The organism is Cellulomonas sp. (assembly GCF_036279715.1).
Classification (GTDB): domain Bacteria; phylum Actinomycetota; class Actinomycetes; order Actinomycetales; family Cellulomonadaceae; genus Cellulomonas_A.
In genome coordinates this window covers 1-47,964 of the sequence record NZ_DASUIR010000102.1, presented here as the reverse complement: position 1 = coordinate 47,964, position 47,964 = coordinate 1, and the positions used below count along the sequence as shown (strand labels likewise).

Sequence of the window (47,964 nt, the reverse complement as noted above, 5' to 3'; positions counted from 1 at the left end):
GACGTCACCGACAAGCTGCCGGGCGCTGGCCGGGACTGATCACGCCCGCGCTCGGGTGGATCGCGCCCGGAGCGGGTCTAGCGGATCTGTGTCACTCGGCCTGACGTGCCCCAGGCGGTGTCGGCCGTGAGGACGTCAGCTTCGAGCCGTTCACCCAGCCCCAGGCAGAACCGGTCAGCGAGCGACAGCCCCTCGCCGGCCTGCCAGCGCACAGCAGCCCACTCGGCGTCTGCTGCGGTCGCGTCCACCACATCCAGCTTGTAGCTGTCCAGCAGTGCGCTGACGAGACCCCAGTCGCCGCCGCTTGCGCGCACCTTCTGCGCCACCTCGGACCAGTTGACGGCGCAGCAGTGCGCGCCCCCGGTCAGGGCTGCTTCGACCGTGCCGGAGCCGGGCTCGCCCTGGAGGAACGCCAGCAGTGCTGACGCGTCGAGCACTGCGGTCACGCGGCGTCCTCGTGCGCGGCTGCCGCGCGACGTTCGGTCAGCAGCTGAGCGACGAGGTCCGTGCCGGCGAGCTGGCTGCGGACCAGCGCGCGAGCCTGTTCGCGCGTCATCACCACGAGACCAGACGTGGTCTCGAGCAGGATGAGAGGCACGCCCGCGGTGAGGCCGGCGTGCTCGCGCACCTGGGCGGGAACCACCAGCCGACCTCGGTCACCCATCGTCACCGAGTATGTCCCATTCACGCGGCAACCGTACCACTCGTCGGCCGCTGGTGGGATTCCAGGCCGCGCAGTCCCACACGCAGGGCGAGACCGTCCGCTACGCCGCGGTTCGGCGCCCGATGACCTCGCGCAGCTTCACGCGGTGACCGGTGATGAGCAGGGCTCGGCGGTAGATGGACGACGCGAGCGAGACGAGCAGCACCGCGGTGCCGGCCGTGAGCGCCATCGCGAGCAGGAGCTGGTAGAGCGGGACCTCGCCCGCGGCCCAGCGGATCGGCATCGCCAACGGCGCGGTGAGCGGGAACAGCGACGCCGCCACTCCCCAGCCGCCGTTCGGGTCGCCCGCAACGACGGTGAGCGCCAGGAGGTAGCCGGCCAGGAGGGTCATGGTGACCGGCAGGATCGCCGAGCCGACCTCGGTGACCTTGTTGACGAGCGCGGCGGTTGCCGCGAACAGGAACGCGTAGAGCAGGAACCCGAGCGCGAACCACGCGACGGCGAGCGCGATGTCGCCCCCGGCGACCGGTGGCAGCCCGAGGTCGTCGGTGACCTGCAGGGCGACCACGAGCGGTGTCGCGAGGACCAGCATCTGCAGGAGCGTCGCCACGCCGACCGCCAGCACGGTGCCGACGAGCACCTGGCTGGGCCGCAGGACGGCGAGCAGCACCTCGGAGATGCGGGTGGACTTCTCCATCGCCACGGTCGTGGCGATCGCGCTGCCCGCGAAGGTCAGCGCGAGGTAGAGGAGGATGCCGACGGCGACGCCGACGCCGGCCCGTCCCTCGTTGTCGACCCGGCCGACGCTGACCTGGGTGGGTGGTCGGACCGACTGGATCTGGGCGACCTGCGCCGCGCTCAGCCCCGCCTCGGCCAACCGGCTCGACGTCTCCAGGCTCATCACCGTCTGGGCGACGAGGGCGGGGAAGGTCAGGCCCGCCTGGCTCGAGGTGTAGAGGTTCTGCCCGGCGAGGCCCGCGGTGGCGTCACCGTCGCGGACCGCGAGCCGCACGGCCTCCTCGTCGTCGCGGGCCACGTACTTCACGGTGAAGTCGCCCGAGGTGCCTGCCGCGTCGAGCGCCGCCACGACGGGCGCCGGCGCCTCGCCGACGGTCGCGAGCGTGTACGTGGTGGGGCCGCCGCCGAGGAGCCGCGGGAGGACGACGGCCGCGATGGAGACGAGCAGCAGCAGGCCGGTGACGATCTTGAACGACCGCGACCGGACGTTCTCGACGAGACCGCGCTCCGCCACGAGGCGGGTGCCCTGCCACCAGGCGCGCATCAGCTCGCTCCTTCCCAGTCGACGGTGCGGTCGGCGGCTGCCAGGAACAGCTGCGACAGGGTGGGCAGCTCGAGCCCGAAGTCGACGACCTTCCCGGCCCCACGGGCGGCGTCGAGCACGTCGAGCGGGTCGACGTCGTCGGGGACCTCGAGGCGCAGATCGTCGGCCTCGGCGCTGATCACCGTGACACCGGGGTAGCCGTCGAGCCAGGCCCGGCTGGGCGCCTGGACGTGCAGCCGCAGCTGGCGCCGGCCCGACGACGCGCGCAGCGTGGCGACGTTGCCCTGGAGCACCGCGCGCCCGCGGTCGATCATCGCGATGTCCTCGCAGAGGTCCTGGACGAGGTCGAGCTGGTGGCTCGAGAACAGCATCGTGCAGCCGGCGTCGGCGCGTTGGCGCAGGGTCTCCGACAGGCTCGCGACGGCCACCGGGTCGAGCCCGGCGAACGGCTCGTCGAGGACGATCACGTCGGGCTCGTGCACGAGGGCCGTGGCCAGCTGGAGACGCTGCTGCATGCCGCCGGACAGCTTGTCGGTGCGGTCCGCCCACCGGTCGTCCAGGTCGAGCTCGGCGAGCAGCGCGTGCGCCCTCGTCGTCGCGTCGTGCTTCGACAAGCCGTGCAGCCGCCCGAAGTGCACGACCTGGTCACCCGCCGGCATCCCGGGGTACAGCCCGCGCTCCTGCGGCATGTACCCCCAGCGGCGGCGGTCCTCCTCGACGACCGGGCGACCGTCGTAGCGCACCTCGCCGCTGTCCGGGCTCAGCACGCCGAGCAGGATCCGCAGCAGGGTCGTCTTGCCGGCGCCGTTGGGGCCGAGGAGACCGGTGAGGACGCCGGGGACGACGTCGAGGCTCACCCCGTCGAGGGCCACGCGGTCACCGAAGGCGTGCTGGACGTCTCTGATCTCGAGCGTCATGCCTCGACCTTAGTGAGGGGACCGGGGCCGGCGCTGTCGTGTGACCAGGTCGCGCAGCCGCACGTCCTCCCGGGACGACGGCGGCCAGGATCGAGCTCAGGACGATCGCGATCCCCGCGACCTGAGCAGCTGCGAGCGCCTGTCCGGCGAGCATCCAGCCGAGCAGGATCGCGACGACGGGGCTCAGAAGGCCCAGGATCGACGGGATCCTCGTCGGCAGCTGCGCGATGCCGCGGAACCACACCACGTAGGCGAACGCCGTCCCCAGGATCGACAGGTAGGCGTATCCGGTCAGGTTGCGCACCGTGAGCGGCTCGGCCGGGAGCCCCTCGAACGCCAGAGTGAGGGGAACCAGCGTGAGCCCGCCGGCGACCAGCTGCCAGCTCGTCGTGGTGAGCGGGGATGCCGGTTGCCCCCACTTCTTGGTCAGGATGATCCCCGAGGCCATCGACAGCGCCCCGCCGACCGCTGCGAGGAGGCCGAGGGTGTCGAGCCGTGTCTGGGCACGGAGCACGACGAGGGCGACACCGGCGAGGCCGGCGGCTGCTGAGAAGACCGCGCGGGTCGTCACGCGTTCCCCGAGAACCCGGTGCGCGAGGAGCGCGACGAGGAGCGGCTGGATCGCGCCGACGGTGGCGGCGACGCCGCCCGGGAGGCGATAGGCGGCCACGAAGAGCAGGGCGAAGAAAGCCGCGATGTTGAGGGTGCCGAGAACCCAGGACCTCCACCACCACGCGCCCGTGGGGAGTCGGCGACACACGAGGAGAAGGAGGGCGCCGGCCGGCAGCGCACGCAGGGTCGCCGCGAGCAGGGGTCGGTCTGCGGGCAGCAGTGCAGTCGTCGCCAGGTAGGTCGAGCCCCAGAGGACGGGCGCGACGGCGGTCCGGATCACGAGTGCGGGGTATTGGCTAAGCACTTAGCGAGTGTAACTAAGCGCTTAGCGTTTGGCTAGCATGGGGGGATGACCGACGACGTCGACCGCATCCTCGAGCAGTGGCACCACGAGAGGCCGGATCTGGACGTGTCGCCGATGGGCGTCGTCGGGCGGCTGAGTCGGGCCTCGGCGGCCGTCGACGCGCGACTGGCCCGGACCTTTGCCGAGCACGGGCTCGACGCCTCGTCGTTCGACGTCCTGGCAACCCTGCTGCGCAGCGGGCCGCCCTACCGGATCTCGCCGAGCGTGCTCGCCCGCGACGCCATGATCACCACCAGCGCGGTCGCCCAGCGCCTCAACAAGCTCGAGCGCGGCGGCCTCATCCGTCGGGACCCCGACCCCGACGACGGTCGGGGCACAGTCATCGCCCTCACCGCAGCCGGCAGGACCGCGATCGAGGAGACCCTGCCTGCCCACCTCGCGACCGAGCACGCGATCCTCTCGACGCTGAACCTCGCCGAGCGGGACCAGCTCTCGACGCTTCTGCAACGGCTCCGGGACGCCTCCCAGGTGCCGGAGCGGTGGCCTACGGTGGGCCGATGAGCGAGGTGACGCAGGTCGGGGACGCAGCGGCGGCGGAGTACCGGGCGGCGGGGCTGCTGGTGCGCGAGCACCGGGTCCAGGTGCCGGTCGACTGGGCGGACCCCGCGCGGTTCGGGTCGATCGACGTGTTCGCCCGCGAGGTCGTCGACCCGAAGCGTGCCGCCGACGACCTACCTGTCCTGCTGTTCCTGCAGGGTGGCCCGGGCGGTCAGAGCCCCCGGCCGATGCCCGGCGGGTGGCTCGCGACTGCCACCACGACCCACCGCGTCGTCCTGCTCGACCAGCGCGGCACGGGCCGGTCCTCGCGGGTCGACGGCCGCGTGATCTCGCGGTTCCCCACGGCAGAGGTGGCCGCCGACTACCTCGCGTGCTTCCGTGGCGACGCGATCGTCGCGGACGCCGAGCACCTGCGGGCGACCGTCTACGGCGGCCGGCAGTGGTCGACCCTCGGCCAGTCGTACGGCGGGTTCCTCACGCTCGTCTACCTGTCCCGGCACCCCGAGGCGCTGACCGCCTGCTACGTGACGGGCGGCCTGCCCGGGGTGGCCGCCACGGCCGAGGACGTGTACCGCCGCACGTACCCGCGCCAGGCGGCCCGCAACCGTGAGCTCGCGCGGCTGCACCCCGCCGACGTCGACGCCCTGGACCGCCTCGCCGACCGGCTAGCGGTCGGGGACGTCACCCTGCCGACCGGCGAACCGTTCAGCGTGCGCCGCCTGCAGATGCTCGGCATGCCGTTCGGCATGAGCACGGGCATCGACGCGCTGCACTGGCTCCTCGACACGGCGTTCGACGACGGCACGGACGACCCGTCGTCGGCGTTCTGCGCCGCCGTCGCGCACGAGACGGCGTTCGAGGCGAACCCGCTGTACGCCGTCCTGCAGGAGGTCATCTACCACCAGGGCGACCGCGCGGGCGGCTGGGCGGCCCAGTCCGAGCACGACCGGTGGCCGTCTTTCGGCGCCGGCGCGCGGCCGCTACAGCTGACCGGCGAGGCGGTCTTCCCGTGGATGTACGCCGAGCACCGCGCGCTCCAGCCGTTCGCCGCCGCCGCCGCCGTGCTCGCCGCCCGCACGTCGTGGCCCGCGCTGTACGACCTCGACCGGCTCGCCGCCAACGACGTGCCCGTCGCGGCCGTGCAGTACTACGACGACCCGTACGTCGACCTCGACCTCGCGCTCGGGACCGCCGCGGGCATCGGCAACGCGCAGGTCTGGGTCACCAACGAGCACCTGCACGACGGGCTGCGGGTCGCGGGCGACGTCATCCTGCCGCGGCTCATCGACCTCGCCGCGGGGACCTGGTCCGTGACCGGGCGGTAACCGTTGCGCCCGGCGCGCAGCCGCGGCACGCTCAGGAGGCGACGGGACGGCCGTCGCCCGAGGAGGGCACGATGACCGACGACAGCACGATGTGGCACGCCGACGAGATCCCGACTGCACCTGCCCGCGGGGTCCTGCTGTGGCTCGCGAGCATGGTCTTCCTGCTCCTGGGCTTCTGGGTGATGGGGGCCGGGATCGACCAGCAGAGCGGCGTGCTGTTCATCCTCGGCGTGCTGTCGTGCGCCACGGCTCTCGTGCTGCCGGTCACCTCGCAGCCGTAGCCGTCGGAGGCGATCGACACGTCGCAGCCGTCTACGCTGGGCGACCGTGCCTGAAGGTCATACCGTCCACCGCATCGCGCGGCAGCTCGACCGCGACTTCGTCGGGCACCGGCTGACTGTCACGTCTCCGCAGGGCCGGTTCGCGGCGGGGGCAGCACGCCTCGACGGCCGTGCGCTCGTGCGGTCGCGCGCGGTCGGCAAGCAGCTGTTCCTGACGGTCGAGGGCGGCGACGTGCTGCGTGTCCACCTCGGCCTGTACGGCGCGTGGGACTTCTTCGGGCGCATCTCCCCGCTCACCGAGGGTGGCGTCGCGTTCGGCAGCATGGGGGCGCCGCGGCTGCGTCGGGCCGTGCGGATGGGCGAGGGTGAGCTCGACCTGTCGGCGCGCGTGGACGCCGCCGAGCACTTCCCGCCGCCGCCCGTCGGGCAGGTGCGCGTCCGGATCGCGACCGAGGTGAGCGTGGCGGACCTGCGCGGACCCACGGCGTGCGAGGTGCTCGACCCGTCGGCTGCGCAGGTGGCGGTCGCGCGGCTCGGACCCGACCCCGCGACCGAGCCGGACCTCGACGCCGCGGGCGAGGTCGTCGTGCGGCGGCTCACGACGCGCGCGACGCCCGTCGGACAGCTGCTCATGGACCAGTCGGTCGTCGCGGGGATCGGCAACATCTACCGCGCCGAGCTGCTGTTCCGGGCGCGGCTCGACCCGTGGACCCCCGGTCGGCGCGTCCCGACCGACCTGGCGCGCGCGCTCTGGCAGGACTGGGCGACGCTGCTCGACGACGGCATCGCCACCGGCGTCATGCTCACGCGCGAGGACCTCGACGGCGCAGGCCGGGCGGTCGCGCTCGTCGACCGCGACGAACGGCACTGGGTCTACGGCCGTGCGGGCCGACCGTGCCGGGTGTGCGGTGCACCGGTGCTCGTCGAGCCGATGGCCGCGCGCAAGCTCTACCGCTGCGTCGTGTGCCAGCTCACGCCGTGAGCGTGCTGCGGTCGGTCCCGACGTGCACGTCGATCACCGCTGCGGGGTCGGTCCCGAGCTCGGCCAGGTCGATGCGCAGGCCCCCGCGCCGGTAGGCCGCGAAGACCTCGACGCCCGGCAGCGGCCAGCCGCCGATCTCGACGCGCACCGGTGCGTCGCCGGCCTCGACCTGGTAGCGCACGGTGCGGTGGACCCCGCCGAGGTCGATCCCGATCGTCGTGCCGTCGTCCTCGAGCGCGAGGACCGGGTCGAAGACGACGGCGCCCGCGCGCTCGACGATCCCGAGCGCGCCCTGCACGACCTGCCGCAGGTAGATGCCCGGGCCGCTCGAGTACACGCGCCAGCCGCCCTTGACCGCGACGGTCCCGTCGCGCAGCCGGTCGAAGTGGGCCGCGGCGTCGTACCGGTCGGTGAAGGCCGCGTCGGACGACGAGTAGTAGCAGTTGCGCTGCCGCGGCGCGCTCGTCGCGAGCCGGTCGTGCTGCCCGACGGGGCTGATCCGGAGCAGCTCGGTGACGAGCCGCTCCCGGCCGAGCATCGCGAGCGCCTGCGTGTAGCGGACGTGCGCGTGCGTGTACATGAGCCCGACCTCGCGGCCGAAGTTCGCCGCCTGCTCGCCGCGCCGGAAGAACCGCGTGATCCCGTCGTGGAACGGCGCGGGCCGGTCCATGAGCCGGACGCCGTCGGGGAAGTGCAGGTGCTCCTCGACGAGCGCCTCGTGGCGGAGCGCCTGCTCGGGCGTGAACAGCCCCGCGATGATCGACCGGGTCATGGGGATGAGCCGGTAGTGCAGCCCCGTGCGGTCGTCGCTCGGGTGGATGACCGGCCACGGGCCCTCGGGGGCGAACACGACGTAGCCCGCGAGCACGTCGTCGATCACGAACCGGTCGGTGAACTCCGCGGCGATCGTGTCGGCCTCGGCGCCCAGCGCGGCCGCGAGGTCGGCGTGCGCGGTGCCGCGCAGCTGTCCCTCGAGCGTGCGGGTCGCCTGGTAGAGCAGCGCGACCGTCCACGCCGACGCCATCTCCTCGCTCATCGAGGCCTGGGCGGGCTGCAGCGTGTCGTCCCAGTCGCCCTCGCCGTACGAGAGCAGCTGGGTGCCGGGGGCGCGGTGGGACCGGATGTAGTCGAGCGACCGGCGCACGTGCTCGGCGACGGGGACCGGGACCGTCCCGGGGCTGCGGTGGGCGTCGTCCCAGAACGGGACCTCGGCGTCGAGCACCGCGGTGTCACCGGTCGCGGCCAGGTACTCGCCGAGCGCCACGAGCGGCCAGACGACGACGTCGCCGTGCGCGTCGTCCTGGTAGCGCTCGCGGTACGCGTCGAACATGAACCACTGCGGCAGGGTGCCGTCGAGGCGCTGGTGGGCGAAGACCCGCAGCACGATGTCCCGCACGGTGTCGAGGTGCCCGAACGCGAGGTTGAGCTCGAGCGGGCCCTGGCACACGTCGCGCGTGCCCCACGCCGCACCCGAGTACTGCTCGAGCCCGTGCGGCACGAGGAAGTGCACGAGCGCGTTCTGCGTGAACCACGGCAGCAGGAGGTTGAGCTCGGCGAGCCGGCCGTCGCCCTCGACGTGCAGGTGACGGGTGAAGTCGGCGACGTACGCGCGGTGCGCCGCGAGCTCGGCCTCGACGTCGAGCGGCTGGTCGATGCCCTCGCGGGCGACCGCGAGCGCCGCCGCGCTGCCCTCGAGGTCACCCGTGAGGACCACGGATGCGCTCGTCGCGGCGTCGAACTCGACGGTGACGAGCGAGGTGGTGCGCGCACGCCCGTCGGGGAACAGCACGCCGTCGTCACCGAGACGGCCCGTGGCGGTCGCGAGCACGTAGGCCAGGTCGGGGCAGTGCGCGGCGACGTCGGTCTCGGCATCGGCCGTGAACACGAGGGCCCGGCCGTCGAGCTCGCTCGTCGCGGACCAGCGGCCCTCCCCGAGCTCGACATCGACCGTGACGAGAAGGTCGAGGGCGTGCTCGGCGTCGACCCGTACCTCGAGGCCCCGCGCGTCGGACCGGACGGTCGTTCGGACGTCGATGCGCCCCGCACCGGTCGCGTAGACCCAGTGCAGACCGCCGAGGTCCAGGACCAGGGCCGACGGCACGCCGAGCAGCCGCCACGCACCGTCGATCCGGGCGAGGACGCGGACCCCGCTCGACCGCAGCAGGTTGAGGTGGTTGCGCTGGACCGACACGAACCGGTTGGCCGACGTGTTGCCGACCACGACGTGCGACGCGAACACCCCGTACGCGTAGGCGGTCGCGGAGAGCACGTTGACGTTCGGGGTCACGTCGGAGCCGGCCTTGAGCACGTGGCCGTGCGGACGCTCGACGAGGAGCTCCTTGGCCCTGCTGACGACGTGGGTCGCATCGGCGGTGAAGTACGAGAGAAGCGTCCCGTCGGGGGCGGTCTCGGGACGCAGCACGTCGGCGGTTCCCGCTGCCGTCGTGGTGAGCCCGACGAGCTCGTCGGCCGTCAGGTCGTCGCCCGCGAGCAGGCGCGCCGAGACGAGCAGGGACCGCACGGACGGCACCCGGACCCCGGCGGCGACCTGCTCGTCGGGCTCGGACGCGGACGCGTGCCGGCCGGTCCCCGCCGAGGACGTCGCGGGCGCTGTCGTGGCCGCGAGCGCGACCGCGCGATCGAGCAGGTCCGGCACGGCGGACGGCGCGTCGGCGAGCTCGCCGCGGTAGTCGGGCACGAACGCGGTCACGGCGTGCACCGTGCGCGGAGCCGTCAGGTCGAACGACGGCCCGAGCAGGGTCGGCATCGCGAACTCGTACTGGTAGGTCAGCGACTCCCAGTCCGCGTCGTCGAGGGCCGCGGCGTGCCCGTCGAGCTTGGTGTCGAGACCGTAGAACGAGAACCCGTCGGTCAGGTACGCGCGGGCGCCCTCGACGACCGCGGTCAGTGCGAGCGGGAGGACCGGCGCGGTGGCCATGGTCTGGCGGCTCGCCACGACGGCTCCCGCGCGCGGTTCGTCGATCACGTGGTGCACGACGTACTGGCTGACGTACGGCTCGTTGCTCGTGGACATCGCCTCGGGGGCGAGCGCGAGGTCCTGGGCGACGACGACGTCGTAGGTCGCGTCGTCGCCGGACGCGGTGTCCGGCTCCGCAGGGTCCGCCGAGAGGTCGACGCGCCACACCCAGAGCACGCCGTCCGGGTCGAGCGTGAGCGTCACGGCGAACTGCGCACCGAGCGCGTGGCCCGACCAGCGCGCGCAGCGGTCGTCGACCGCGAACGTGCCGTCCGCGTGGCCGCCCACGAGAGCGGCGGACTCGACCGTGCCCTGCGGTGTGCGGCGGCGCAGGAACACGCCGCCGACCATCGCGTCGTGCGGCGTGGCGAGGTACTGGCTCACCAGCGTGGCGTCGCCGTGGCGGATCGCCCGGACGTCACCGGCCGTGGAGAGCTCGATGCGCGTGGCCGCGCCGCGCAGGACGCCCGCGAGCGTCGACGCCGTCACGCGGTGGCCTCGACCGCGTCGGCCTCGACCGCGTTGGCCCGCGCGACCGCGCCGAGCCAGCGCGCGCTCGGCTTCACGGTCCGCGCGAACGTCTCGCGGTCGACGGCGACGAGACCGAACGTCGGCCCGTACGAGCCCCACTCGTAGTTGTCGAGCAGGCTCCAGTAGAGGTAGCCCTCGACCGGGATCCCGTCCGCGATCGCCGCGTGCAGGCCCGTGAGCGCGCCGCGCGTGTAGGCGATCCGGCGGGTGTCGTCGGCGGTCGCGATGCCGTTCTCGGTGACGAGGACGGGCACGCCGGGCACCATCGCGTGGGCGAGACGGACACCGTCCTCGAGCGCGCGGGGGTAGAACTCCCAGCCGGTGAGCGTCGTCTCGACGTCGTCCGGGACGGGCAGGGGGCCGTCGGGGCCGATCTTCGTGCGCGTGTACGCCTGCACCCCGACCCAGTCGTCGCCGCGTGCGGCCTCGAGGTACCACGCGTCGCGCGGGTAGCCGTAGGCGCGGGCGAGCTCCTCGCAGCCGGGCTCGGGCTGGAAGTCCTGCGTCGCGACGGTCCAGCCCGAGCGGAACGGGCCTGCGGCGGCGAGCACCTCGCGGGCGGACCGGTGGGCGGCGAGCAGCGCGTCGGCGACGCGAGGGTTCGGCGCGGGCTGGCCGAACGCCTGCAGCGTCGTGGGCTCGGTGGGCGCGCGGTCGTCGCCCGCGAACATCGCGACCATGTTGGGCTCGTTGATCGTGCAGACCAGCTCGACGCCGTCGAGCAGGGGCAGCACGGCCTCGGTGAACCGCGTGAACCTGTCGACCGCGTCGGGGGCGAGCCAGCCGCCCTCGGCGTCGAACCAGCGGGGGATCGTGAAGTGGTGCAGCGTGACCATCGGCTCGATGCCGAGCTCGCGCGCGGTGTCGACCATCCGCCGGTAGTGGTCGAGCTCGGCGCGCGACACGAGGCCTTTCTCGGGCTCGATCCGCGCCCACTCGAGCGAGAACCGGTACGTGCCCAGGCCGACGTCGGCCAGGACCTCCATGTCCTCGCGGTAGCGGTGGTAGCTGTCGCACGCGTCGCCGCTCGGCTCCGCGATCGTCGTGCCGGGAGCGTGCTCGCGCGCCCACCAGTCGGTGTTGAGGTTGTTGCCCTCGATCTGGTGGGCCGCGGTCGCCGACCCCCACCGAAACCCCTCGGGGAAGTGCAGCATCATGCGGCCCCTCCGGCGCGGGCAGGCTGGGGGATCGCGTCGAGCAGCTCGACCGTGTACGCGTCCTGCGGGAACCGCAGCACCTGCGCCGTGACGCCCGACTCCACGACGCGGCCGCGGTTGAGCACCATGATCTGGTCGGTCACGAGGCGCGCGGAGAGCAGGTCGTGCGTGATGTACAGCATCGAGACCCCGAACTGCACGCGCAGGTCGTCGAGCAGCGCGAGCACGCCGGAGCGGAGCGAGACGTCGAGCATCGAGACGGGCTCGTCGGCGATGAGGACCTGCGGGTCGCACGCGAGCGCGCGGGCGATGACGACGCGCTGCCGCTGGCCGCCCGAGAGCTGGTGCGGGAGCTTGGCGGCGAACTGCTCGACGGGGGTCAGCCCGACGGTGTCGAGCAGCTCGAGCACCCGACGCCGCGCCTCGACGCCGCGCAGCGCGGTGTAGTTCACGACGGGTCGCGTGAGCGTGTACTCGACGGTGTGCAGGGGGTTGAGCGCGGAGTACGGGTCCTGGAAGACCATCTGCATCTCGCGCCGCAGGTCCTTCAGCCCGCGGCGACGCAGGGTCTCGACACGTACGTCGCCGAACTGCACGCTGCCCGACGTGGGCCGTTCGACCCCGGTGATGAGCTTCGCGATCGTGCTCTTGCCCGAGCCGCTCGCACCCACGAGCGCCATGGCCTGACCGGGTTCGAGCGTGAACGACACGTGGTCGACCGCCGTCACGGGGTCCTGACCGCGGCGCGGCGGCGGGTACACCTTGCTGACGTCGTCGACGACGATGGGCGAGTGGGCCAGACGGGGGGCCGCAGCACCGCCGGACGGCGCCGCGACGGACCGGCCCGAGGTCTCGATCGTCCCGCCGCGCACCGCGAGGCCGGGCAGCTCGACGACCTCGGCGCGGGGGTCCGCGTAGTGGCTGAGCAGCATGCGCGTGTACTCGTGCTTCGGGGCGTGCAGGATCTGCGCGGCGGGGGCGTCCTCGACGATCACGCCGTCGTGCATGACCATGACCCGCGACGTCGACTCCAGCACGACGCCCAGGTCGTGGCTCACGAGCAGCGCCGTGAAGTTCTCGGAGCGCTGCAGCTCCCGGATCATGTTCATCACGGCGTGCTGGACGAGCACGTCGAGAGCGGTCGTCGGCTCGTCGAACACCATGAGCTGCGGCTCGAGCGACAGCGCGAGCGCGATCGAGACGCGCTGACGCATCCCGCCCGACAGCTCGCCGGGGTACCGGTCCAGCACGGATGCGGGTAGCTCGACCTTCTCGACGAGCTCGCGGGCCCGGGCGAGCCGCTGCTCGCGCGGGACGTGGCCGTGCGCCGCGAAGATGTCGCCGAAGTGGTGGCGGATGCTGCGGACCGGGTTGAGCGCGTTCATGCCCGACTGCAGCACCATCGCGAACCCGCCCTGGCGCTGACGCCGGAGGTCCTCGGCCTCGATGCCGGCGATGTCCGTGCCGTCGAACAGGATGCGTCCCGCCGAGATGCGCGCCGGGGGCTTGGACAGCCGCGTGATCGCGAAGCCGATGGTCGACTTGCCTGATCCCGACTCGCCCACGAGCCCGACGAACTCTCCGCGCTCGAGCGAGAACGTCGCGTCCTTCACGGCGTACGTCGGCTCGGCTCCGCGCGGCTCGTACACGACCGACAGGTCGGTGACTTCCAGCAGGCTCATCGACCCGCTCCTTCCCGCAGCCGGGGGTTCGACAGTCCGTCGACCCCGAAGTTGATGAGGGTGAGTGAGGTCGCGAGCAGTGCGATGCACAGGCCGGGCGCGAAGAGCAGCACCCACTGACCGGTGAGGATCGCGTTGGAGTTCTGGGCCCAGAAGAGCATCGAGCCCCAGCTCACGGTCGTGGTGTCCCCGACGCCGAGGAACGACAGCCCGGCCTCGGCGAGGATCGCGGCGGTCGCCGCACCGAAGAAGCTCCCCGCGATGAGCGAGGTCATGTTCGGCAGGATCTCGCGGAAGACGATCCGCCAGGCGCCCTCGCCCGCGAACTGCGCCGCGGTGACGAAGTCCCGTCCGCGCAGCGACTGGGTCTGCGAGCGCAGCACGCGCGCGCCCCACGCCCAGCCGGTGATGACGACGACGAAGATGATCATCGCCAGCCCGCCGTTCTGCAGGTAGGCCGCGACGACGATCATGAGCGGCAGGCCCGGGATCACCAGGAACAGGTTGACGATGAAGTTGACGACGTCGGCCAGCGGCCCGCGGACGTAGCCCCAGGACAGCCCGACGAGGACCGCGACCAGCGTCGACAGCAGCCCGGCGAGGAACCCGACGAGCACCGAGATCCGGGCGCCGAACACGACCTGGGACAGGACGTCCTCGCCGGCTGCGGTCGTCCCGAACCAGTGCGCGGCGCTGCCGGGCTGGTTGCGCCCGAAGCCGTTCTCGGACGCGCCGTAGGGGGCGATGAGCGGCGCGAGCACCGCGAGCAGGACGAAGACGCCCAGGACGACGATGCCGAGCCGTGCCTTCTTGTTGCTCCAGATGGTCTCGACGGCCCGGGCCAGGACACGCCACGGGGACGCCGGCCCCTTGAGCGGGGGGACGACGGTCGACCCGATGTCGCGTCGGGGTGTACCGGTCGGTTCGGGGAGCATCGCTTGCGTCGTCATCGCCGTGTCCTCGGGTCCAGGAAGCCGTACAGGATGTCGACGATGAAGTTCGCCATCAGGACGCTGATCGTGATCATCAGGAACAGGGCCTGCATGAGGGGGTAGTCCTGGTTGGTCACCGCGTTGTAGAGCAGGTAGCCGACGCCGGGGTAGTTGAAGACCCGTTCGACGAGCAGCGACCCGCCCACCACACCGCCGAGCGCGAGCCCGAAGCCGGTGAGGCTCGGGAGGATCGCGTTGCGGGCGGCGTACCGCAGGGCGACGGTGCGGCTGCGCAGGCCGTTGGCCTCGGCGAACGTCACGTAGTCCTCGCCGAGCGTGTTGATCATCGTGTTGCGCATCCCGAGGATCCAGCCGCCGAGCGACGTGATGAGGATCGTCAGTGCGGGCAGGATCGCGTGGTGCAGGGCGTCCACGAGGAACGCCCCGCTGAGGTTGGGGCTCGCGGACGCGCCGTAGGCGCCCGACGTCGGGAACCACCGCTGCACGTACCCGAGGAAGAAGAGCAGCAGCAGCGCGGTCCAGAAGTACGGGAACGCGGAGGTGAACGTGCCGCCGAGCGTGGGCAGCGTGTCGAGCCAGGTGCCGCGCTTCCAGGCCGCGAGCACCCCGACGAGCGTCCCGATGAGGAACGCGAGGATCGTCACGAGCCCGACCATGACGAGCGTCCAGGGCAGTGCCGACGTCACGAGCGAGGAGACGCTCTGCGGGAAGAACGTGTACGACACCCCGAAGTCGAGGTGGACGACGTTGCCCAGGTACTGCACGTACTGCGACCAGGCACTGCCGGTCGGCACGCCGAGCTGGGCCTCGATCGCGGCCTTGGTCGCGGGGCTCACGGGTCCGGCCTGGGCGAGCTTCGCGAGTGCCGCGTCGGCTGGCGAGCCGGGCATGAGCCGGGGGAGCAGGAAGTTGAGGGTGATCGCGGCCCATGCCGTGAGCAGCAGCAAGCCGAGCTTGCGCAGGATGTACCGCACGAGGTGCTCCCCTTCGTCGGGACGTTCGGGATGCGGGGACGAGGGTGCCGGACGTGCCGGCGTGCGACCGGGATCGCGGGAGGGGCGAGCGTGCTGCGCCCCTCCCGCGACCTGGTCGTGCGGGTCGGTCAGCTACCGGACTTCTTGATGTTCGTCAGGACCAGCAGCGGGTTGGAGCCCCAGGTCGCCGGCGTGGCGTAGGGGTTGTCCTTGCTCGGCCAGTTGGTGAAGGCCTTGTCCGAGAAGAGGCCCCACAGCCCGCCGTAGAACATGGAGATCACGGGGACCTGGTCGTACATCGCCTGCTGGAGCTGGTTGGCGATGTCCTTCTGCTTGGCCGGGTCGATCGTCACCTTGAGCTGCCCGAGCAGGGCGTCGACGGCCGGGTCGGAGAACCGCTGGAAGTTCGCGGTCGTGCTCGTGCCGACGGGCTTGAGGAACTCGCTGCTCAGCAGGTTGTTGAAGTCCTGGTAGACCGATCCCGTCCCGCCGAACGACCCCATCGCGAGGTCGAAGTCGCCGTTCTGGATCGCCTGCTGGTAGGCCGCGGGCTGCGGCTGGTTGATCGTGACCGTGATGCCGACAGCCTGGAGCTGCTTCTGCACCTCCTGGACGCCGCGCAGCCAGTCGGTCCAGCCGTTGGCTGTCGTGATCGCGATCGTGAGCGGCTGACCGCCCTTGTCGACGAGCTTGTCGCCCGACTTGGTGTAGCCGGCCTTGGCGAAGAGGTCCGCCGCGGCCGCTGCGTCCTGCGTGATGGCACCGCCGTCAGGAAGCGCGGAGTTGAGCCAGTCCTTCTGGTTCGGCAGGAGCAGGCCCGACTGGCCCGCAGGCTCCACGTAGCCCTCCTCGGCGACGTCCGCGATCGACTTGCGGTCGAGCGCCGCGGACAGTCCCTTGCGGAAGTTCACGTCGTTGAACGGCGCCTTGGTGAGGTTCGGCATGAGGCTGATCGTGCCGCCCGGCGGGAACCAGTACGTGTTGCCCTTGCCGGCCTTGACCCACGTGTTCTGGACGTCCGACATGAACGCGTACGCCCAGTCGTAGCCGTTGTTCACGACGTCGAGCTGAGTGTTCGACGCGGGGATGACGAGCTCGGCCGCCGCGACCTTGTCGGCCTGCCAGTACGTCGGGTTCTTCTCGAGCTTGTACTGGTTCGGGCCGAAGTCGCCGAGCGTGTACGGGCCGGTGCCGACGGGCTTCTCGTCCGTCGCGGTCACCGGGTCGGAGACGTCCTTCCACAGGTGCTCCGAGATGATCGGGACGCTGAGCACGATGGCCGCAGCCGGCACGTCCTCGGCCGTCAGCGTCATCGTGACCTTCGAGCCGTCGGCCTTGACGTCGGCCAGGTGCTGCCAGACGCCGGTCGTGTCGAGGGCCGGGAACTTCTTGAGCAGGTCGTAGGTGAAGACGACGTCGGCGGCGCTGAAGGCCTCGCCGTCGGACCACTTCACGCCCTGGCGGATGTCGACGACGAGCGTCTTCGCGTCGGGCTGCGTGAACGCGGTCCCGAGGAACGGCACCGCCTTGCCGTCGAGCGAGTTCGTCACGAACAGGGGTTCGTAGATGATCGTCGCGGTGTTCCGCTTGCTCGGCGAGTACGGGTTGAAGTTCCGTACGAACGTCGGTGAGCCGTTGTCGGCGGCGACGAGCAGAGACCCGGACGCGCTCGACGCGCTGCTGCCGGGGGTCTGGACGGTCGCCGAGCATCCTGTGATCGCCAGGGCGGCGGTGAGGGCCACCCCGAGCGCAGTCGCGAGTCGCCGTGGCGCCCGCCGGGAGCCATTCGTCATGGCGTCCTTCTCCTTCGTGTCGTCGTCGTCACGAGAGCTGCGTGAGGCGCTGCTCCTCCGCGCGAGCTCCGATGCTCGGCGTCGTGGGCAATGTATGCGCATACATTGCGCTGCGCAACCTGGCGAGGCGCGCGTCCATCGCGGGATCCGGGGCCGGGGATCCCGGGACTAGCTGAAGTCGGTCTCGTTCGACGCGACAGGAAGGCACCCACAGCTCTCTCGGAGCAGGACCTCCACCGGCAACGTGCGCGACTCGGGTGCCTGCTGCGGATCGTTCAACCGACGCAGCAGCGTGTCCACCGCTGCGCGGCCTAGCTCGAGCATAGGCTGGTGCACCGTCGTCACGCGCGGGCTGGAGAGCCGGGTGCCGTCGATCCCGTCGAACCCCGTGAGGGCCACGTCCTGCGGCACCCGCACGCCGGCCTGGGTCAGCACGTCGAGGATGCCGAGCGCCGTCTGGTCGTTCGCACAGATCAGCGCACGGGGCAGGTCACCATCGGCGAGGAGCGCGCGGCCGATGGCGCGGCCCCCCGACCGCGTGAAGTCGCCCCGCTTCCGTGGTCCGCGTGGCACGCGCAGGCCCGCCGCGCGCAGCGCCTCCCGGTGCCCGTCGAAGCGGTGCTTGGCGTCCGGGGAGTCCGGTGGACCGCCGATGAAGGCCAGGTCGGTGATGCCGTGCGCCGTGATGACGTGCTCGGTCATCGCCCGCATCCCGGCGGCGTTGTCGGTGGTGACGTGGTCGTAGTCGTCGTCGGTGCGCGGACCGGCGATCACCACCACGGGGATCCGCCGCGCGATGTGCGCGAGGAGGTCGTCCGGCACCGTCCGCGAGAGCGTCACCATCCCGTCGACCCGACCCGCGAGGTTGTCGAAGATCTCCGTCCGGCCCGTGCCCCGAGCGACGGCGATCGTCACGGCCAGGCCGTGTCGCCATGCCTCGATCTCGGTGCCACGCATGACCTCGCTGATGTACAGGTCGCCGGTCGGCTCGAAGTCCCCGGCGGGGTCGGGGAGGACCGGGACCGGGCCGGTCGTGAACCTGACCGGGCGCAGCTCGTCGATGCCGTCGAAGTCCGGGAAGCACAGACCGATCGCCCCGGCGCGCCGGGCGGCGAGCCCGCGCGCGCTCCCGCTCGGCACGTACCCGAGGTCGCGGACGGCCGTCTGCACGACGTCCTTGGTGGCCTGCGTGACCTGGTCCGGGCGACGGAAGACGCGCGACACCGTCGCGATCGAGACCCCGGCGAGGGCTGCGACGTCGTAGACCGTCGGCACCTTCCGCGTCATCGGCCTGCCGTCCGCATCACGCCGGGGATCCTACGCCGGGGGTTCGGGCGCGGCGTCGAGAGCGGCGCGGATGCTCGTCGTCCAGGCGCCGCCGTTGTCGATGACGAAGCAGAACTCGTTGTCCTCGGGATCGGCCAGCACGACGTAGCCGTCACCGTCCGCTCCGAGCTCTGGCTCGCGCAGCACGCGTGCCCCCCGCGCGGTCGCCCGCGCCACCGCGACCCCGGCGTCCGTCACCTGCACGTCGAGGTGGAGCCGGTTCTTGGGCGAGGACTTCGGCTCGGGCACCCGCTGGAACGCCAGGAGCAGCGGAGCGGCGTCGACCATCGCCCAGGACTCGTCGCGCACCGCCCACCGGGCCTCGAGCAGGTCGCCCCAGAACGCCGCGAGCGCAGCTGGGTCGGCACAGTCCACGACGATCTCCTGCAGGCGCGGTCGCATGGCGACGACGCTAGCGCTGCCCGCCGAGCTGCACGCACGGCTCGGGGACGAGCTCGCCGACCGGGACCTCGGCGACCAGCACGTTGCCGCGGGTCGCGAGCGGGCACGCCCAGGACGGGTCGTAGGCGCACGACGGGTTGTAGGCGAAGTTGAGGTCGACGACCAGAGGTCCACCCGGGATGTCGCGCCGGCCCAGGTCGGCGCCCTTGACGGTGTCGAGCACGTACCGGCCGCCGCCGAACGTGCCGCCGGGCCTGCCGGCCAGGCCGTCCTTGACCGGGAGGAACAGCCCTCCGGCGTAGCCGCGCAGCGCCCACACCGACAGGCTCCCGAGCCCCGCGAGCTCGACGCGTCCGATGCGCTCGAACGGCACGATGCCGTCGGTCCCGGTGGCGACCTCGAGCCGCTGGTTCGACGCGGCCCTGACCCGGACCTCGAAGCGGAACGCCGGGTCGTACGGAGCCACGACGAGGCCACGGAAGCCGCCGCGGGCCTCGGGGGTGAGCGGCGATGCGGGGTGCTCGGCGAACAGCTCGTCGCGGCCCTCGACCCAGGTCGCATGCGCGGCGGCGGGGTCGGTCGCGGCGATGCGGCGGACGTCCGCGTAGAGCTCGGCGGTGCGTCGGCGCCAGTCCGTCGTCGCGAGCACGTCAGCGGCCGTCGGCGGCAGGCTGGTCGCTCTGTGCGGCGTCGGGACGACGGGAAGGCTCACCCGACCACCATGCCACCGCGCAGCGCGCGGGACCGCTGCTGGCGGCGGTCGGAGCGAGTGAAAAATGGGCGCGGATCCTGTGGCGGACGCGCCCGGGGGCTCAGTGGCCGTGGCGCTGCAGGACGCGTACCTCGCGGAACCCGATGGCCGTGACGACGAGCCCGGGGACCGCCGCCCAGGCTCGCCCGCGCAGTACCGCCACGAGGCAGACGAGGGCGAGCAGCCCGCAGCCCGCGACGGTCGCGAGGCTCGCCCAGCGCACGGAGGTCATAGGCCCCGACAGTACTGGCGCGGCGTGCGGCCCGGCCGGTCCGGGACGGCAGGCGGACGACGAAGCTGAGGGTCAGGGTTGCCTCGTCTTACGTGCTGAGACGAGCGGCCTCGCGGGCCGGATGAAGTCGGCTGCGGGGCCCGACGCGCGTGACCTGCAGGAACATCGGTCAGAACGGACACCGACGCGCTATCCACCCATACCGGTGTGATTCGCCTCACGCGGGCTGGGGTGGACACGTCCAGGTCGGTCGTCCACCTTGGTCATACATCCATGGGGGATTCCGACCGGTTCCGACCGGTCCGCCGGGCGCGACCCGGCAGTCGTTCGACCGCCCCCGTGAACGTGACGCCATCGCCGCCGTCGCTCCGGTGGACGGGCCCGCGACGGGCCCGCCGCCGATCTGCGCAAGGACAACGGTGGAGGCCTGACATGTCCGGAACCACGTTCGGGCGGCTCGTCTTCGAGCCGCGACCGACCGACGACTCGAGAACGACCCCGGCACGCACGCCGGAGAACGAGGCGGCCCAGTCGCCGTCGCTCATGCTGCTCGTGCTCCTGGCGAGCGCCGGCATCGTGATGTACACGGTGTTCCTGCTGAACCCCGTCAACCGCGGCGACTGGTTGCCGTTCCTGCTCGTCATCGGCGCCGAGGCGATCCTCGTCGGGCAGGCGCTGCTGTCGATGTGGACGATCCTGTCGAGCGGGCACAACCCGCGCGGCTTCGCCTTCCACCACGCGCAGGACGGCCTCTACGACGTCGCCGACATCCTGCGCCAGCGCATCGACAACACCCCGCACCTGTGGCGGATGCACCTGCGCGACCGTCCGGTGAAGGTCGACGTGTTCATCACGACCTACGGCGAGGACCTCGGCACGATCCGGCGCACGGTCACGGCCGCAGTCGCGATGCAGGGTGAGCACCTCACGTGGGTCCTCGACGACGGCCGCTCGGACGCGGTCCGCGACCTGGCCGCGGAGCTCGGGGCCCGGTACGTGCGGCGCCTGACGAGCACCGGCGCCAAGGCCGGGAACGTCAACCACGCCCTGTCCCTCGCGAACGGCGCGTACTTCGCGATCTTCGACGCCGACTTCGTCCCGCTGCCCACGTTCCTCCACGAGACGGTGCCGTTCTTCGCGTCGGACGACGTCGCGTTCGTCCAGACGCCGCAGACGTACGGCAACCTGCACAACCTCATCTCGCGCGGCGCCGGGTACATGCAGTCGGTGTTCTACCGGTTCATCCAGCCGGGTCGGAACAGGTTCAACGCGGCGTTCTGCGTCGGCACCAACGTGATCTTCCGCAGGGCCGCGATCGACCAGGTCGGCGGGATGTACGCCGACTCCAAGTCCGAGGACGTGTGGACCTCGATCCTCCTGCACGAGCGGGGCTGGCGGTCGATCTACATCCCCACGACGCTCGCGATCGGTGACACGCCCGAGACCGTCGAGGCGTACACCAAGCAGCAGCTGCGGTGGGCGACGGGCGGGTTCGAGATCCTGCTCACGCACAACCCGTTGTCGCTCAAGCGCCGGCTCACGCTCGACCAGCGCCTGCAGTACCTGGTCACCGCGACGCACTACCTCGGCGGGATCACCCCGCTGGCGCTGCTGCTCGTGCCGCCGCTGCAGATCTTCTTCGACCTGACCCCGATGAACATCCACCTCTCCACGTTCGCGTGGGCCATGTTCTACCTGGGCTTCTACGGGATGCAGATCCTCGTCGCGTTCTACACGCTCGGGTCGTTCCGGTGGGAGGTGCTCATGCTGGCCACCGTGTCGTTCCCGATCTACTGGCGTGCGTTCGTCAACGCGGCGGTCCACCGGGAGCAGAGCTGGCACGTCACGGGCAGCAAGGTCAAGGCCACCTCGCCCTTCAACTTCATCATGCCGCAGGTCCTGTTCTTCACCTTCCTGCTGATCACGTCCGTGGTCGGGGGATGGAAGGACTGGTCCCACGGTGCCCCGAGCCTCGCGCTCTTCTGGAACGTCACGAACACCGCGATCCTCGGTGCCTTCGTCCTGACGGCCGCCCGCGAGGGTCGCCGTACCAAGCGCGCAGCAGCTGCTGAGCGCCGCGCGGCGGGCAGCGCACGACGTGCCGCCGCAGCGCGCCAGCCCGTTCTCGCCGGAGCACCTGGAGGTGCCGCATGACCTGGGGAAACCGATTCCGACTGATGCTGGGCCTGCTGATCGTCGTCATCGGCGCAGCCTTCGCGACCTACCACCTCAACGAGTCCGAGGCCCTCGCGGCCAGCTCGTCCGCCCAGATCGCCGCCAAGACGTACGACGTCGGGTCGCCCTACGCGGGTCTCGTCCTCGACCAGCCCGTCGAGGTCGGCGACACCGTGAAGACCGGTGATCCCCTCTTCGTGATCGACAGCGCCGCGCTGCAGCACGACATCGCGATCGGCCTCGGCCCGACGACGTCCCCGGCGTCCGAGGTCGACGCCGCCGGTCACCTCGTCATCCGCGCGACCGGTCCGGGTGTGGTGCGTCAGCTGACCGCGACCCGCGGCTCGTTCGTCCAGGCGTCCGGCCAGCTGGCCGTCGTCGAGAAGGCCGAGACGCTCTACGTGCTCGCCGACTACGTGCTGAGCCCGAAGGAGTACGCGCGCATCGGCGACAAGGCCGCCGTGACGATCGTGCTGCCGAACCAGCAGCAGATCGCCGGTCACGTCGAGCGCGTCGACGTCACGACCGTCGCCAACAAGGCGCAGGCGACGATCACGGTCGCGAGCGACGAGCTCGTGGCGGGTGACGCGAACGGCCTCGTGGCCGCCGGGACACCCGTGACCGCCGAGCTGCACCTCCAGAACGACGGGGTGGTGACGACTGTCGCGGACTCCGTCAAGCGCTACCTGAGCGGGATCCGGCTGTGACGGCCCGCACGCGGGTCGGCCTGGCCGTGGTCGCCGTGGTCGCCGCCGGGGCGGTCGCGGGGGGCGCCTACCTGGTGACCTCCGACGGTCCGGACCAGACCGGGTCGGCCGTGGCGAGCGGCGTCGCCGCAGGCCCGAGCGACGCGGAGCTGCCGAAGGTCGACACGGCCGCGCTCGTCGCGGGGGTCGACCAGTCCGCCGCGGCCAAGCTCACGCCGGTCCGGCTCGCCGACGGCCTCGTGCCGCCCACCAACCGGTGGTTCAGCGGCCTCGTCTTCGGCGACCAGCCGCAGCCGGTGTTCCCGCTGCCGCTGTCGTTCGCGCTGACCGCCGACGGCTTCTCGATCGGGCTGCCGAAGCCGGTCGTGAGCGAGAAGGCCGTCGTCGGCCCGCACCTGCCGGCCGTCACGGTCGGCGCCGGTGCCAGCTCGGCGCGGGTGAGCGCGTACGACGCCGTCACCGTGACCATCGAGCTGCTCGACGCGGGCGGCGGCGTGATCGGTCGCGTCGTCATCGCCGAGGGCTCGCCGTTCGTCAGCTTCACCGCGGTGAAGGACGCCGACCTGACCCTCGCGGTCCCGTTCGCGGCGGCGGCGTCAGGTGCGCCGGCAGGGTCAGCGCTCGCCACCGCGACCGTCGCGGGCACGCAGTACGCGGTCGTCGCACCGGACGGTGCCGTCGCTCCGGGCGGCGTCCGGCTGCGCGCCGGGCAGTCCGCCTCCTGGTACGCGGTGCCCGACGGCGCGGACGCGTCCGCCAGTGCGGCGCTCGCGTCGGCCGCGGTGGACCCCGTCGTCGGCTCCGAGTCGACGTACGGCGTCGACGCCACCGTCGCGCGCACCACCATCGGCTACCGCACGGCCAAGGGCGGCACGACCGCCTACGTGACCATGCCGCACCAGCGCGCCGGCAAGCAGCCCGAGCGCACGGGCTGCGGCCCGGCGAGCTACTCCAGCGTCTACGGAGCGCTCGAGCTGTGCACCGGCTCGCAGCTCACGTCCTGGGCGCCCGTCGTCCCCGCGGCCGGAGCGCTCGATCTCCAGGCGGTGCCGAAGGACCGTCTCGACGTCGTGCGGACCCAGCTCGCGGCCGACGTGGCCTCGACCCCGGCCTTCCCGTCGGACACCTACTTCGGTGGCAAGGCCCTGTACCGCGCCGCGACCCTCGTCACGCTCGGTCACTCGCTCGGCGCGGACGACGTCGTCGCCCCGCTCAAGGAGAAGGTCGTCGCTGCGCTGCGCGAGTGGGCGCAGCCCGACGGGTGCACGCAGCGCCAGGCCCGGTGCTTCGTGTACGACGCTGCCGCGCGCGGGGTCATCGGTCTCACGCCGTCGTTCGGCTCCGACGAGTTCAACGACCACCACTTCCACTACGGCTACTTCCTGGCGACCGCCGGGCTCCTCGCGGCTGACGACACCGCGCTCGCGACCGAGCTCGCCCCGGTGATGAACCTGCTCGCGCAGGACGTGGCCGCGGCGAGCCCGAGCGACCAGCTGCCGCAGCTGCGCGTGTTCGACGTGTACGCGGGCCACTCGTGGGCGTCGGGCACGGCACCGTTCGCCGACGGCAACAACCAGGAGTCCACGTCCGAGGCCGTCAACGCCTGGAACGGGCTCGGGCTCTGGGCGAAGGCCTCGGGCCAGGACGCGCTGGGCGTCGAGGCGACCTGGCTCGCGTCGACCGAGGCGGCCAGCGCCCGCGCGTACTGGACGAACCCCGACCTGACCGAGCCCGTGTACCAGGGGTTCGGGCACCAGATCTTCGCGCTCGCCTGGGGCGGGAAGCGTGACTACGCGACGTGGTTCAGCGGGGAGCCGAGCGCGATCCTCGGCATTCAGCTCATCCCGATGAACCCCGCCGCGCGGTACCTCGCGGGCGACCCGGACCGCATCCGGGCCAACGTCGCCGAGGCGGCTCCCGGCGGGTACGGCGTCCAGTTCGGCGACTACCTGCTCATGTACCTGGCACTTGCCGGGCCGCAGGACGCCGACACGGCCTGGACGGCCGCGCAGCAGCTGCCCGACACGGCGATCGACGACGGCGACTCGCGCGCCTACCTGCTGGCGTGGCTCGCGGCGGCCTCGACGAGCCCGGGCGGGGAGTAGCTGTCCTCGGACCGGCGGCTGTCGCGCACCAGGTCACGCACGGTCTCCACGAGCAGGACGACCAGGAGCACGTTGCGCGCGACCAGCACGAGCGAGACGGGCACGCGCCCGTTGAGCAGCGCGCCGTAGTCGAGCGGGAACACGATCTGCGTGAGGATCGCGAGGGTCGCGACCTGCCACGCGGTCGAGCGCCAGCCCGGCAGCCGGAGCGCGAGCGCGAGCGCGACGGGCGCGGCGAGCCACGCGAGGTACTGCGGCGACCCGACCTTGTTGAGCACGATGAGGACCAAGAGCACGAGCAGCGCCGCGCGCACGAGGAACGCCTGCAGGTGCATCCCGGTGCCCGCGCGGCGGTGCAGCCACCAGAACAGCGCTGCCAGCAGTGCGATGCCGAGCGGCAGCCCGAGGCCGAGCACGTCGACCGCGAAGTTCGAGCCCGGACCCGTGATCTCCCACGTGACGAGCTCCTGGTTGAGGTAGCGCGTCACCGACGTGGTGAACAGGCCCGCGAGCACCCAGGGAGTCGCACCGACCGACTCGATCTGCAGCCCGCGCGTGCCCTGCTCCGTCAGGAAGCTCGCGGCGTGCGACGTCCCGCCGCCGACCGCGACCTCGAGCACGATGAACGCCGACACGAGACCCGCCGGGACGACGACGTCGCGCCACGGCCGCCGGGTGACGAGCACCAGCGGGATGAGGATCGCGCCCGGCGCGACCTTGATCCACGCCCCGGCCGTCAGGAGCGCCGCCGCGAGCCGCGGCCGTGACAGCAGGACCGCGAGCGCGACGATCATGACCGGCACGATGATCGCGTCGAGTCGCCCCATGGACACCGGCCCGAGCAGCACGAGGAAGGCCATCCACCACCAGACGCCAGCCGTGGACCGACGGTGCCGCAGCAGCACGAACACGGCCAGCGCGTCGAGCACCGTGACCATCGCGCACCAGGCCAGCGCGTACGTGTGGCCGTTCGTGGTGCTCGCGGCCGCGGGGATCAGCATCGGCACGATCGCGCCCGCGGGGTAGACCCAGTCGCTGCTCAGGACCGGCCACTGGCCGAGGTGGGCGCCGAGCCACATCCAGTAGCGGTACAGATCGACGTCGTGGAACGAGCTGTTGAACATGAGCTGGACGCCCATGAACGTGATCCAGGCGTGCGCGACGACGAACGCGGTCCACACGGCGCCGCGGGACTTGAGGAGACGATCGGGGCTCAGGGGATCCTCCGGGAACGCGTGCGGGCTGAGTCGCCACAGTAGCGCCCCGGCCTGTACGCCAGCCGTGCGCGGCCTGGGCGTGGAACTCCGCCACCGGTCGGGGCGTCCGCCGCTACCCTTCCGCACAGGGCTGCGGTGCTTCGCGCCGCGGGGGCGGCCCGCACCGACCCAGGAGAAGGAGAACCGCGAGTGAGCGGCATCGGATGGCGTGTGCACGGCGACGGACGCACGATCAGCCCCGGGGCGGTCGTCGCCCCTGATGAGCGGCTCAGCTGGCCGCGCACGATCGGTATCGGCATGCAGCACGTCGTCGCGATGTTCGGCGCGACCTTCCTCGTGCCGCTGCTGACGCACTTCTCCCCGGCCACGACGCTCTTCTTCTCGGCGATCGGCACCGTCGCGTTCCTGCTCATCACCGGCAACAAGCTCCCGAGCTACCTCGGGTCGAGCTTCGCGTTCATCGCCCCCATCACGGCCGCGATGGTCTCCGGCGGGCAGTCGGTCGCGCTCGGCGGCGTGCTCGTCACGGGCCTGCTGCTCGCCGTCATCGGCGGGGTCGTGCACATCGCCGGCTCGCGGTGGATCGACGTCGTCATGCCTCCGGTCGTGACGGGCACCATCGTCGCGCTGATCGGGTTCAACCTCGCGCCCGTCGCGTGGGGCACGTGCCAGCAGTCGGTCGTCGACGGCGCGATCGCGCAGTCGTGCACGAGCGGCTTCCGTGCCGCGCCCGTCACCGCGTTCATCACCCTGATGGCGATCGTGCTGACGGCCGTCCTGTTCCGCGGGATCCTCGGTCGCCTGTCGATCCTCGTGGGCGTCGTGATCGGCTACGCGGTCGCCTCGATCCGCGGCGAGGTCAGCTTCGACGCCGTGCGCGACGCGAGCTGGATCGGCTTCCCGACGTTCGTCACGCCGACGTTCGACCTCACCGTGCTCGGGCTGTTCATCCCCGTCGTGCTGGTCCTCATCGCGGAGAACGTGGGCCACGTGAAGTCGGTGTCCGCGATGACCGGTCACGACCTCGACCCGCTCGTGGGCCGTGCGCTCTTCGCCGACGGCATCGCCACGACGCTCGCGGGGCTCGGTGGTGGGTCCGGCACGACGACCTACGCCGAGAACATCGGGGTCATGGCCGCCACGAAGATCTACTCGACCGCGGCCTACTGGGTCGCCGCCGGGGCCGCGCTCGTGCTGAGCATGTCGCCCAAGTTCGGCGCGCTCATCGCGACGATCCCCCAGGGGGTCCTGGGCGGGGCGACGACCGTGCTCTACGGCATGATCGGCCTGCTCGGCGCGCGCATCTGGGTGCAGAACAAGGTCGACTTCTCCGACCCGGTGAACCTCATGACCGCCGCTGTCGCCCTGATCATCGGCATCGCGAACTACTCGTTCTCGGCCGGTGACCTGCGGTTCGAGGGCATCGCGGTCGGCAGCGCCGCGGCCATCGGGCTGTATCACCTCATGCGCGCGCTGGCCCGCTGGCGGGGGACGAGCCAGGAGCCCGCGAGCCCGGCATCGGTTCCGGGCGGCGACGAGATCAAGGTCTGACGACCTCTCGCCGGACGCCCCTCGCCCCGCCGCCCGGACCCTCGGGTCCGGTCGGCGGTCGTGTGTCAGGGGTTGTCGTGGGCAGACGCGGCGGTCAGGCCCGCGCGGGTCAGCCGGCGGCGGGGGTGTCCGCGGGAGCCGGGGTCTCGGCACCGTCCTGCGGGGGCTCCTCGGTGGCCGTGTCGGTGGTCGACGTCGGCGCCGGGGCGAGCGTGATCTGGGAGATCGGCACGCAGCCGGTCGGCGCCGCGAACGGCACCGCAGGGTCGAGCACGATCGCGTCGGCCGAGACGAGCCCGGTGTAGCTGGAGCCGACGGTGATGTCGACGGTCGCGTCGGCGCGGGCGTCGAGCACGAGGACGGGCTTGTCGAGCTGCGCGGCGAGCGTGTAGGCGGCGGCGACCCCCGCGGCTCCGAACGTCAGTCGCGCGGTGCCCGCGACCTTCTCGGCCGAGTTGGCGGTGCTCGCGACCACGAAGCCGCGCGCCGTCAACGCCGCAGCGGTCTGGGCGGCGAGCCCGGGGACCTTGGCGCCGTTGAAGACGTTGACCGTGACCTGCGCGTACGGCACCGGTGCGGCGCCCTCGGGCGGGCACGGCGGGGCGGTGACCCCGGCCTCGGGTGCCGGGGTGCTGAACCCCCGGGAGAGGAACGGCACACCGAGCGTGCCGGTGTAGACCGCCGCGGCGCCGAGACCCGCGACAGCGAGCCCGGCGAGCAGCACGCCGAAGATCACCGCCTGACGCTCGTGCATGTGCCGGCGGCGCAGGGTGCGGGCGCGGTCCGGGTCGGTGCTCACGAGATCACCAGGACGCGGGCGTGCAGCACGGGCCGCTGCTGCAGAGCCGCCCGCACAGCCCGGTGCAGACCGTCCTCGAGGTACATGACGCCGCGCCACTGCACGACGTGGGCGAACAGGTCGCCGTAGAACGTCGAGTCGTCCGACAGGAGCGTGTCGAGGTTGAGCGTGACCTTGGTCGTCACGAGCTCGTCGAGCCGCACCTGCCGGGGCGGGACCTCGGCCCACTGCGTGGACGTGACAAGGCCGTGGTCGGGATAAGGCCGACCGTCGCCCACCGCCTTGAAGATCACCCGGCGAGTCTAGGTGAACCGGGGCGGGACGGTCGGGTGCCACGCGAACGTGGACGTCCGCCCTCGCCGCACGTCACTCGCCGGTCAGGTCGGCGGAGCGCTCGGCCCGCTGCTTGATGCCGAGCAGCATGCGCCGGCTCATCAGGAAGCTGATCCACGAGACCGGCTCGACGAGCAGCGGCGCCCAGGCCTTGACGTACCCGTAGCGCTCGCGGACGAGCAGCCGTGCGTCGCCCCGGGGTGCGTCCTGCACGACGAACGTCCACGTGAAGTCGTACGGCGGCAGCGTCGTCCCCATCGGCACCCCGCCGCGGAGGACGAGCGCGTGACCGGGATCGACGAGGGCCACCTGCAGACCGCCGTCGGGGTGCAGCCGGATCTCGTCCCCGACGGCGACCGACTGCCACGCGGGGTCGATGTGGTCGGCGCTGTGGATGTTGCAGCCGACGAGGTTCTCGAGCGCGTCGTAGCTGTAGAAGCCGCCGCGACCCTGACCGAGCTGCGCGACCCACGGCCACACCGCGGCGGGGTCGGCCCGCACGGTGACGGCTCGGGTGGCCGACAGCCCGGGGTGCAGGATGAGCTCGTCACCCGGCAGCGCCGAGTCCACCTCCGCGCGTGTGGCGCCCCAGCGCAACGACCAGGACCTCAGCGCGGCGACGGTGCCCGCGGCCGTCGCCGCCGTCAGCGCGGCCGTCGCGGTCGAGCCCGAGGGCCGACGCGATGGACACGTGCACGCCCGACCGCCGCGTGCGCGACCTCGGCATGAGCGACACCTGGACATGGGACCACCTCCTGGACCCACTCGACCCCGCGCCGCTCCCCGATGCCAGAGTCGAAAGTCCCCGCGCCGGTCAGCCCGGCGCGACCGGACGGTCCAGCAGAGCCGCCGAACGGGCCCGGTCCCAGGTCTTCCGGACAGGGAGCGGCCGTCACGGGCTGAGGGCACCCCGGGACCATCGTCACTTGAGGCGCGGCGGCACCACGAGAAGCGTCAGGGGCGTAGGCCGTCCGCTCGCTCGACGACGGAAGGGGAGCCATGCCACCCCCGGCGATCGCCACCCACGACCTGACCAAGCACTTCGGGTCGGTCGTCGCCCTCGAAGGGATGGACCTTGAGGTCCACCCCGGTGAGACGTTCGGGTTCCTCGGCCCCAACGGCGCCGGCAAGTCGACGACAGTCCGGCTGCTGCTGAGCCTCATCCGGCCCACGCGGGGGACCGCCGAGATCATGGGGATCCCGGTCGGCGACGTCGAGAACGCACACCGGCACGTGGGCTACGTCGCGGGCGACGTGGCGCTCTGGCCGCAGCTCACGTGTGCCGAGACGCTCGACCTGCTCGGCAACCTGTCCGGGGGTGTGGACACCGCGTTCCGTTCCGAGCTCTACGACCGCCTCGAGCTCGACCCGTCGCACCGCGTGCGGTCGTACTCGAAGGGGAACCGGCAGAAGATCGCCCTCGTCGCGGCCCTCATGTCGCGCCCGGACGTCCTGCTGCTCGACGAGCCGACGGCGGGTCTCGACCCGCTCATGGAGGCCGAGTTCCAGGGCATCGCGCGCGAGGCGGCCGCCCGCGGGCAGACGGTGTTCCTGTCGTCGCACATCCTCGACGAGGTCGAGGACCTGTGCGACCGCGTCGGGATCCTGCGCAGCGGCAAGCTCGTCGAGGTCGCGACGCTCGAAGACCTGCGGCGCCTGCACACGACCGTCGTCGAGGTCGTCCTGGACGGTCCCGTCCCCGAGTTCTCTCGCGTCCCGGGCGTGACCGACGTCGACCTGATCCCCAGCGGGGCACGGCTGTCCGTGACGGGCTCGCCGCGGCCGCTGCTCGAGCTGCTGGCGACGCTCCCTGTCGCACGGCTCCGGACCGAGGAGCCGTCGCTCGAGGAGATCTTCCTCACCTACTACTGACCGCCACCAGCAGCCGGAAGGGCGCCCCCATGAGCCTCGACCGATCGCCCACCTGGGCCGTCGTCCGGCTCACGGTGCGCCTGATCAGGCGGTCGACGCTGCTGATCGCGGTCGCGTACGCGGTCTACGCGAGCGTCGAGGTGCAGGTCATGGAGGCGACCTACCCCGACGCGGCCTCACGTGCGGCGCTCGAGGCGTTCGGGGACTTCCCGGCGCTGCGCATCATGCAGGGGGTCCCGTACAGCGTCGAGACCGGGGCGCTCGTCGCGTGGGACGCGGGCTGGATGATGTCGCTCATCGCGGGCGTCTGGGTGATCACGACGACCTCGCGGCTGCTGCGCGGGGACGAGGACGACGGGCGGTCCGAGCTCGTGCTGGCCGGTCCGCTGCGATCGGCGCGGGTGCTCGTGTGCCAGGCGGCCGTCCTGGTCGGTGCGGCCTGCGTGCTCGGCCTCGGGATCGTGGTGGGGAGCGTGGTCGGAGGAGCACCGCTGGCGGGCAGCCTGCTGTTCGGGGCGGCCATCGCGGGCTTCAGCGCGGCCTTCATCGGCCTGGCGGCGGTCGGGGCGCAGGTCTTCGCGTCGCGCACCCGCGTCCTCGGGGTCAGCGCGACGCTGCTCGGCGCGGCACTCGTGCTCCGTATGACGGCCAACAGTGCCGACTCACGCACGTGGCTCGCGTGGTTCACGCCGTTCGGGTGGATCGACCACCTCAAGCCGTTCGGCGCGAACCGTGCGGTGGTCCTCGTCGTCCCCCTCGCCGTCGTCGCCGGACTGGTCGCGTGCGCGGTGTGGCTGCGCACGCGTCGTGACTCGCAGGCCGGCCTCGTGGCCCAGCGCGCCGAGCGCCCGACGCGGGCGTGGGGACTGAGCAGCCCGCTCGCGTTCGCCTGGCGCGCCAACCTCGGGACGCTCGTCGGGTGGACCGTGGGCCTGACCGTGTGGAGCCTGATCGCGGGCGTGCTCGTGCCGAGCATGAACGACTTCATCGAGTCCGACCCGGCCTACCAGCAGATCCTGGCGACCATGGGCATGGACGTGACGGACCTGACAGAGGGCTTCGTCGCGATGCTGGCCACGATCGTCGGGGTGGCCCTCGCGGTCTTCGCCGCATGGCGGATCGGTGCCGCGCGGGCGGAGGAGGCCTCGACGCGCCTCGACCTGATCGTGACCCGGCCCGTCCTGCGCCGCCGCTGGCTCGCCGGGCACGTCCTGCTCCTGGCCGTGTCGGTCCTCCTGCTGGCGACCGTCGCCGGCGCCGCGACGTGGGCGGGCGCGGCCGCGATGGGCTCGGACCTCACCCTGAGCGACTCGATGTCGGCCGTGCTCAACACGGTCCCGGCGGTCGTGGTGTTCGGCGGTCTGGCGGTGCTCGTCCTCGGGCTCGCGCCGCGGGCGACCGTGGGCCTCGTCGCGTCGGCGGCCGTCCTGGCGTACGTGCTGCAGATCGTCGGCCCCGCGCTGGACTGGCCCGAGGCCGTCGTCGCGGTGTCACCGTTCCGGCACCTCGCGCAGGTCCCGGTCGAGTCGTTCGAACCGGGCTCGACCGCGGCGCTGCTGGTCATCGGCGTGGTCGCTGCCGTGATCGGCTCGGTCGTCTTCGAGCGCCGCGACCTGGTCGGTGCCTGAGGGACCCTCAGAGGTGTCGGCTCACCAGACCGGCCGCGGTCTCGGCCCCGCCGCGCTGCCGACCGGAGACCCGACGACGTGGAGCGGCCCGACGGCCGCACGCAGCGTCGTGAGCTCGAGCAGCTTCAGGACGGCGACCGACGGCGCGCGCAGCGACAACCGGGTGCCGAGCTGCGCCTGCGCACTGAGGAGCGCGCCGAGACCTGCGCAGTCCACGAACGAGACGCCCGACAGGTCGACGACGACCTCACGTGCCGGGTTGCGGGCGGCCCGCGCTATCCGGTCGCGGACCCACGATGCGCTCGCGAGATCCAGCTCGCCGACCACGCGGACGACCGACACCTCACGCGACCCGTCATCGGGGGTCGGGCCCATAGCGCCACTCAGCATGATGTCCGGCTTTCCTGCGCACGTCAGGCGATCCACGGGCTACCGGGTCCGGGGCAACACAGCGGGTGACACGTCAGTGCGTCGCAGATGCGCTGCACAGGTGAGCATTCGTGATCCACGACGACCTCGCTGAACATAGCGTGGCGGCTCCGCGCGGAGCAAGGGTCAGGCGCTTCCGACGGCGCGCAGGTCGAGCGTCTGGTCGATGACGCTCCTCGCCACCACGGACAGCGTCACGCCCGTGCTGCGGGCGTGGTGACGCATGCGGTTGAAGGCCTCGTCGACGCCGATGTCGGCGCGCGCGGACAGGACGCCCTTGGCCTGCTCGATGAGGATGCGGCTCTGCAGCGCGGTCTGGAGCTGCTCCGAGAGCCGCACCTGCTCGTTGTGGGTGCGCTCGTTCAGCAGCCCGATCGTGGCGACGTCCGCCATGGCCTGCCCCACGGCGATGTCGTCGTCGCTCAGCGGCGCCGCGTCCGCGGTGAAGATGTTGAGCACGCCGATGATCTGGCCCCGCAGGCGCATGGGCAGCGCGTGCGTCGCACGGAAACCGGCCTCGACCGCCACGGGCGTGAAGCGCGGCCAGCGCTCCATCGCATCGGCCAGGTCGACGTTGGTGATCGGCAGGCCGGTCGTGAAGCAATCACGGCACGGGCCCTCGGCGACCTGCAGCTCGAACATCTCGACGAGGCGGGCCCGCTCCAGCGTCGAAGCCATCAGCTTGAGGTCGCCGCGCTGGTCGGCGAGCATCAGACCGGACGCGTCGGCATTCAGAAGCTCGACCGTCCGGTCGGTGAGCGTCTGGAGCAGGTCGACGACGTCGAAGTCGTCGACCAGCGTGTCGGCGAGCTCGACGAAGACCTGCGCGAGCCGTTGCTGCGTGGTCATCCGATTCTCCTGAGGTGGTCGGGACTCGTCCGTCCGGTGTGGCCGCCCGGGCCCGATGTCATCCTTCATTGTCGATCTCCCCGCCCCCGCTCGTGAAGTGCACGAGCCCGGCGACGACGTCGTGAGACAGCGCGACGATGGATCGGTCCGCGGCGAAGGCTCGGGCGCGGAGCAGGCCGAGCGCCTCGGTGAGCGTGACGTCCGCCTGCACCGAGACGATGCCCGTGGCCTGGTGCACGGCGGCGTGGTCCTCGACCACCGGGATGAGCCCGGTCCCTGTCCCGTTCGCCGGGGTGCGGGCCTGCAGGTGCAGCAGGATCGCGGTGGCGGCGTCGGCGTGGGCGAGCGCCTCGGTGAGCTCGCGCGACGTCAGCGCGCCCGGTTGGTCGCGGTACAGGTCGAGGACGCCGAGCCGGATGCCGCCGACGCGCAGCGGGAGCGCAAAGACCGCGCCGATGCCGGCCTCGAGCGCCGCGGCGCTGAACCCCGGCCAGCGTGCGGGGCCCGTCGCGGCCAGGTCGGGCTGCAGCACCGGGCGACCCGACAGGGACGAGTCGACGCACGGGCCCTCACCGAGCGTGAACTGCAGGTCCTCCATGAGCGACGCACGCCGGTCGGTCACGGCGACCGTCCCGGCCGGACCCGCGTCGGTCATCAGCGCGATGCCAGCACCGGAGACCGGAAGCGAGTCGGCGCACGCATCGACCAGGCGCTGGGGGAGCGTCGTGGCTGCGGACACGTCACCTGCGACGGCCGCAAGGATCTGGGCGACGCGAAGGGACGCCACTGCCGCTCACCTCGTCTCCGCAGGACCTTGAAGGTTCTCACTCGACCCTATCGCCGCTTGTCCGCCTCGACACGGTGGACGGCCCGGCCCTCCCACGTGAGCGCGCGCCAGCCGTCGCTCGGGCTGCCCTCGAGGACCACCGCCCCCGTGTTGGCCAGCGCGTTGCGGGCCGCGAAGTCCGGCGTGATGTTCTCGGCGCGCGCCGCCGTCCACGAGCGGATGACCGAGCCGTGGCTCACGATCGCGGCGGTCCCGGCGCCCGACCCGGCGATCTCCCCGACGACGGCGTCGTACCGCGCGAACACCTCGGCCCCCGACTCGGCACCGGGCATGCGAACGTGCACGTCGCCCGAGGTCCACGCGAACGTCGTGCTGAGGTACGTCTGGATGGATGCGTCGTCGCCGAGCATCTCGAGGGCGCCGGCGCGGACCTCGCGCAGCCCCTCGCGGATGCGGACCTCGAGGCCGAGGACCGACGCGAGCGGCGCGGCGGTCTGCTGGGTGCGCAGGAGCGTCGAGACGTAGAGCACCTCGATCGACTCCTCGCGCAGGACGCCGGGCAGGGCGGCTGCCTGCTCGAGCCCGAGGCCGGTCAGCCCGGCGCCGGGCTCGTCGGTGTCGAGCAGCCCGGCGACGTTGGAGCTGGTCTGGCCGTGGCGGACGAGGATCAGGCGCATGGCTCGATCTTCTCGCATCGGGCGTCCCACGGAGCGGGACCGAGGGTCGGGGTGCGCGCCTCGGTCACCGCGTGAGGAGTCGGTCGACGAGACGACCGCCCGCGGCCGCGACGGTCCGCGGGTCGTCGGTGATCGCGGCGAGCATCGCGGAGACGTTGGTGACCGCGAGAAGCCCGAGGGCCGTGTCGAGGTCGTCGCGCGTCACGCCCGCGGTCGGGTCGGGCTCGCTGCCTGCGCTGCGGCTCCGCGCGAGCCGGTCGTCGCGCACGCGCTCGGCCAGTGCCTGCAGCGACGTATCGAACAGCGGGCCGAGGTCGTCGCGCGCCTCGGGGTGGCGGACGGCGTAGGCCAGCATCTCGAGCGCGAGCAGCATCGAGGGGTCGTCGCCCGTGGCCGCGATGCCTGCGGACAGCTCGTCGGCGAGGTCGCCCGTCGCGGGGCCGGCGGCGGGACCTGTCGAGCGGTCGCAGTCGAGGCGCTCCCGGGCGAGCGCGACGAAGAGGTCGCTCTTCGACCCGAAGTGCGCATAGAGCGCGCCCTTGGTGTACCCGGCCTCGGCTGCGATGTCGCCGACGGAGGCGCCCTCGTACCCCTGCGCCGCGAAGACCCGACCTGCCGCGGCCAGCAGGTCGGCGCGGGTGCGGTCGACGCGCGCTCGGCGTCGCTCGTCGGCGCGCTGCCCGCCGGACCTGCGCTCGACCGTCTCGGAGGCGTCCGCGAGACCTCGTGCCGCGTCGCGCAGGCTCGTGGCGATCGCGTCGCCCAGCTCGGTGCTGACGCTGGCGAGCTGGTTGCCGAGCAGCTTGGTGAGCGCCGCGGTCGCGTCGGCGATGGCACGGGTTGCCGCACCGACCGTGTCGTCGTCCGGGCGCGCCGGCTGGTCGTGCCCGGTGCCCTCGCGCCCGGTGCCGTCGGGCCGGGTGTCGTCAGGCCGGTTGTGGTCGTGCCAGCTGGAGCGTGCCATACGCCGATCATACGCCGGAAGACTCTTCCATGTACCAGTTGGTATCTGCTACGTTCTGGCATATACCAACCGGTACATCGACAGGAGACGGTCATGGAGCCGAGCATCGTGCTCAGCATCCGCGGGTTGAGCAAGAGGTACCCAGGGCGTCGCGGCGTCCAGGCGAACGACGGGATCGACCTCGACGTCCTGCCAGGTCAGGTCGTCGGGCTGCTCGGCCACAACGGGGCGGGCAAGACGACGCTCGTCAACCAGGTCGTCGGCCTCGTGCGCCCCGACGCCGGATCGATCCGGCTCGCCGGCGTCGACGCGGTCGCGGACCCGGACGCGGCACGGCGACTCGCCTCGATCCAGGCGCAGGCCAACGTCCCGATCACGGGCCTCACGCCGCGCACCGCGATCCAGCTCGTCGGGCGCATCCGCGGCGGCAGCCGGCGCGAGGTGGCCGCGCGCACGCAGGGGCTCATCGAGGCTCTCGACATCGGCAGCTGGGCCGACATGCCGTCGCAGAAGATCTCCGGCGGCATCGCGCGGCTGACCGCGTTCTGCATGACCGCCGTCGTGCCCGGCCGCATCGTCGTGCTCGACGAGCCCACGAACGACGTCGACCCGGTGCGACGACGGCTCCTCTGGGACGCGATCCGCACCCTGGCCGACGACGGAGCGGGGGTGCTCCTCGTGACCCACAACGTGCGTGAGGCCGAGCGCGTCGTCGACCACCTCGTCATCCTCGACCAGGGCAAGGTCATCGCGGCCGACACCCCCGCGGGGCTCGCGTCATCGACGCGCGGCGTCCTCACCGTCGAGCTCGACCTCGTCCCGTCCGTGGGCGGCGGGGTCGGCTGGCCGCCCGGCGTGACCGAGACGACCCGCGAGCGCCTGCGCGCCGCCGGGGCGGTGCCCGCCGAGCAGGCTGCCGACGTCGTGCGCTGGGCGCAGGGGCAGGTCGACGCGGGCGCCGTCGAGCGGTACGCGCTCACCGCTGCGTCGCTCGAGGACGTGTACGTGCGCCTCGTCGGGTCCGACCGGGTCCCCGCGGCTGCCGATGTCGAGCTGGCGGTCGTGGCATGACCGCCGTTCGCCAGGGCCTGCTCCTGCTGCAGTGGCAGCTGCGTCGCGGGTCGACCATGATGCCGCTCCTCGTCGTCGTGCAGATCGCGATGGCGGTGGCGACCGTCGTCGGCTACGGGCTCCTCGTGGGCGACCCGACGCCCGACGTCGCGCTCTACCTCGCGACGGGAGCCCCGACGATCACGCTCATCACCGTGGGCCTCGTGATGACGCCGCAGATGCTCGGCCAGGCCAAGACCGAGGGCAGCCTCGACTGGATGCGCACGCTGCCGGTGCCGCGCTGGACCTTCCTCGCGAGCGACCTGCTCATGTGGACGCTCATCGCGCTGCCCGGGATGGTGCTCGGCATCGTCGCTGGTGTCGTGCGGTTCGACGTCCAGCTCTCGATCGCGCCGTGGCTCGTCGCGGCCGCGCTGCTCGTCTCGCTGACGTCTGCGTCGGTCGGGTACGCGATGGCGAGTGTCCTGCCACCCATGCTCGCGATGCTCCTGACCCAGGTGCTCGTGTTCGTCGTCCTGCTGTTCTCGCCGGTGAGCTACCCCGCGTCGCGCATGCCCGAGTGGCTCCAGCACGCGCACGAGTACCTGCCCATCGAGCCCATGGCGCAGGTCGTGCGGGCCGGGCTCGCGAACGCCGACTTCACCGTGCCGGGCCGCTCGGTCGTCGTGCTCGGCGTGTGGTGCGTCGCGTCCGTCGGTGCGGCGCTGGCCGCGCTGCGTCGGCGGGCCTGAGACGACCGCCGTCAGGGGCCCGTCAGCAGCTCTGCGACCAGGTCCGGGACCGACTCCTGGATCGGGCGACGGTCGACGCGGTCGGCCATCCGGTCGAACGGGGTGGGCTGCGCGTTGACGATGAGCACGCGCGCTCCCGCCTCGGCCGCGACGGCGGTGAGGCTCGCGACCGGCTGGACGGTGAGGGTCGAGCCGACGACGACGAACACGTCGCACGTCGCCGCTGCCTCGACCGCGGCGTCGAGCACGTCACCCGGCAGGGCCTCGCCGAACATGACGACGCCCGTGGCGAGCGGACTGCCGCACAGCGCGCAGTGCGGGTCCGGGTCGACGTCGAGACGGGCGAGGACGTCGGCCGTGCGCTCGCGGGAGTCGCAGAACAGGCAGCGCGTCCAGGTCAGGCTCCCGTGCAGCTCGAGGACCGTGCTCGGGCTCGACCCGGCGCGCTGGTGCAAGCCGTCGAAGTTCTGCGTGCAGATCGCGGCGAGCAGCCCGGCCCGCTCGAGGTCGACGAGGCTGCGGTGCGCGGGCGTCGGCCGCGCGCCCCACACCGGGCTGTCGCGCCACATCTGCCACGTGCGTCGGCGTATCGCCGGGTCGGCCAGGTACGGACCGCGCTCGAGCAGCTGCGCGGCCTGCGGGTCACGGGTCCACACACCCTGCGGTCCGCGGAAGTCGGGGATGCCGGAGTCGGTCGAGATCCCCGCGCCGGTCAGCACGGTGACCCGTGGTGCGCCCGCCGGCTCGGACCTGCTCGTCGTTCGTCCCACGGGCACGACCGTACGCGGCCCGAGCCACCTAGGGTGGTGCAGGTCCGTACCGAGGGGGAGAGCTGGTCGCATGCGAGTGCCCGACGACCGCGTGATCGCGCGTCTCCTCGTCGCGGGCCAGGGCGTCCTGCTCGTCCTGCTCGTCGTCGTACCCGGACGCGGCGGCTGGTCGGTGCCCGGGGCGCTCGTTGTCCTCAGTGGCGTCGGCACGGCTGTCGGCCTCGGGATCGTGCTGGTCGGCGGCACGGCGCTCGGCCGCGGGCTGACTGCGACACCGTTGCCGAACGAGCACGCGCAGCTGCGCACGACCGGCCTCTACCGGTTCGTCCGGCACCCGATCTACAGCGGTCTCCTGCTCGCGTCGGCGGCGTTCACCCTCGGGACGGGCAGCGTGACCCGGCTCGTCGTGCTGGTCCTGCTGGTCCTGCTGCTCACGATGAAGGCGCGGTGGGAAGAGGTTCGCCTGGCCCGGCGGTTCGACGGCTATGCCGCCTATGCGGCCAGGACGCCCCGGTTCGTTCCGGTTCGACCCCACCGTTCACCTGATCGTTGCGTCGACGACTCAACCGTGACGTAGGTTGCTGCGCATGTTCGACACCATCGCAGGGCTTCCGCTCCACCCGCTCGTCGTCCACGCCACCGAGGTCATCGTGCCGATGGCCGCCCTCGTGCTGCTGTTCGCGGTGATCTGGCCAAGGTTCCGCCGCTGGGCGCGCTACCTGCCACTGGGCCTGTCGATCGCCGCCATGGTCCTGGTCCCGCTCTCGACGGAGTCCGGTGAGGCCCTCGAGCACCGGGTCGGCGGGAACGACCTCATCGAGACGCACTCCCAGCTCGCCGATGGCCTGCTGCCGTGGGTCGCCGCCCTCGTGGTCGTCGCGTGCGCTCTCGCGCTGTACCACCGCAAGGACGCCTGGTCGCTGTCCTACCGCAACCTGACGTGGATCCCGGTCGTGCTCGTCGTGGCCGGTGTCCTCGCGGCCGCCGGGACCACCGTTCAGGCCGTGCGGGTCGGGCACAGCGGCGCGACCGCTGTCTGGTCCGGTGACGTGGCGTCGTCGTCGTCGTCGTCGTCGGACACGGACAGCGACAAGGACTGATCGGGCCGGTCTTCCGACCGGTCAGTGCTCGTCGGCGTCGGTGTCGGCCTGCGTCTCGGGGACGCCGGCGACGCACGTGGCGTGGACCGTCGTCTCCGCCTCACCCTGATGGAACGCGACCTCGAGCTCGTCGGACGCGGCGCGCTTGACCTCCATGGTCCAGCCGTCGGCCGGCGTCGCGTACAGCAGGGTCAGTACCGTCCCGCGGCAGCTGGCACCGACCTGACCTCCCTTGACGTCCCACGTCCGGGCGACCTCCGCCGCAGCGGTCGACGGGACCTGGGACGGGACCTGCGACGGGATCTGCGACGGGATCTGCGAGGCTGCGGCGGACGGCGTCGGCGGAGGTGCGGGTGACGCAGATGACGGCTCGGGGTTCGGCGCAACCGACGGGACGGGCGGCGCGGTCGTGGCGGTCGGCACGGCCCGCTGCGCCGCGAGCTCGGCGGTCACCTGTGACGCCGCGAGCACCCGGTCGCGTGCCGGCCCCTGCTCGCCGCTGATCACCATCACGGCCCACGACGTGACCGCGCCTGCGACCAGCACCGCCAGCGCCCACGCGAGCACGACGACGACCCGCGACGCCCGGGGCGACCTCGAGCCGGTCATGTCGATCGCACCGTGTTCATACCCGCATCGTGCCGTATCTGCGCGTGAAGGCGGGGTAAAGAGAGTGACAAGGTCCGCAGGCGCTGGGCGTGCCCGCGGACAGGTTCCCCGCAGCACCAGGTCCGAGGGCTTACCGTCCGTGGTGTGGCCGACGTACTGATCATCGAGGACGACGCAACGATCCGGACGGCGCTCGTGCGTGCGCTGACGGCCCGTTCGCACTCGACGATGACAGCCCCGACGGCGATGGCCGGGCTGCAGAGCCTCGTGGCGGCCCGGCCCGACGTCGTGCTCCTGGACCTCGGCCTGCCCGACCTCGACGGCTCCGCGCTGCTCGCGATGATCCGCGCCGTCAGCGACGTGCCGGTCATCGTCGTGAGTGCGCGCGACGACGGCGCCGGCATGGTCGCGCTGCTGGACGCCGGCGCGGACGACTACCTGGTCAAGCCGTTCGCGGCCGACCAGCTCGACGCGCGGATCCGCGCCGTCCTGCGGCGGTCCGACCCCGGCAAGGCGCCCGGGCCGATCAGCGTCGGCGGGATCGTCATCGACGCGCGGGCGCGCTCGGCGACCCTCGACGGTGTCGCGCTCGAGCTGAGCCCCAAGGAGTTCGACCTCCTGCGCTACCTCGCCGAGCGGGCGGGCGAGGTCGTCGGCAAGCGCGAGCTGCTGGCCAACGTGTGGAACCAGCCGTACGGCGGTGCCGACAAGACGGTGGACGTGCACCTGCACTGGTTGCGCCGCAAGCTCGGCGAGAGCGCGGACGCGCCGCGCTACCTGCACCGGGTCCGCGGCGTCGGCGTCAAGCTCTGCCCGCCGTCATGAGGCGGCTCCTCGTCTGGTACGGGCTCGCCATGACGTCGATCGTCCTGGTGGCGTTCCTGGTCCCGCTCGGTCTCCTCGCGCGCAGCCTCGCGCAGGACCGCGCGCTGTCCGCGGGCCGGCAGGACGCCCAGAGCGTGGCGGTGTTCGCCGGCGGTGCGTCGGCCGACGAGGCGCGGCTCGAAGCGGCGGTCCTCGCGGTGAACGGCGACCAGCGACGCACGACGGTGTTCCTTCCGGACGGCACGCGCGTGGGCGCCCCCGCGGCGATGTCGACGTCGACCGATCTCGCCGCCGAGGGGCGCGCGTTCACGGCGCGCACCGCGGGCGGCGTCGAGGTGCTGCTCCCGGTCGGAGGCTCGGACGGCGTCACGGTGGTCCGCACGTTCGTGCCGGACGCCCAGCTGACGCAGGGTGTCCGGGCGTCGTGGCTCGTCCTCGCGGGCGTCGGCGTCGTGCTCATCGGCGCAACCGTCGTGGCCGGCGACCGGATCGCTGCGCGCCTCTCGCGGTCCGTCCTGGACCTCTCCGAGGTGGCCGGGCGCCTCGGCGCGGGCGACCTGACGGCGCGCGTGGACCCGTCGGGCCCTGCCGAGGTGGCCTCCGTGGGGCGCGTCCTCAACGAGCTCGGCGCGCGTGTTGCCGGACTGCTCGCGGACGAGCGCGAGCTCGTGGCGGACCTGTCGCACCGGTTGCGGACGCCGATCACCGCGCTGCGGCTCGACGTCGAGATGCTCGACGACTCGCGCGAGCGCGATCGCTTGACCGACCACATCGACGATCTGGTCGGCGCGGTCGACGCGATCGTGTGGACTGCCCGGCACCCCGCGCACGACGCGTCGGCGAGCCAGTGCGACGCCGCGTCGGTCGTCGGTGACCGGGCGATGTTCTGGGGTGTCCTGGCCGCCGACCAGGGTCGGGACCTGCGGGTCGCCGTCCCGGACGCTCCCGTGGAGGTCCAGGTGAGCGCCGAGGAGCTCGGGGCTGCGCTCGACGTGCTGGTCGACAACGTGTTCAGCCACACCCCGGCCGGCACGGGGTTCGCGCTCGAGGTGCACCCCGGTGACGTGCGCGGCGGGGGAACCGCCAGGGTGGTCGTCGAGGACGACGGGCCCGGGTTGGCCACGCTCGACATGGCGGAACGGGGACGCAGCGGTGCGGGATCGACCGGGCTGGGGCTCGACGTCGCACGCCGGACGGCAGAGCGCGCGGGCGGCCGGTTGACTCTCGGGTCCGGATCGTCCGGGGGCGCCCGGATCGTCCTGGAGCTCCCGTGTGGGCTTTAACCGAGCCTTAGCGGTGACTTGCCGCGCCCCTCACGCGGGCGCCGCGACAGTGGAGCCGACACGAGAGCCGCGTCGCTTTGTCAGCAAGGGATCAAACATGAGCTGGAAGAGCCGCTCGTCCGCCGCCGTCCTCGCCGCGACGGTGCTCACCGGTGCCGGGGCCGCCACGGTCGCGAACGCCGTCACGTCCGCACAACCACCCGCTCCGGTGTCGTCGTCCGCGCCGGTCCCTGTCGCCGCGCCGGTCTCGGCCGATCCTGAGAACGAGCTGCGCACGGAGCAGCTCGCCCAGTCGGTCGACCGCCTTCTCGCGCAGGTCAGTGAGCTCGAGCAGGCAGTGGCGGCGGGCGCAGCCCGTGCCAGCGCAGCGCCGACCCCGACCGTTCAGCCTGAGCGCACCGCGCCCCCGTCGGTCCGGACCGCGGCACCCTCCGCCGCGGCGGTCGCGGATGAGGACGGGGACGACGACTCCCGGTCGGGCGAGTCGGAGGAGTCGTCCGATGACTGATGCTCGTGCACTGCGACGTCGGGTGACCGCCCTGGCGATGATCCCGGCGGCGGCGGGCGTCTTCGGTGTGAGCGTCGCCTGGGCGGGCTCGCACGACCCGCTCGCGCAGGCGAGCTCGGCGACGACGTCGACCGCCACCCCCACGACTCCCGCCCCGACGCCCACGGTCAGCGACCGGCAGGCCGCGATCGACCAGCGTCTCACCGAGCTGAACACGCAGATCGGGTCGGCCGAGTCGCGCATCGCCGAGCTTCAGGCGACGCTCGCCGCACAGGCCGCATCGGCGGCCGTTGCCCCGCCGAGCACCGCCGGGGTCGCGGCCAAGGCTCCGGCCAAGGCTCCGGCCAAGGCTGCGCCCGCACCGGCGCCCGCCCCAGCCCCCGCGGCGGCCCCTGCGCCGGCGCCCGCTCCGGCGCCGCCCGTCAACGTCGTGACCAAGGCATCCAAATGACGATGGCATGCCAGGCGCCGGCACCGCCGACCCGTCGGCTCGCCGTCGAGTCCTTCGACGCGATGGCGAGCCCGGTCACGCTGAGCGTCGTGGAGCCCGGACCGCGCACTGCCGAGTGCCTCGAGCGCGCCGAGCAGGTCATCCGCGACGTCGAGCGCACCTGCTCGCGCTTCGACCCGGCTAGCGCGCTCTCGCTGGCCAACCTCGAGCCCGATCGGTGGCACGACGTCCCGGCGACGCTCGCCGCGGCGGTCGGCGAGGCGGCCAGGGCGCACCGTGAGACGGGCGGTCTGTTCGACCCCCGTGTCCTCGACGTCCTGCTCAGCTGGGGATACGACCGGTCGCTGCCGTTCGCGGCGGGAGACGTCGATCGCGGCCCAGCCGGGATCCCCGATCTCAGCGGACCGCAGCACGACGAGACGGCGACGCCGTGGCGACCGGAGGTCGTCGAGACGGCCGGCGGATGGCGGATCCACCTCGGCGGGACACCGATCGACCTCGGCGGGATCGGCAAGGGTCTCGCAGCCCGGTGGGCCGCGGCTGAGCTGGCCGGGGCCGGCCGGGGGTTCGCCGTCGACCTCGGCGGTGACTGCGCGTTCGGCGGTGCCGGACCGGACGGGGACAGCTGGCGCGTCGGTGTCGAGGACCCGACCGGGCAGGCCGAGCTCGTCCTCGTCGTGGACCTCACCGACACGGGCTGTGCGACGTCCTCGACCAAGCTCCGCAGGTGGCGAGCAGGCGGTGTGCCCGTCCACCACCTCGTGGACCCGCGCACCCGGCGTCCGGGCGGCGACGGCCTGCTCGCCGTGACGGTCGTCGACCCGGATCCTGCATGGTCGGAGGTCTGGAGCAAGACGCTGTTCCTCGCCGGGGCGGCGGACGTCCGCGTGCGCGCCGAAGAGCTCGGCCTCGCCGCCGCGTGGGTCCGTGCGGACGGGACGGTCGGCACCACGACCGCGCTCGACGCGAGCGTCGTCTGGCGGTGCGCGGATGTCTGAGCCGCGATCGGCGCCGGTCGCCGTGCTGGGGATCGTCCTCGCCGTGGTCGCAGGGGTCGCTGCCGTCGGCTTCGCCGGCTGGGCCGCGATCGCCGCGATCGGTGGCACGTCGCCCGTCCCCTGGGTGTTCGCCCGCGCGAGCGGCGTCACGTCCTACGTGCTGCTCGTCGCGCTGGTCGCCACCGGTCTCGTCCTGTCCCATCCCTGGTCACGCGGCCTCCGGCGGCCGTCCGCGCGGACCCGGCTCGGCCTGCACGTGTCGCTCGCGACGTTCACCCTCGTCTTCACGGTGCTGCACGTCGTCGTGCTCGCGACGGACCCGTGGGCCCAGGTGGGCTGGCGGGGTGCCGTCCTCCCGATGGCGTCGACCTACCGGCCGGTCGCCGTCACGCTCGGCGTCATCGCGCTCTGGGCCGGCCTGGTCACCGGTGTGACGGCCCGGCTGGCGGGCTCCATCGCGGCCCGCGTGTGGTGGCCGGTGCACAAGGTCGCCGCCGCTTCGCTCGTGCTCGTGTGGGGCCACAGCGTGCTGGCCGGCACCGACGTCGTCGGGCTGCGTGGCTTCTACCTCGCGACCGGGTTCGCGGTCCTCGGGCTCGCCGTGACGCGGTACGCCGCGCGGAACCCGGCGGACCGGGTCGCTGAGCTCAGCCGCATGCTCGACCAGGATCACCCCGGTGCGCGCGTCGCACCGCAGCGCCGAGACGGAGCCACCCGATGACCCTTGACGCCCCAGCACGGTCCGCGCTGGTCGACCTCGGTCGGGACCCCCGGACGGTCGGTCGCGGCCCCGCGCTGCTCCTGCGCGCGGCGCGACTCGACCGCTCAGGTCCGGCCGACCCCTGGGACGCCGCCCCGACGGAGCGTCTGGCGGACCTCATGGACCGCGTCGGCCCCCGCCCGCGGGGGACGGCCGAGCTCATCGGCGTGCTCGAGCGCGAGGGGCTCACGGGGCACGGCGGTGCGCACGTCCCGACGTGGGCGAAGTGGCGGGCGGCCCAACGGGCCGGCGGACGGTTGACGGTCGTCGCCAACGGCGCCGAGAGCGAGCCGCTCAGCGCCAAGGACGCGATCCTGCTCCAGCAGCGACCACACCTCGTGCTCGACGGGCTCGCGCTGGCGGCCGAGGCCCTCGGCGCGCACCGGGCCGTCGTCTGGCTGCACGGGGCCGACGAGGTGACCCGCGTGTCCGTGCAGGCGGCGATCAGCGAGCGGCGGGCTGCGCGGATCGCCGAGCCGCTGCTCGAGGTCGTCGTCGGCCCGACGCACTACCTGGCCGGCGAGTCGAGCGCGATCGCCCAGGCGCTCAACGGCGGCCCTGCGCTGCCGACGGCACGTCGCCGTGGGACCGCCGAGGCTGCCGACAGCCCGCGCACGCTGGTGCAGAACGTCGAGACCCTCGCCCGTCTCGCCCTGATCGCCCGTGGCTACCCGCCGATGGCGACCATGCTGCTCACGGTGCTGACCCCGGTGGGCCGCGAGGTCCTCGAGGTGCCCCGGGGGACGCCGTTCACCGACGTGCTCGAGCTGACCGGCTGGCTGCGCGGCCGCCCCCCGAAGGCAGTGCTCCTGGGCGGCTTCGGTGGGTTGTGGGTCCACTGGCGGGACGTCGAGCACCTGACGTTCGACGAGACCGAGCTGCGGGCGGTCGAGCTGACCGCAGGTGCCGGGGTCGTCGCCCCCATCCCCGCCGGGTCGTGCGGGCTCGCGGAGACCGCAGCGATGGCCGAGTACCTCGCCTCGATGAGCGCGCGCCAGTGCGGGCCATGCCTGTTCGGGCTGCCCGCCCTGGCCGAGGGCGTGCGCCTGCTCGTCGCGGGGACCGCGACGCGTCGCGAGCGGATCCAGGTGCGCACGGACCTGCGGGCCGTGGAGGGCCGCGGCGCATGCCACCACCCCGACGGGGCGACGCGGTTGATCGCGTCCGCACTCGCGGTCTTCGAGCACGACCTCGACCAGCACGCGCGCGGTCGGGTGTGCCCCGGCTCGGGCGAGATCACGCTCCCGGTCCCGCGGGGCACCCGATGAGCGGCCGCGACGCGCGCCGTCCGGTGTCGCCGGTCGCGGCGCGTCCGGCGACCGAGCCCCGGCTTCGCGTCGACCCGGTCGCGTGCGACGGGATCGGGCTGTGCGCCCACCTCGCCCCGAGTGTCGTCGAGCTGGATCGCTGGGGCTATCCGGTCGTCGTCGGGCACGGCCTGGGACGCGGTGAGGCGGGCGAGGCGCGAGCGGCCGTGCGGGCGTGCCCGCGACGCGCCCTCTGGCTCGACACCGTGCAGCCCCGGACCGTCACCTGACGACTCCCGCGACAACCGGACAGTTCGGTCAGTGTTCACGCAACCGACCGCTGCCAGGAACCTGCGGGCGGCCCGCCCGGAGTTGACTGCCGAGGTCAGGGCGATCGGGCCCTGCTCTCGGGAGGTAGTCACATGAGTGCATGGCAGAAGTCCGGTTGGGTGGGAACGACGGTGACGCTCGTCGGTGCGGCGCTGGCCGCCGGTTCGTTCTCCGGTGCAGCGACCGCGCACGGTGCCTTCGGCAACGTCGACAGCGCGAACCCGCGCACCGGTGTCCAGAACAACGTGCTGAGCGCGGGCCTGACGCAGACCTCGGTCGCGTGGGGCTCGCTGCCGCTGACGAACCCGGACACCGCCAACGGCATCACGTACTACGGGTACAACACCTCGAACGGCGGCCCGCTGACGCAGGATGCGCACGAGGCGTACAAGACCGAGCCCGACAAGAACGTCTACCTCGTGCTGAACGGTCACCACTACCTGTACCAGGGCCACGAGACCGGCCCGCGCGGCTACGTCACGCGCATCGACCTCGACCAGGCGGACCCGGCCAAGCGCGTCTCGCTCGTGTCCGACGTCGACGCCGCGGGCAAGGCGCTGCCGACGTTCGACGGCATCACGTGGGACCCGTTCAGCCAGCAGCTGCTGCTGACCGCGGAGTCGAAGGCGCCCAAGGGCGGCGTGTGGGCCGTGACGCTCGACGCCGACGGCAACCCGACGACGGGTGCGGCCGTCGCACTGACAGCACTCGGCTCGGGCGGCTTCGAGGGCATCCAGAACGACGCGGACGGCAACGTCTGGCTCGTCGAGGACATCGGCGGAGCGAACGTCGCGGGCACCAACGGCAAGAAGCCGAACAGCTACGTCTACCGGTTCGTGCCGGTGGACAAGGCCGACCTGACCAAGGGCGGCGCGCTCCAGGCGCTGCAGGTCGCCCGGGCGGACGGCACGCCGGTCACCGCGAGCCAGCTCTCCGCGAACCCGTCCGACCAGGTCGTCACCGACCTCCACACCTACGGCTCGACGTTCGCGACGACGTGGGTCACCGTGCACGACGGGACCGCGACGTTCGACGCGACCGGCGCCGCGGCGACCGCGGGTGCGACCCCGTTCAAGCGCCCCGAGAACGGCGTGTTCCGGCCGGGCACCTCGTTCGGGGAGTTCTACTTCACGGAGACGGGCGACACGTCGGCCACCTCGACCCTGCCCGGCGCGTTCGGTGCGGTCTTCCGGCTCGTCCAGTCGTCGCCGAGCGCGGCCACCGGCACGCTGAGCCCGGCGTGGATCGGTGACGAGGCGCACACGGGCTTCGACAACATCGCGTTCGCCGCCAACGACCAGCTGCTCGTGGTCGAGGACGCAGGGGACACGCTGCACCAGCAGCGCAACGCCCTCGACTCGGGCTACGTCGTGGACCTCCGTGGCAGCGACAACAAGGCCAAGAAGGTCACGCGGTTCCTCGCCGAGGGGCGCGACGCCTCGGCCCTGTTCGACGCGACGACCAACCCCGGCTACAACGACGGCG

49 protein-coding genes are annotated in these 47,964 nt (G+C 72.6%); 23 read left to right on the top strand and 26 right to left on the bottom strand.

Annotated elements, in window-relative coordinates:
* Positions 1 to 77: 77 nt before the first annotated feature.
* From VFW79_RS10050 to VFW79_RS10030, 5 genes are all read right to left on the bottom strand, one after another.
* The gene (locus VFW79_RS10050; RefSeq protein ID WP_329677168.1) at positions 78 to 446 is read right to left on the bottom strand and encodes a PIN domain-containing protein; all 369 of its coding nucleotides are present in this window, start codon (positions 444 to 446) and stop codon (positions 78 to 80) included.
* A complete protein-coding gene (locus VFW79_RS10045; RefSeq protein WP_329677167.1) occupies positions 443 to 688 on the bottom strand; it encodes an AbrB/MazE/SpoVT family DNA-binding domain-containing protein in 246 nt (81 codons plus the stop codon). The genes VFW79_RS10050 and VFW79_RS10045 overlap by 4 nt, the downstream gene beginning before the upstream one ends.
* A gap of 76 nt (positions 689 to 764) precedes the next feature.
* Positions 765 to 1,946 carry an ABC transporter permease gene (locus tag VFW79_RS10040; RefSeq protein ID WP_329677166.1) on the bottom strand — a complete coding sequence of 394 codons (1,182 nt, stop codon included), beginning with the start codon at positions 1,944 to 1,946 and terminating at the stop codon, positions 765 to 767.
* On the bottom strand, positions 1,946 to 2,863 hold the full coding sequence (locus VFW79_RS10035) for an ABC transporter ATP-binding protein (protein WP_329677165.1): 918 nt from the start codon (positions 2,861 to 2,863) through the stop codon (positions 1,946 to 1,948). The genes VFW79_RS10040 and VFW79_RS10035 overlap by 1 nt, the downstream gene beginning before the upstream one ends.
* Positions 2,823 to 3,779: an EamA family transporter gene (locus VFW79_RS10030; RefSeq protein ID WP_329677164.1), complete on the bottom strand. Its 957-nt coding sequence runs from the start codon at positions 3,777 to 3,779 to the stop codon at positions 2,823 to 2,825. Before VFW79_RS10030 ends, VFW79_RS10035 begins: the two co-directional genes overlap by 41 nt.
* A gap of 45 nt (positions 3,780 to 3,824) precedes the next feature.
* Here VFW79_RS10030 and VFW79_RS10025 point away from each other — a divergent pair, with 45 nt between their 5' ends.
* From VFW79_RS10025 to VFW79_RS10010, 4 genes are all read left to right on the top strand, one after another.
* Positions 3,825 to 4,340 (top strand): MarR family transcriptional regulator, encoded by a 516-nt coding sequence (locus VFW79_RS10025; RefSeq protein WP_329677163.1) that lies wholly within the window; start codon positions 3,825 to 3,827, stop codon positions 4,338 to 4,340.
* A complete protein-coding gene (locus tag VFW79_RS10020; protein WP_329677162.1) occupies positions 4,337 to 5,662 on the top strand; it encodes an alpha/beta fold hydrolase in 1,326 nt (441 codons plus the stop codon). The genes VFW79_RS10025 and VFW79_RS10020 overlap by 4 nt, the downstream gene beginning before the upstream one ends.
* A gap of 71 nt (positions 5,663 to 5,733) precedes the next feature.
* Complete coding sequence (locus VFW79_RS10015; RefSeq protein ID WP_329677161.1) at positions 5,734 to 5,943, top strand: hypothetical protein; 210 nt, start codon at positions 5,734 to 5,736, stop codon at positions 5,941 to 5,943.
* 46 nt (positions 5,944 to 5,989) lie between these two features.
* Entirely contained in the window at positions 5,990 to 6,925 is a 936-nt protein-coding gene (locus tag VFW79_RS10010) for an Fpg/Nei family DNA glycosylase (protein ID WP_329677160.1), read from the top strand.
* Here the strand turns inward: VFW79_RS10010 and VFW79_RS10005 are convergent.
* The 10 genes from VFW79_RS10005 to VFW79_RS09960 form a co-directional block, all read right to left on the bottom strand.
* Positions 6,915 to 10,391 (bottom strand): GH36-type glycosyl hydrolase domain-containing protein, encoded by a 3,477-nt coding sequence (locus VFW79_RS10005; protein WP_329677159.1) that lies wholly within the window; start codon positions 10,389 to 10,391, stop codon positions 6,915 to 6,917. The two genes, VFW79_RS10010 and VFW79_RS10005, sit on opposite strands and share 11 nt — an antisense overlap.
* The gene (locus tag VFW79_RS10000) at positions 10,388 to 11,587 is read right to left on the bottom strand and encodes a glycoside hydrolase family 1 protein (protein WP_329677170.1); all 1,200 of its coding nucleotides are present in this window, start codon (positions 11,585 to 11,587) and stop codon (positions 10,388 to 10,390) included. Before VFW79_RS10000 ends, VFW79_RS10005 begins: the two co-directional genes overlap by 4 nt.
* Entirely contained in the window at positions 11,587 to 13,272 is a 1,686-nt protein-coding gene (locus VFW79_RS09995; RefSeq protein ID WP_329677158.1) for an ABC transporter ATP-binding protein, read from the bottom strand. Before VFW79_RS09995 ends, VFW79_RS10000 begins: the two co-directional genes overlap by 1 nt.
* Positions 13,269 to 14,222, bottom strand: a complete 954-nt coding sequence (locus VFW79_RS09990) for an ABC transporter permease (RefSeq protein ID WP_329677157.1) — start codon at positions 14,220 to 14,222, stop codon at positions 13,269 to 13,271. The genes VFW79_RS09995 and VFW79_RS09990 overlap by 4 nt, the downstream gene beginning before the upstream one ends.
* The gene (locus VFW79_RS09985) at positions 14,219 to 15,199 is read right to left on the bottom strand and encodes an ABC transporter permease (RefSeq protein WP_329677156.1); all 981 of its coding nucleotides are present in this window, start codon (positions 15,197 to 15,199) and stop codon (positions 14,219 to 14,221) included. Before VFW79_RS09985 ends, VFW79_RS09990 begins: the two co-directional genes overlap by 4 nt.
* Positions 15,200 to 15,327: 128 nt before the next feature.
* Positions 15,328 to 16,992 (bottom strand): ABC transporter substrate-binding protein, encoded by a 1,665-nt coding sequence (locus VFW79_RS09980; protein ID WP_329677155.1) that lies wholly within the window; start codon positions 16,990 to 16,992, stop codon positions 15,328 to 15,330.
* A gap of 168 nt (positions 16,993 to 17,160) precedes the next feature.
* The gene (locus tag VFW79_RS09975; RefSeq protein WP_329677154.1) at positions 17,161 to 18,279 is read right to left on the bottom strand and encodes a LacI family DNA-binding transcriptional regulator; all 1,119 of its coding nucleotides are present in this window, start codon (positions 18,277 to 18,279) and stop codon (positions 17,161 to 17,163) included.
* A gap of 30 nt (positions 18,280 to 18,309) precedes the next feature.
* On the bottom strand, positions 18,310 to 18,720 hold the full coding sequence (locus VFW79_RS09970; RefSeq protein ID WP_329677153.1) for a VOC family protein: 411 nt from the start codon (positions 18,718 to 18,720) through the stop codon (positions 18,310 to 18,312).
* A 10-nt stretch (positions 18,721 to 18,730) separates the two neighbouring features.
* Positions 18,731 to 19,432, bottom strand: a complete 702-nt coding sequence (locus tag VFW79_RS09965) for a DUF1684 domain-containing protein (protein ID WP_414647935.1) — start codon at positions 19,430 to 19,432, stop codon at positions 18,731 to 18,733.
* A 100-nt stretch (positions 19,433 to 19,532) separates the two neighbouring features.
* A complete protein-coding gene (locus VFW79_RS09960) occupies positions 19,533 to 19,703 on the bottom strand; it encodes a hypothetical protein (protein ID WP_329677152.1) in 171 nt (56 codons plus the stop codon).
* Between the two features lie 432 nt (positions 19,704 to 20,135).
* Between VFW79_RS09960 and VFW79_RS09955 the strand changes: the two genes are divergently transcribed.
* From VFW79_RS09955 to VFW79_RS09945, 3 genes are read left to right on the top strand one after another with little or no spacing between them, the layout of a single operon-like run.
* The gene (locus tag VFW79_RS09955) at positions 20,136 to 21,857 is read left to right on the top strand and encodes a glycosyltransferase family 2 protein (RefSeq protein ID WP_329677151.1); all 1,722 of its coding nucleotides are present in this window, start codon (positions 20,136 to 20,138) and stop codon (positions 21,855 to 21,857) included.
* The gene (locus tag VFW79_RS09950) at positions 21,854 to 22,585 is read left to right on the top strand and encodes an HlyD family efflux transporter periplasmic adaptor subunit (protein WP_329677150.1); all 732 of its coding nucleotides are present in this window, start codon (positions 21,854 to 21,856) and stop codon (positions 22,583 to 22,585) included. Before VFW79_RS09955 ends, VFW79_RS09950 begins: the two co-directional genes overlap by 4 nt.
* Positions 22,582 to 24,690 (top strand): glycosyl hydrolase, encoded by a 2,109-nt coding sequence (locus VFW79_RS09945; protein WP_329677149.1) that lies wholly within the window; start codon positions 22,582 to 22,584, stop codon positions 24,688 to 24,690. The genes VFW79_RS09950 and VFW79_RS09945 overlap by 4 nt, the downstream gene beginning before the upstream one ends.
* On the opposite strand, the gene VFW79_RS09940 is transcribed toward VFW79_RS09945, so the two are convergent.
* Positions 24,639 to 25,871 carry a glycosyltransferase 87 family protein gene (locus VFW79_RS09940; protein ID WP_329677148.1) on the bottom strand — a complete coding sequence of 411 codons (1,233 nt, stop codon included), beginning with the start codon at positions 25,869 to 25,871 and terminating at the stop codon, positions 24,639 to 24,641. The genes VFW79_RS09945 and VFW79_RS09940 overlap by 52 nt on opposite strands.
* A 225-nt stretch (positions 25,872 to 26,096) precedes the next feature.
* Here VFW79_RS09940 and VFW79_RS09935 point away from each other — a divergent pair, with 225 nt between their 5' ends.
* Complete coding sequence (locus tag VFW79_RS09935; protein WP_329677147.1) at positions 26,097 to 27,458, top strand: uracil-xanthine permease family protein; 1,362 nt, start codon at positions 26,097 to 26,099, stop codon at positions 27,456 to 27,458.
* Positions 27,459 to 27,567: 109 nt separating this feature from the next.
* Here VFW79_RS09935 and VFW79_RS09930 read toward each other — a convergent pair whose 3' ends face one another.
* The 3 genes from VFW79_RS09930 to VFW79_RS09920 all read right to left on the bottom strand — a co-directional run bounded on the left by VFW79_RS09930 (position 27,568) and on the right by VFW79_RS09920 (position 29,160).
* Positions 27,568 to 28,257, bottom strand: coding sequence for a LytR C-terminal domain-containing protein (locus VFW79_RS09930; protein ID WP_329677146.1), 690 nt, complete (start codon positions 28,255 to 28,257; stop codon positions 27,568 to 27,570).
* Entirely contained in the window at positions 28,254 to 28,550 is a 297-nt protein-coding gene (locus VFW79_RS09925; protein WP_329677145.1) for a type II toxin-antitoxin system VapB family antitoxin, read from the bottom strand. The genes VFW79_RS09930 and VFW79_RS09925 overlap by 4 nt, the downstream gene beginning before the upstream one ends.
* 73 nt (positions 28,551 to 28,623) lie before the next feature.
* Positions 28,624 to 29,160, bottom strand: coding sequence for an SRPBCC family protein (locus tag VFW79_RS09920; protein WP_329677144.1), 537 nt, complete (start codon positions 29,158 to 29,160; stop codon positions 28,624 to 28,626).
* A gap of 429 nt (positions 29,161 to 29,589) precedes the next feature.
* Here VFW79_RS09920 and VFW79_RS09915 point away from each other — a divergent pair, with 429 nt between their 5' ends.
* Together VFW79_RS09915 and VFW79_RS09910 are read left to right on the top strand one after the other, a co-directional pair.
* A complete protein-coding gene (locus VFW79_RS09915; protein WP_329677143.1) occupies positions 29,590 to 30,462 on the top strand; it encodes an ABC transporter ATP-binding protein in 873 nt (290 codons plus the stop codon).
* 29 nt (positions 30,463 to 30,491) lie between these two features.
* On the top strand, positions 30,492 to 32,090 hold the full coding sequence (locus VFW79_RS09910; RefSeq protein WP_329677142.1) for a hypothetical protein: 1,599 nt from the start codon (positions 30,492 to 30,494) through the stop codon (positions 32,088 to 32,090).
* A gap of 21 nt (positions 32,091 to 32,111) precedes the next feature.
* Here VFW79_RS09910 and VFW79_RS09905 read toward each other — a convergent pair whose 3' ends face one another.
* The 5 genes from VFW79_RS09905 to VFW79_RS09885 form a co-directional block, all read right to left on the bottom strand.
* A complete protein-coding gene (locus VFW79_RS09905; protein WP_329677141.1) occupies positions 32,112 to 32,465 on the bottom strand; it encodes an STAS domain-containing protein in 354 nt (117 codons plus the stop codon).
* A 180-nt stretch (positions 32,466 to 32,645) separates the two neighbouring features.
* Complete coding sequence (locus VFW79_RS09900) at positions 32,646 to 33,368, bottom strand: GAF and ANTAR domain-containing protein (protein WP_329677140.1); 723 nt, start codon at positions 33,366 to 33,368, stop codon at positions 32,646 to 32,648.
* A 58-nt stretch (positions 33,369 to 33,426) separates the two neighbouring features.
* Positions 33,427 to 34,155 (bottom strand): GAF and ANTAR domain-containing protein, encoded by a 729-nt coding sequence (locus VFW79_RS09895; RefSeq protein ID WP_329677139.1) that lies wholly within the window; start codon positions 34,153 to 34,155, stop codon positions 33,427 to 33,429.
* Positions 34,156 to 34,202: 47 nt separating this feature from the next.
* Entirely contained in the window at positions 34,203 to 34,832 is a 630-nt protein-coding gene (locus VFW79_RS09890) for a histidine phosphatase family protein (protein WP_329677138.1), read from the bottom strand.
* A 64-nt stretch (positions 34,833 to 34,896) separates the two neighbouring features.
* Complete coding sequence (locus VFW79_RS09885; RefSeq protein WP_329677137.1) at positions 34,897 to 35,796, bottom strand: helix-turn-helix domain-containing protein; 900 nt, start codon at positions 35,794 to 35,796, stop codon at positions 34,897 to 34,899.
* A 93-nt stretch (positions 35,797 to 35,889) separates the two neighbouring features.
* Between VFW79_RS09885 and VFW79_RS09880 the strand changes: the two genes are divergently transcribed.
* Complete coding sequence (locus VFW79_RS09880) at positions 35,890 to 36,867, top strand: ABC transporter ATP-binding protein (protein WP_329677136.1); 978 nt, start codon at positions 35,890 to 35,892, stop codon at positions 36,865 to 36,867.
* Positions 36,864 to 37,598, top strand: coding sequence for an ABC transporter permease (locus tag VFW79_RS09875; RefSeq protein ID WP_329677135.1), 735 nt, complete (start codon positions 36,864 to 36,866; stop codon positions 37,596 to 37,598). Before VFW79_RS09880 ends, VFW79_RS09875 begins: the two co-directional genes overlap by 4 nt.
* Before the next feature lie 11 nt (positions 37,599 to 37,609).
* Here the strand turns inward: VFW79_RS09875 and VFW79_RS09870 are convergent, their stop codons facing one another.
* Positions 37,610 to 38,368 carry a Sir2 family NAD-dependent protein deacetylase gene (locus VFW79_RS09870; protein WP_329677134.1) on the bottom strand — a complete coding sequence of 253 codons (759 nt, stop codon included), beginning with the start codon at positions 38,366 to 38,368 and terminating at the stop codon, positions 37,610 to 37,612.
* A 70-nt stretch (positions 38,369 to 38,438) separates the two neighbouring features.
* Between VFW79_RS09870 and VFW79_RS09865 the strand changes: the two genes are divergently transcribed.
* Together VFW79_RS09865 and VFW79_RS09860 are read left to right on the top strand one after the other, a co-directional pair.
* Positions 38,439 to 38,945, top strand: a complete 507-nt coding sequence (locus tag VFW79_RS09865; RefSeq protein ID WP_329677133.1) for an isoprenylcysteine carboxylmethyltransferase family protein — start codon at positions 38,439 to 38,441, stop codon at positions 38,943 to 38,945.
* A 10-nt stretch (positions 38,946 to 38,955) separates the two neighbouring features.
* Positions 38,956 to 39,468, top strand: a complete 513-nt coding sequence (locus tag VFW79_RS09860) for a DUF2231 domain-containing protein (RefSeq protein WP_329677132.1) — start codon at positions 38,956 to 38,958, stop codon at positions 39,466 to 39,468.
* Positions 39,469 to 39,489: 21 nt separating this feature from the next.
* Here VFW79_RS09860 and VFW79_RS09855 read toward each other — a convergent pair whose 3' ends face one another.
* Positions 39,490 to 40,077, bottom strand: coding sequence for a hypothetical protein (locus tag VFW79_RS09855; RefSeq protein WP_329677131.1), 588 nt, complete (start codon positions 40,075 to 40,077; stop codon positions 39,490 to 39,492).
* Positions 40,078 to 40,221: 144 nt separating this feature from the next.
* Here VFW79_RS09855 and VFW79_RS09850 point away from each other — a divergent pair, with 144 nt between their 5' ends.
* The 9 genes from VFW79_RS09850 to VFW79_RS09810 form a co-directional block, all read left to right on the top strand.
* Positions 40,222 to 40,902 carry a response regulator transcription factor gene (locus VFW79_RS09850; protein ID WP_329677130.1) on the top strand — a complete coding sequence of 227 codons (681 nt, stop codon included), beginning with the start codon at positions 40,222 to 40,224 and terminating at the stop codon, positions 40,900 to 40,902.
* A complete protein-coding gene (locus tag VFW79_RS09845; protein WP_329677129.1) occupies positions 40,899 to 42,185 on the top strand; it encodes a HAMP domain-containing sensor histidine kinase in 1,287 nt (428 codons plus the stop codon). The genes VFW79_RS09850 and VFW79_RS09845 overlap by 4 nt, the downstream gene beginning before the upstream one ends.
* A 97-nt stretch (positions 42,186 to 42,282) precedes the next feature.
* Entirely contained in the window at positions 42,283 to 42,693 is a 411-nt protein-coding gene (locus VFW79_RS09840) for a hypothetical protein (protein WP_329677128.1), read from the top strand.
* Complete coding sequence (locus VFW79_RS09835; RefSeq protein ID WP_329677127.1) at positions 42,686 to 43,144, top strand: hypothetical protein; 459 nt, start codon at positions 42,686 to 42,688, stop codon at positions 43,142 to 43,144. The genes VFW79_RS09840 and VFW79_RS09835 overlap by 8 nt, the downstream gene beginning before the upstream one ends.
* Entirely contained in the window at positions 43,141 to 44,142 is a 1,002-nt protein-coding gene (locus VFW79_RS09830; protein ID WP_329677126.1) for an FAD:protein FMN transferase, read from the top strand. Before VFW79_RS09835 ends, VFW79_RS09830 begins: the two co-directional genes overlap by 4 nt.
* The gene (locus tag VFW79_RS09825) at positions 44,135 to 44,863 is read left to right on the top strand and encodes a ferric reductase-like transmembrane domain-containing protein (protein ID WP_329677125.1); all 729 of its coding nucleotides are present in this window, start codon (positions 44,135 to 44,137) and stop codon (positions 44,861 to 44,863) included. Before VFW79_RS09830 ends, VFW79_RS09825 begins: the two co-directional genes overlap by 8 nt.
* Positions 44,860 to 46,170 carry an NADH-ubiquinone oxidoreductase-F iron-sulfur binding region domain-containing protein gene (locus VFW79_RS09820; RefSeq protein WP_329677124.1) on the top strand — a complete coding sequence of 437 codons (1,311 nt, stop codon included), beginning with the start codon at positions 44,860 to 44,862 and terminating at the stop codon, positions 46,168 to 46,170. Before VFW79_RS09825 ends, VFW79_RS09820 begins: the two co-directional genes overlap by 4 nt.
* The gene (locus tag VFW79_RS09815) at positions 46,167 to 46,439 is read left to right on the top strand and encodes a ferredoxin (RefSeq protein ID WP_329677123.1); all 273 of its coding nucleotides are present in this window, start codon (positions 46,167 to 46,169) and stop codon (positions 46,437 to 46,439) included. Before VFW79_RS09820 ends, VFW79_RS09815 begins: the two co-directional genes overlap by 4 nt.
* A 132-nt stretch (positions 46,440 to 46,571) precedes the next feature.
* Positions 46,572 to 47,964: alkaline phosphatase PhoX (locus VFW79_RS09810; RefSeq protein WP_329677122.1), on the top strand; the 1,393-nt coding region annotated here is incomplete at its 3' end.

Bases quoted from the DNA above. Each gene is read 5' to 3' on its own strand.
- VFW79_RS10040 (WP_329677166.1), bottom strand. From the start codon at position 1,946: ATGCGCGCCTGGTGGCAGGGCACCCGCCTCGTGGCGGAGCGCGGTCTC.
- VFW79_RS10035 (WP_329677165.1), bottom strand. From the start codon at position 2,863: ATGACGCTCGAGATCAGAGACGTCCAGCACGCCTTCGGTGACCGCGTG.
- VFW79_RS10025 (WP_329677163.1), top strand. From the start codon at position 3,825: ATGACCGACGACGTCGACCGCATCCTCGAGCAGTGGCACCACGAGAGG.
- VFW79_RS10020 (WP_329677162.1), top strand. From the start codon at position 4,337: ATGAGCGAGGTGACGCAGGTCGGGGACGCAGCGGCGGCGGAGTACCGG.
- VFW79_RS10015 (WP_329677161.1), top strand. From the start codon at position 5,734: ATGACCGACGACAGCACGATGTGGCACGCCGACGAGATCCCGACTGCA.
- VFW79_RS10000 (WP_329677170.1), bottom strand. From the start codon at position 11,587: ATGCTGCACTTCCCCGAGGGGTTTCGGTGGGGGTCGGCGACCGCGGCC.
- VFW79_RS09995 (WP_329677158.1), bottom strand. From the start codon at position 13,272: ATGAGCCTGCTGGAAGTCACCGACCTGTCGGTCGTGTACGAGCCGCGC.
- VFW79_RS09990 (WP_329677157.1), bottom strand. From the start codon at position 14,222: ATGACGACGCAAGCGATGCTCCCCGAACCGACCGGTACACCCCGACGC.
- VFW79_RS09980 (WP_329677155.1), bottom strand. From the start codon at position 16,992: ATGACGAATGGCTCCCGGCGGGCGCCACGGCGACTCGCGACTGCGCTC.
- VFW79_RS09975 (WP_329677154.1), bottom strand. From the start codon at position 18,279: ATGACGCGGAAGGTGCCGACGGTCTACGACGTCGCAGCCCTCGCCGGG.
- VFW79_RS09970 (WP_329677153.1), bottom strand. From the start codon at position 18,720: ATGCGACCGCGCCTGCAGGAGATCGTCGTGGACTGTGCCGACCCAGCT.
- VFW79_RS09960 (WP_329677152.1), bottom strand. From the start codon at position 19,703: ATGACCTCCGTGCGCTGGGCGAGCCTCGCGACCGTCGCGGGCTGCGGG.
- VFW79_RS09955 (WP_329677151.1), top strand. From the start codon at position 20,136: ATGTCCGGAACCACGTTCGGGCGGCTCGTCTTCGAGCCGCGACCGACC.
- VFW79_RS09950 (WP_329677150.1), top strand. From the start codon at position 21,854: ATGACCTGGGGAAACCGATTCCGACTGATGCTGGGCCTGCTGATCGTC.
- VFW79_RS09915 (WP_329677143.1), top strand. From the start codon at position 29,590: ATGCCACCCCCGGCGATCGCCACCCACGACCTGACCAAGCACTTCGGG.
- VFW79_RS09910 (WP_329677142.1), top strand. From the start codon at position 30,492: ATGAGCCTCGACCGATCGCCCACCTGGGCCGTCGTCCGGCTCACGGTG.
- VFW79_RS09905 (WP_329677141.1), bottom strand. From the start codon at position 32,465: ATGGGCCCGACCCCCGATGACGGGTCGCGTGAGGTGTCGGTCGTCCGC.
- VFW79_RS09900 (WP_329677140.1), bottom strand. From the start codon at position 33,368: ATGACCACGCAGCAACGGCTCGCGCAGGTCTTCGTCGAGCTCGCCGAC.
- VFW79_RS09890 (WP_329677138.1), bottom strand. From the start codon at position 34,832: ATGCGCCTGATCCTCGTCCGCCACGGCCAGACCAGCTCCAACGTCGCC.
- VFW79_RS09885 (WP_329677137.1), bottom strand. From the start codon at position 35,796: ATGGCACGCTCCAGCTGGCACGACCACAACCGGCCTGACGACACCCGG.
- VFW79_RS09880 (WP_329677136.1), top strand. From the start codon at position 35,890: ATGGAGCCGAGCATCGTGCTCAGCATCCGCGGGTTGAGCAAGAGGTAC.
- VFW79_RS09875 (WP_329677135.1), top strand. From the start codon at position 36,864: ATGACCGCCGTTCGCCAGGGCCTGCTCCTGCTGCAGTGGCAGCTGCGT.
- VFW79_RS09865 (WP_329677133.1), top strand. From the start codon at position 38,439: ATGCGAGTGCCCGACGACCGCGTGATCGCGCGTCTCCTCGTCGCGGGC.
- VFW79_RS09860 (WP_329677132.1), top strand. From the start codon at position 38,956: ATGTTCGACACCATCGCAGGGCTTCCGCTCCACCCGCTCGTCGTCCAC.
- VFW79_RS09855 (WP_329677131.1), bottom strand. From the start codon at position 40,077: ATGACCGGCTCGAGGTCGCCCCGGGCGTCGCGGGTCGTCGTCGTGCTC.
- VFW79_RS09845 (WP_329677129.1), top strand. From the start codon at position 40,899: ATGAGGCGGCTCCTCGTCTGGTACGGGCTCGCCATGACGTCGATCGTC.
- VFW79_RS09840 (WP_329677128.1), top strand. From the start codon at position 42,283: ATGAGCTGGAAGAGCCGCTCGTCCGCCGCCGTCCTCGCCGCGACGGTG.
- VFW79_RS09835 (WP_329677127.1), top strand. From the start codon at position 42,686: ATGACTGATGCTCGTGCACTGCGACGTCGGGTGACCGCCCTGGCGATG.
- VFW79_RS09830 (WP_329677126.1), top strand. From the start codon at position 43,141: ATGACGATGGCATGCCAGGCGCCGGCACCGCCGACCCGTCGGCTCGCC.
- VFW79_RS09825 (WP_329677125.1), top strand. From the start codon at position 44,135: ATGTCTGAGCCGCGATCGGCGCCGGTCGCCGTGCTGGGGATCGTCCTC.
- VFW79_RS09820 (WP_329677124.1), top strand. From the start codon at position 44,860: ATGACCCTTGACGCCCCAGCACGGTCCGCGCTGGTCGACCTCGGTCGG.
- VFW79_RS09815 (WP_329677123.1), top strand. From the start codon at position 46,167: ATGAGCGGCCGCGACGCGCGCCGTCCGGTGTCGCCGGTCGCGGCGCGT.